The 57,671-nt window shown below is 65.1% G+C and carries 14 protein-coding genes and 1 pseudogene (1 of these 15 cut by a window edge); all 15 read right to left on the minus strand.

Annotated elements, in window-relative coordinates:
* Positions 1 to 3,965, minus strand: partial view of an amino acid adenylation domain-containing protein gene (locus LZC95_34915; protein ID WXA91639.1) — the 5' end (the start) only. 21,373 nt of this gene lie to the left of the window's left edge; only the first 3,965 of its 25,338 coding nucleotides appear in the window; the start codon lies at positions 3,963 to 3,965; the stop codon falls past the left edge of the window.
* Between the two features lie 5 nt (positions 3,966 to 3,970).
* Positions 3,971 to 17,923, minus strand: coding sequence for an SDR family NAD(P)-dependent oxidoreductase (locus LZC95_34920; GenBank protein ID WXB00245.1), 13,953 nt, complete (start codon positions 17,921 to 17,923; stop codon positions 3,971 to 3,973).
* A gap of 627 nt (positions 17,924 to 18,550) precedes the next feature.
* Positions 18,551 to 21,013: pseudogene (locus tag LZC95_34925) on the minus strand (type I polyketide synthase).
* Positions 21,014 to 21,107: 94 nt separating this feature from the next.
* Positions 21,108 to 26,675 (minus strand): type I polyketide synthase, encoded by a 5,568-nt coding sequence (locus LZC95_34930; GenBank protein WXA91640.1) that lies wholly within the window; start codon positions 26,673 to 26,675, stop codon positions 21,108 to 21,110.
* A complete protein-coding gene (locus LZC95_34935) occupies positions 26,672 to 40,966 on the minus strand; it encodes an amino acid adenylation domain-containing protein (GenBank protein ID WXA91641.1) in 14,295 nt (4,764 codons plus the stop codon). The genes LZC95_34930 and LZC95_34935 overlap by 4 nt, the downstream gene beginning before the upstream one ends.
* A 1-nt stretch (position 40,967) precedes the next feature.
* Positions 40,968 to 41,336, minus strand: a complete 369-nt coding sequence (locus tag LZC95_34940; protein ID WXA91642.1) for a cupin domain-containing protein — start codon at positions 41,334 to 41,336, stop codon at positions 40,968 to 40,970.
* Between the two features lie 203 nt (positions 41,337 to 41,539).
* On the minus strand, positions 41,540 to 42,679 hold the full coding sequence (locus LZC95_34945) for a cupin domain-containing protein (protein WXA91643.1): 1,140 nt from the start codon (positions 42,677 to 42,679) through the stop codon (positions 41,540 to 41,542).
* On the minus strand, positions 42,676 to 43,941 hold the full coding sequence (locus tag LZC95_34950) for a pyridoxal-phosphate dependent enzyme (GenBank protein WXA91644.1): 1,266 nt from the start codon (positions 43,939 to 43,941) through the stop codon (positions 42,676 to 42,678). The genes LZC95_34945 and LZC95_34950 overlap by 4 nt, the downstream gene beginning before the upstream one ends.
* A gap of 9 nt (positions 43,942 to 43,950) precedes the next feature.
* On the minus strand, positions 43,951 to 44,679 hold the full coding sequence (locus LZC95_34955) for an iron-containing redox enzyme family protein (GenBank protein ID WXA91645.1): 729 nt from the start codon (positions 44,677 to 44,679) through the stop codon (positions 43,951 to 43,953).
* Positions 44,657 to 46,117, minus strand: a complete 1,461-nt coding sequence (locus tag LZC95_34960) for an iron-containing redox enzyme family protein (protein WXA91646.1) — start codon at positions 46,115 to 46,117, stop codon at positions 44,657 to 44,659. Before LZC95_34960 ends, LZC95_34955 begins: the two co-directional genes overlap by 23 nt.
* A 768-nt stretch (positions 46,118 to 46,885) precedes the next feature.
* On the minus strand, positions 46,886 to 48,316 hold the full coding sequence (locus LZC95_34965) for a PLP-dependent aminotransferase family protein (protein WXA91647.1): 1,431 nt from the start codon (positions 48,314 to 48,316) through the stop codon (positions 46,886 to 46,888).
* 478 nt (positions 48,317 to 48,794) lie between these two features.
* Entirely contained in the window at positions 48,795 to 50,747 is a 1,953-nt protein-coding gene (locus LZC95_34970; GenBank protein WXA91648.1) for a hypothetical protein, read from the minus strand.
* A complete protein-coding gene (locus tag LZC95_34975; GenBank protein WXA91649.1) occupies positions 50,744 to 51,769 on the minus strand; it encodes a hypothetical protein in 1,026 nt (341 codons plus the stop codon). Before LZC95_34975 ends, LZC95_34970 begins: the two co-directional genes overlap by 4 nt.
* 1,170 nt (positions 51,770 to 52,939) lie before the next feature.
* Positions 52,940 to 56,437: a M36 family metallopeptidase gene (locus LZC95_34980; GenBank protein WXA91650.1), complete on the minus strand. Its 3,498-nt coding sequence runs from the start codon at positions 56,435 to 56,437 to the stop codon at positions 52,940 to 52,942.
* 487 nt (positions 56,438 to 56,924) lie between these two features.
* Positions 56,925 to 57,209 carry a hypothetical protein gene (locus LZC95_34985; protein WXA91651.1) on the minus strand — a complete coding sequence of 95 codons (285 nt, stop codon included), beginning with the start codon at positions 57,207 to 57,209 and terminating at the stop codon, positions 56,925 to 56,927.
* Positions 57,210 to 57,671 lie beyond the last annotated feature (462 nt).

Here is a 57,671-nt window from a genome sequence, read left to right on the forward strand (position 1 = left end):
CCCGCGTGCGTTGCGATGGCACCCTGGGTTACCAAGACGAGGCGGCTCGCCACGAACTGCGCATCCTCGAGCCACGCTTGCAACAGTGCCAGCGCCTGACCGGTGGCTTCGTGCGCCGCCGCGATGACGTCCGTACTCTCCGCGGCCAGCGCGAAGGGCACGACGACGACCTCGGGCAGCGCTCCACCTTGATCGAGCGCTTCTTTCAAGGCGCCAAGGCTCGCGAAACACGAGGCGCCACCTTGGGGGAGTGCGCTCGTCAGGCCGAGCGAATCGGCTCCGATGAGCGCGATGGTGTGTTTCCCGGCTTCCACCACGGGAGGCTCTGCATCCGGCCACGCGACGCTCCACAGCCCATCGGAATGCGTGGCGGGCGCATTCTGCCATCGTTCGGTCGATACGGGTCGGCTGGTGAACGACTGCACCGTCGCCACGGGTTCGCCCGTCGCATCCGCCACCCAGAGCGATACGCCGCTCGCCCCTTTTTCGAAGCGCACACGCAGACGCGTCGCTCCCACCGCCCGCAGCGATACGCCGCTCCATGAAAAGGGCAGCGCCATTTCGCCGGTGACCTGCAACATCAGCGCGTGGAGCGCCGCATCGAGCAATGCAGGATGAAGCCCGAACCGATCGGCCTCATGGGCCGCAGCTTCGGGCAGCTCCACCTCCGCGAACAGCTCCTCGCCGCGTTTCCAAACTCCGCGAAGTCCCTGAAAGCTTGGACCGTACCCGAATCCTGCCTCCGCCAGCCGCTCGTAGAGTCCATCGAGCGCAACGGGTATCGACCCTTCCGGCGGCCACGCCCGCAACTCGAATGGCGCCGGGGCACTCCCGGGGCCCAGCGTTCCCGTCGCATGCCGCGTCCATGTCGTCTCTTCGGCCTCGAATGTCGGCCGCGTGTAGATCGCCACCGATCTCCGCCCCGTCTCTTCGGCCTTCCCCACCGTCATCTGCAACTGCATCGCGCCTTCCCTGGGAATCGTCAGCGCCGATTCCAAGGTCAGCTCCTCCACCTCCTCCAGTTCCACACGATGCGCCGCGGCCACCGCGAGTTCTACGAACGCCGTCCCCGGAAGCACGATCCTTCCCAAGATCTCGTGCTCCCCCAGCCATCCCTGCTCCCGTACCGACAACTCTCCCGTGAACAACACCTCGTCGCTCTCGGCCAGTCGGACTACCCCTTCCAACAACGGGTGCTCCAATGGCGACACACCCGAAGTGGCCCCTCGCGCTCTCTTCGGTGCATCGAGCCAGAATCGCTCACGCTGAAAGGCGTACGTCGGCAGGTCCACTTGGTGCGCTTGCCATGGCTCGAAGTACGCTTTCCAGTCCACGCGCTGGCCGTGTCCGTGCAAGGCGCCCACCGCCGCACTCAAGGTCTCCACCTCGTCTCGACTTTTGCGCAGCGCAGGCACGAACGACGCGTTGGATATCACCTCTTGCCCAAGCCCTGACAGCACGCCCTGGGGGCCCAGCTCCAGGTACGTGCGCACGCCTTCTCCCTCCAGCGTGCGCAGGCCGTCGGCGAATCGAACCGCCTCCCGTACTTGCTTGACCCAGTATTCCCAGGAGCAAAGCTCCGTTCCCACCTTCCCCGTCACATTCGACACCACCGGGATCCGCGGCGCTCCGTACTTCAGCCCTCGCGCCACACGTCCGTACTCCTCCAGCATTCCCTCCATGTGCTGCGAATGGAACGCGTGGCTCACCCGCAGCCGCGTCACCTTTCGCCCGCGCGCCTCGAAGGCCTGCGCGACTTCAGCAACCGCGTCCTCGTCTCCGCTCACCACCGTCGACATCGGGCCATTGACGCCCGCGATGCTCGCTCCTTTCACGCCCCCGGCCAGCACGCCAAGGACCTCCTCCTCGGACGCTCGCACCATCACCATCGCGCCGCCTCGCGGCAACGCTTGCATCAACCGCGCGCGGGCTCCCACGAGCGTGCACGCATCCTCGAGGCTCAACACCCCCGAGACGTGCGCCGCCACGAGCTCCCCGATCGAGTGCCCCAGAAGCATGTCCGCCTGCACTCCCCAGCTCTCCATCAGCCGGTACAGCGCTACCTCCAGCGCGAACAATCCCGTCTGCGTGTACTGCGTCTGATCCAGCAGCGCCGCTTCGTCCGTTTCCTCCGCGGCAAACAGCACCTCGCGCAGCCGCGCGCCGTCCAGAAAACCGCATACCGCGTCCATCGCATTGCGGAATACGGGAAACACCTCGTACAGCGCGCGCCCCATTCCCGCGCGCTGGCTTCCCTGCCCCGTGAAGAGCATCGCGAGCTTGCCGCCCTGGCTGCTTTTCGCGACTTTGCCGTTCGCACTGGCTTGTCCTTGCGCGAGCGCCTCCAAAGCTTGGAGCAGCTCGCCACGATCGCGGGCGACGAAGGCTGCGCGGTAGTCGAAATGCGAGCGGCTCGTTGCCAGCGAATATGCGATGTCGACCCAATCGAGCGCCGGACGCAAGGTGAGATGCTCCCGAAGACGCGAAGCCTGCGCGCGAAGCGCGGCCTCGCTCTTGCCCGACACCACCACAGGCAAGGCCGCGCGCCGTGGCTCCGGGGCTTGCTCCGCGGCAGTCTCGCGCGCCGGAGCTTCTTCGACGATGAGATGCGCATTGGTGCCCGAGATTCCAAACGAGGAAACGCCGGCGCGGCGCGGATGACCATTCGCAATCCAGGCAACCGGTTCGCTCAAAAGGCGTACCGTGCCCGTCGACCAATCGATGTGGGGCGACGGATGCTCCGCATGCAGCGTCTTGGGCAGCATCCCGTGCTGCATTGCCAGCACCATCTTGATAACGCCACCTACTCCCGCTGCCGCCTGCGTATGCCCCACATTCGATTTCAAACTTCCCAGCCACAATGGCTTGTCCTTCGTATGCGCCTCTCCGTACGTCCCCATCAGCGCTCGCGCCTCGATCGGGTCTCCCAACCGCGTCCCCGTTCCGTGCGCTTCCACAGCGTCGATCTCACTCGCTCCAAGTCTTGCACTCTCCAGTGCCTGCCGAATCACACGCTCCTGCGCGGGGCCGTTCGGCGCCGTCAGTCCCTGGCTCTTGCCGTCTTGATTCACCGCCGAGCCACGAACCAGACCCACGATCGGATGGCCATTCCGCTTCGCGTCCGATAGCCGCTCCAGCAGCAGCATCCCCGCGCCTTCTCCCCAACTCGTCCCATTCGCCTCCGCGGAGAACGACCGGCATCGACCATCCGGCGACAATCCGCGCTGCCGACTGAACGCCACGAAGACCCCCGGCGTCGCCATCACCGTGACGCCGCCCGCCAACGCCAGCGAGCACTCGCCTTGCCTCAAGGCCTGGCATGCCAGATGGACCGCCACGAGCGACGAGCTGCATGCCGTGTCCACCGTCATCGTCGGGCCGTGCAATCCAAATGCGTAGGCGATACGTCCCGACGCTACGCTCGGAGAGCTCCCCATGCCCACGTACCCTTCCAGGTCGTCGGGTGCCGGGAGCTGCAGGTAGTCATTGTAAATGACGCCCACGAACACGCCCGTTTGTGTCCCAGCAAGGGTCGCAGGATCGATTCCCGCTCGCTCCAGCGTTTCCCACGTGGTCTCCAGCAGCAGGCGCTGTTGCGGATCGATGGCCATCGTCTCGCGCGGACTAATACCGAAAAACGCCGCATCGAACTGATCGGCATCGTGCAGAAAGCCTCCCTCCCGCGCGTAGCTTTTGCCCTTCGCCTCGGGGTCGGGATCGTAGAGCCCTTCCACATCCCAGCCCCGGTTGGACGGAAAGTCGGTAATCGCCTCTCGCCCTTCGCCCACCAGCCGCCAGAGATCTTCCGGCGTCCGCACCCCGCCCGGATAACGGCAGCCCATGGCCACGATCGCGATCGGCTCGTGCGAGGTCGCTTCGGCCAGCTTCAACTGTTGACGGCTTCGTTGAAGATCGACCGTTAGCTGCTTGACGTATTCGCGAAGCTTTTCCTCGATACCGGTCATTTACGTTACTCCGTTCTCACGTGATCGATCAGCCGAAAGAGCTCGTCGTCGGAGGCCGCATCCAACCGTTGGACGAGAGAGGAATCACTGGATGGGGCCTCGTGGGACACCCATTTCTTCAACAAGGTTTGCAAACGCATCGTGATGCTCGCGCGTGCGCCGTCGTTCGCGTAGAGCGCCCATAGGGTGGACTCGGCTCGGTCAAGCTCGGCGACGAGGGTGTCGGGCGATGTTTCTTCGGGCGGCAGAAGCAGGCCAAGGAGGAAACTGGCCAGTGCGGCGGGGCTTGGATAGTCGAATAGCAATGTCGATTGGAGGCGCAAACCCGTCTTGGCGGCGAGCCGATTTCGCAGCTCGAGAGCCATGAGGGAGTCGATGCCGACCTCGCGCAGTGGACGGCCGGGCTCGAGGGCCGCGGGCGACGCCATCCCCAGGACCGTCGCGACTTCGGCGCGCACGAGATCGAGCAAGGTGCGCTCACGGAATTCTGCCGGCAATGCGAGGAGTCGCTGCTCGATCGACGAATCTGCCGTGGCACGGGCTGCGGTGGGCAGCGCGCGAGGTGTTCGAACCAGCCCGCGGAGCAAAGGCGGCAGCACGGCGTGCGTGCGCAGAGCGGGCGCATCGAAGCGTGCAGCCACGAGCGCGGCGTCATATCGCACGAGCGCCGCGTCCAAGAGCGCGAGGCCGTCGTTCGACGAGAGCGGGAGCAAGCCTCCACGCGCCATTCGCTCCAGGTCCGCGTCAGCGAGGTGCGCGGTCATATTGGACTTCTGCGCCCAGTAGCCCCAATCGATCGAGACGGCCGCCATGCCCCGTGCCCGGCGATGGTGCGCGAGCGCGTCGAGGAATGCGTTGGCCGCCGCGTAGTTCCCTTGCCCCACGCCACCGAGCACGCCCGCAAGGGAGGAAAACAGGACGAAGGCGGATAGGTCGTGCTTTTCCGTCAGCTCGTGCAGATGGACGGCTGCATCCAGCTTGGCCCGCAACACGGCGTGCAGCCGCTCCGGCGTGAGCGACCCGATGATTCCATCGTCCAAGGTGCCCGCCGCATGAATCACCGCCGTCAGCGGGTGCTCGCCGGGTACCGAGTCCAATAGCGTTTGCAAGGCGCTCCGATCGGCCGCGTCGCATGCCGCGATGCTCACGCGCGCGCCCGATGCCTCCAATTCGTCCTTCAGTGCCGCAGCGCCCTTCGCGTTGGCGCCTTGGCGCGAGGTGAGCAGAAGGTGCTTCACCCCGTGCTCGCGCACGAGATGACGCGCCACCAATGCCCCCAAGGTCCCGGTCCCGCCCGTGATGAGCACCGTGCCTTCCGGGTCCATCGCGCGCGGGACCGTGAGGACGAATTTGCCGACGTGACCGGCTTGGGCGAGCGCACGGAAGGCGCGCGGGGCTTGGCGCATGTCCCACGCCGTGATGGGCAGCGGACGAAGGATGCCTCGCTCGAACAGCGAGACCAATTCGCTCAGTATCGCTTGAATGCGCTCTGGGCCCGCTTCGATCAGGTCGAAGGCTCGATACGACACACCAGGATGCTCGGCAGCGACCGTGGCCGTTTCGCGAATATCCGTTTTGCCCATTTCGAGGAAACGACCGCCCGATGACATAAGGCGCAGGGAGGCATCCACGTATTCGCGGGCCAGCGAATCGAGCACCACATCCACTCCGCGTCCGCCGGTCGACTGCCGGAAGTGCGCTTCGAAGTCCAGCGTGCGCGACGATGCGATATGCGCCTCGTCGAATCCGAGTGCGCGCAGCGTCTCCCATTTGCCCGGGCTCGCCGTGCCGAAGACTTCCGCCCCCAAGTGCCGCGCGAGCTGCGTGGCCGCCATGCCCACGCCTCCCGCCGCCGCGTGAATGAGTACGCGTTCGCCGGCATTCAAATGCGCCAGATCGACAAGTCCGTAATAGGCGGTGAGAAATACGATCGGTACGCTGGCGCCCTCGCGGAAGGACCACCCAGCGGGCATCCGCGTGATCGTGCGTTGATCGGCGATTGCAATCGGACCGAATGCGGCGGGCCACATCCCCATGACGCGATCGCCCGGCGCAACATGGGTGACACCCGCGCCCACTTCGAGGACAACCCCCGCGGCCTCACCGCCCAGCGGTCCCGCATCGCCCGGGTACATGCCCAGCGCGTCGAGCACATCGCGGAAATTTAGCCCCGCGGCATGCACCGCAATGCGCACTTGCCCGGCGCCGAGCGGAGCAACCGCCGCGGGATGCGCCACCAGTGCAAGGCTCTCGAGCGTTCCCTTCGTCGGAATGTCCAATCGCCACGCCGGCGATCGCGGGGGCACCAAAGCGTCCTGCGCACGGGCCGGGGCCAGTCTCGGCACGAGGCATCGTCCTCCGCGCAACGCGATTTGAGATTCGGCTGCATCGACTGCGCCCGTGAACGCACGCCGTGAGTCATCGCTCCCGTCGATATCCACGAGCACGATCCGCTGCTCCGGGTTCTCCGCTTGCGCGGAGCGCACCAGGCCCCAAAGCGCGGCGTGTGCGAGATCCGCAACGTCTTCCCCCGCGTGTGTCGCAATGGCACCTTGGGTCACCAGCACCAGGCGGCTCGCCACGAAGCGCGCATCCTCGAGCCACGCTTGCAACAGTGCCAGCGCCTGACCAGTGGCTTCGTGCGCCGCCGCGATGACGTCCGTACTCTCCGCGGCGAGCGCGAAGGGCACGACGACGACCTCGGGCTGCGCTCCGCCTTGATCGAGCGCTTCTTTCAAGGCGCCAAGGCTCGCGAAACGTGACGCACTAACATCGAGTGCACTCGTCAGACCGAGCGAATCGGCTCCGATGAGCGCGATGGTATATTTCCCGGCTTCCACCACCGGAAGCTTTTCCTCCGACCATGCGACACTCCACAGCGCATCGGCGTGGGTCGCGGGAGCCGCCGATACGGGTCGGCTGGTGAACGATTGCACCGTCGCCACGGGCTCGCCCATCGCGTCCGCCACCCAGAGCGATACACCGCTCGCTCCCTTTTCGAAGCGAACACGCAGCCGCGTCGCCCCCACCGCACGCAGCGACACACCGCTCCACGAAAAGGGCAGCTCCACCTCGCCGGCTCCCTGCATCGCCAGCGCGTGCAGCGCCGCATCGAGCAGCGCAGGATGAAGCGCGAACCGCTCGGCGGCCGCCGCTTCGGGCAGCTCCACCTCCGCGAACAGCTCCTCGCCGCGTGTCCACACTCGGCGAAGCCCCTGAAAGTCGTCGCCGTAGACGAGCCCCGCCTCGCCCAATCGCTCATAGAGTCCCTCGAGACCGAGCTCCGTGGCCCCTGGCGGCGGCCAGGTTCGCAGCTCGAACGAGGCCGCGTCCACCGCGCCGAGCGTCCCGCTTGCATGCCGTGTCCATGGGGCATCCTCTGCGCTCGCACGCGCGTGGAGCGCGAACGGCCTTCGGCCCGTCTCGTCTGGGGCGCCCACCGTCAATTGGAGCTGCACCGCGCCCTCGGCGGGCAACGCGAGCGGCGCTTCCAACGTCAGCTCGTCGATCCCTTCGACCCCCAGGCGATGCGCCGCGATCAACGCGAGCTCCACGAACGCCGTCCCGGGCAGAATCACTGTGCCGAAAACCGAGTGGCCCGAAAGCCACGCGTGCTCCCGGAGCGAGAGCCGCCCCGTGTACAGATATCCATCGCTGTTCGCCAATGGGACGCCCGCTCCCAGCAGCGGGTGCTCGGCCGCAGCCAACCCCATCGAGGCGACGTCGCCTGCGGACCGCTGCGGACCTTCCAGCCAGTATCGCTGCCTCTGAAACGCATACGTCGGCAGGGCAATCCGACGCGCTTTCCACGGATTGAAAAAGGCATTCCAGTCGATATCGACCCCGCGCGTGTGCAATTCGGCGAACGAGAGCAGCAGGCGCGCGAAGTCTCCTTCCTCGCGACGGAGTGACCCAACGGCGGTCACCTTTTCGGAGGTCTCTTGCAGCGCGAGGGTCAGCACCGGATGGGGGCTGACTTCCACGAAGACGCGATGCCCATCGCCGAGCAGGCTTCCAACGGCATCGGCAAAGCGCACCGTCTGCCGCAGATTGCGATACCAGTATTCCGCATCCAGCTCGGTGCCCTCTTGCTTCGTGCCGGTGACGGTGGAGTAGAACGGTATCGTCGAGGCTCGCGGGGCGAGACCGGACAAGCGTTCCGACAATTCCTGCTCGACCGCCTCGATTTGCGCGCAGTGCGACGCGTAGTCCACCCGCACTTTTCGCGCAAAGACTTGCCTCGAGCTCAGCTCTTCGAGCAGCGCGTCGACGGCCTCCGGCTCGCCCGAAACCACGGTCGCCTGCGGGCTATTGATGCTGGCGATCGAGAGTCGCTCGCCAAACGACTCCAGGCATTTCTCCACCTCGTCGGCCGCGAGCTGCACCGCCGCCATTGCGCCTTTGCCCGCCAGCTGCCTCAGCGCGCGGCTGCGCAAGGTCACTACTTTCGCGGCGTCTTCGAGCGAGAGGGCCCCCGCCACGTGGGCTGCGGCAATCTCGCCCTGGCTATGGCCCACGACCGCATCGGGCTCGATGCCCATGGATCGCCACAATGCGGCCAGCGAGACCATCACGGCGAACAGCACCGGCTGCACCACGTCCACCCGCTCCAGCGTCGCGCCGCCTTCTGCACTTTCAGGTCCCTGCAAGATGGCGCTCAGCGACCAATCGACGTATGCGGCAAACGCTCGCTCGCATGCTTCGATCCGTTCGCGGAACACCTGCGAGGTCTCGAGCAGGGACCGCGCCATTCCGGCCCACTGCGAGCCTTGGCCGGGAAACACGAAAACGACCTTTTCGTTCGAACCGAAGGAAGCACTTTGACCGAGCACGGCGTTCGCCGCTGGCTCTCCCCGTCCGAGCGTTTCCAGAGCTCCCAACAGTTCCGCCCGATCGCGGGCCACCACCACGGCGCGATGATCGAACGGCGTCCGGCTCGTTGCCAGCGAGTATGCAACGTCGACGAGATCCAGTTCCGGGTGCGCCACGAGATGCTCGCGCAAGAGCGAAGCCTGCGCGCGCAATGCCATGTCGCTCTTGCCCGACACCAGCACCGGCAAGGCCGCGGGAGACGTTTCAGGCCGAGGCGCGTCCTCGGTCCTTGCATCGCGTGGCGCTTCTTCGATGATGAGGTGTGCGTTGGTCCCCGAGACTCCAAACGAGGAAACACCGGCGCGGCGCGGATGACCATTCGCAACCCACGCAACCGGTTCGCTCAAAAGGCGTACCGTGCCTGTCGACCAATCGATGTGGGGCGACGGATGCTCCGCATGCAGCGTCTTGGGCAGCATCCCGTGCTGCATCGCCAGCACCATCTTGATGATGCCACCCACGCCCGCCGCCGCCTGCGTATGCCCCACATTCGATTTCAAACTTCCCAGCCACAATGGCTTGTCCTTCGTATGCGCCTCCCCGTACGTCCCCATCAGCGCCCGCGCCTCGATCGGGTCTCCCAACCGCGTCCCCGTTCCGTGCGCTTCCACAGCGTCGATCTCACTCGCTCCGAGCCTCGCACTCTCCAGTGCCTGCCGAATCACGCGCTCCTGCGCGGGGCCGTTCGGCGCCGTCAGTCCCTGGCTCTTGCCGTCTTGATTCACCGCCGAGCCACGAACCAGACCCACGATCGGATGGCCATTCCGCTTCGCGTCCGATAGCCGCTCCAGCAGCAGCATTCCCGCGCCTTCTCCCCAGCTCGTCCCATTCGCCTCCGCGGAGAACGACCGGCATCGACCATCCGGCGACAATCCGCGCTGCCGACTGAACGCCACGAAGACCCCTGGCGTCGCCATCACCGTGACGCCGCCCGCCAACGCCAGCGAGCACTCCCCTTGCCTCAAGGCTTGGCATGCCAGATGGACCGCCACCAGCGACGAGCTGCATGCCGTGTCCACCGTCATCGTCGGGCCGTGCAATCCAAAGGCGTAGGCGATACGTCCCGATGCCACGCTCGGGGAGCTCCCCATGCCCACGTACCCTTCCAGGTCGTCGGGTGCCGGGAGCTGCAGGTAGTCATTGTAAATGACGCCTACGAAGACTCCGGTCTGGGATCCGGCAAGCGTCGTCGGGTCGATGCCCGCTCGCTCCAGCGTTTCCCACGTTGTCTCCAGCAGCAGCCGTTGCTGCGGATCGATGGCCATCGTCTCGCGCGGACTAATACCGAAAAACGCCGCGTCGAACTGATCGGCATCGTGCAGAAAGCCTCCCTCCCGCGCGTAGCTTTTGCCCTTCGCGTCCGGATCCGGATCGTAGAGCCTCTCCACATCCCAACCCCGATTGGACGGGAAATCGGTAATCGCCTCTCGCCCTTCGCCCACCAGCCGCCAGAGATCGTCCGGCGTCCGCACTCCGCCCGGATAGCGGCAGCCCATGGCCACAATCGCGATCGCGTCCTCGTGTGTAGGCGTGCCTGCGGGCAGGCGCGCGGGCGGCGCTGCAGGCTCGGTGTCATCACCCAGCCATTGCGTGGTCAGATAACGCGCAAGCGCCGCCGCCGTCGGGTGATCGAACAGCAAGGTCGGGTGCAGTCGCAGTCCCGTGGTGGCGGCGAGTCGGTTTCGCAGCTCCACGGCCATCAGCGAGTCCAGCCCGAGCTCCTGCAGTGGCCGATGGGGATCGAGGGCGGTGGCGGACGCCATGCCCAGGACCGTCGCAACGTCCGCGCGTACGAGATCGAGCTGCGCGCGATCTCGCTCCGATGGAGACAGGGCACGCAAGCGCTCTTTGAGCGTGGTGGTCGCACCGGCGTCGCGGCGGGCGTTCGCCATGCGTCGGGAGGCTCGATGCCGAATTAGCCTTCGAAACAGTGGATGCAACGCGCCGGAGTGAGCGGCTTGCTGTCCGAGCGCCGCCAGGTCGAAGTGCGCGGGAACGAGAACCGCGTCGGGACGAGCAAGGGCCACGTCGAACAGGGCGAGTCCCTCGTCGGCCGAGAGTCCGAGCACGCCACCTCGGGCCATTCGCCGCAGGTCGGCCTCGGTCAGGTGCGCCGTGATGCCGCTTTTTTCCGTCCAGTAGCCCCAGTCGAGCGACAGCGCGGTGTGGCCTCGCGATCGGCGATGTTGCGCCAGCGCATCGAGGAATGCATTGCCCGCCGCGTAGTTTCCTTGTCCAGGTCCGCCGAGCAAGCCGGCCACCGACGAGAAGAGTACGAAGGCCGACAGTTCGTACTTTTCCGTCAATTCGTGCAAATGCATCGCCGCATCCAGCTTGGCTCGCAGCACGGTGTGCAGTCGCTCCGGCGTGAGCGATCCAATGATTCCGTCGTCCACAGTCCCGGCGGCGTGAATGACCGCCGTCAGCGGATGGTCGCCGGGCACGGAGTCCAACAATGCTCGAAGCGCGCTCCGATCGGCCGTATCGCAGGCCGCGATGCTCACGCGCGCCCCCGCGAGCTCCAACTCGCTCTTCAGCGCCTCGGCGCCCGCGGCCGTGGGTCCCTGTCGGGACGTGAGCAAGAGATGCTTTACCCCGTGCGCGCGCACCATGTGCCGCGCCATGAGCGCTCCCAAGGTCCCCGTCCCGCCCGTGATCAGCACGGTGCCTTGGGCATCGATGGCATGTGGAACCGTAAGAACGAATTTGCCGACGCGCGAGGCTTGCGCGAGGGTGCGAAAGGCGCGCGGCGCTTGGCGGATGTCGCACGGCGTGATGGGCAGCGGGCGGAGGACGCCCCGTTCGAAGAGCGAGATCAATTCGCCGAGCATCTCTTGAATGCGCTCGGGGCCCGCTTCGATGAGATCGAAAGCTCGATACGAGATACCGGGGTGTTCGGCGGCGACGATGGCCGGATCGCGGATATCGGTTTTTCCCATTTCGAGAAAACGACCGCCCGATGGCAAAAGTCGCAGGGAGGCATCCACGTATTCGCGGGCCAGCGAATCGAGAACCACCTCCACGCCGCGTCCGCCGGTCGACTGCCGGAAGTGCGCTTCGAAGTCCAGCGTGCGCGACGACGCGGTATGCGCCTCGTCGAATCCGAGGGCCCGCAGCGTCTCCCATTTGCCAGGGCTCGCCGTGCCGAAGACTTCCGCGCCCAAATACCGTGCAAGCTGCGTGGCCGCCATGCCCACGCCCCCCGCGGCCGCGTGAATCAGTACCCGCTCGCCTGCCTTCACGTGCCCGAGGTCGACGAGAGCGTAATACGCCGTGAGAAATACAATCGGTACGCTGGCGGCCTCACGGAACGACCACCCCGCGGGCATCCGCGCGATCATGCGTTGATCGGCGATTGCAATCGGGCCGAATGCTGCCGGCAACATCCCCATCACGCGATCGCCGGCGGCGACTTTGGTGACGCCCGCGCCCACTTCGAGGACCACGCCCGCGCCCTCACCACCCAACGGCCCCGCATCGCCGGGGTACATGCCCAGCGCATCGAGAACGTCACGGAAGTTCAGCCCCGCGGCATGGACCGCCATGCGCACTTGCCCGGCGCCAAGCGGCGCAAGAGCCTCGGGGTGCGGAACGAGGGCAAGGCTCTCCAGTGTTCCCTTGGTCGGAATATCCAATCGCCACGCCGGCGACGGCGGGGGCACCAACGCGTCTTGCGCGCGCGCAGCTGCCAATCGGGGGACGAGGCATCGTCCTTCGCGCAGCGCCATTTGAGATTCCGCTGCATCGATGGCGCTTGCGAGCGCACGCCTCGACGCGTCGCCTTTATCCATGTCCACGAGCACGATGCGCTGCTCGGAGTTCTCTGCTTGCGCGGAGCGCACCAGCCCCCAAAGCGCGGCGTGCACGAGATCCGCAACGTCTTCACCCGCGTGCGTGGCGATCGCGCCTTGGGTCACCAGCACGAGACGGCTGTTGCCGAATCGCGCGTCCTCGAGCCACGTTTGCAACAGGGCCAAAGCCCGGGCAGTGGCTTCGTGCGCCGCCGCGATGACGTCCTCGTTCTCCGCGCTCCGCGCGAAGGGCACGACGACGACCTCCGGCAGCGCCGCGCCTTGCTCGAGGGCCGCTTTCAAAGCGTCAAGGTCGGCATGGCTCGCGAAGCGCTTGGCCCCCGCTTGGAGTGCGCGCGTCAGGCCGAGCGGATCGCCTCCGACGAGCGCGATCGAGTGTTCCGCAACTTCCGCTGCCAGCGCCTCTGCGTCCGTCCAGGCGACGTACCACAATGCATCGGGGTGCGTGGCGGGCGCATTCTGCCATCGCTCGGCCGATACGGGTCGGCTGGTGAAGGCTTGCACCGTTGCCACCGGCTCGCCCGTCGCATCCGCCACCCAGAGCGATACACCCCTTTCTCCCTTTTCCAAGCGCACGCGTAGCCGCGTGGCTCCCACCGCCCGCAGCGAGACTCCGCTCCACGAGAACGGCAGCTCCATGTCGCCGGATCCCTCCAACGTCAGCGCGTGCAGCGCCGCGTCGAGCAATGCCGGATGAAGCCCGAACCGCTCCGCCTCTTTGACCGCCGATTCCGGCAGCTCCACCTCGGCGAACAGCTCCTCGCCTCGTCTCCATGCTCCGCGGAGGCCCTGAAACGCGGGCCCGTACCCGTATCCGGCTTCCGCCAGTCGCTCGTACAGACCGTCGAGAGCTACCGCCGTGGACCCTTCCGGCGGCCATGCGTGCAGTTCGAACTTCGCCGGCGCGGTCCCGGGCCCGAGCGTGCCGGTCGCGTGACGCGTCCACGATGCCTCGGCCTCTTGTCTCGGGCGCGTGTAGATCGCCAGCGATCTCCGCCCCGTTTCATCCGCGCTTCCCACCGACATTTGCAACTGCATCGCCCGGTCCCGGGGAATCGTCAGGGCCGACTCCAACGTCAGCTCCTCCACATCCTCGAGCTCCAGACGGTGCGCCGCCACCATCGCCAATTCCACGAACGCCGTGCCCGGGAACACAATCCGACCCAGGATCTCGTGCTCGCCCAGCCATGCCTGCTCCGCCAACGACAGCTGCCCGGTGAACAGCACCTCGTCGTTCTCGGCCACGCGAACGACACCTTCCAGCAACGGGTGCTCCATCGGTGACACCCCCGACGTGCCGCCTCGCGCTCTTCTCGGTGCGTCGAGCCAGAATCGCTCGCGCTGAAACGCGTACGTCGGCAGATTCACCCGGCGCGCGTGCCATGGCTCGAAGTACGCTCTCCAGTCCACGCGCTGGCCGTGCCCGTGCAATTCGCCCACGGCGACACTCAAGGTCTCCACCTCGTCGCGGCCTTTGCGCAGCGCAGGCACGAACGACGCGTTCGACACCGTCTCTTGCCCCAGCCCCGACAGCACCCCCTGCGGCCCCAGCTCCAGGTAGGTCCGCACGCCTTCTCCCTCCAGCGTGCGCAACCCGTCGGCGAATCGTACCGCCTCCCGCACTTGCGCGACCCAGTACTCCCAGGAGCCAAAATCCGTGCCCACCTTCCCCGTCACATTCGACACCACCGGGATCCGCGGCGCTCCGTACTTCAGCCCGCGCGCCACTCGCCCGTACGCCTCCAGCATTCCGTCCATGTGCTGCGAATGAAACGCGTGGCTCACGCGCAGGCGCGTCACCTTCCGCCCGTGCGACTCGAAGGCCGTCGCCACTTCGTGTATCGCGTCCTCGTCTCCGCTCACCACCGTCGACGTGGGCCCATTCACCCCCGCGATGCACACGCCCGCCCGCCCTGCGAGCGACTCGAGCACTTCCGCTTCCGACGCCCGCACCGCCACCATCGCGCCGCATCGAGGCAACGCTTGCATCAAACGCGCGCGGGCTCCCACCAGCGTGCAGGCGTCCTCCAGATTCAAAACACCCGAGACGTGCGCCGCCACGAGCTCCCCGATCGAATGCCCGAGAAGGATCTCCGCCTGCACTCCCCAGCTCTCCATCAGCCGATAGAGCGCCACCTCCAGTGCGAACAATCCCGTCTGCGTGTACTGCGTCTCGTGCAGCAGCCCTGCTTCTTTCGTTCCCTCCGCCGCAAACAGCACCTCGCGCAGCCGCGGGCTGTCCAGGAAGCCGCATACCGTGTCCATCGCGTCACGGAACACGGGAAACACCTCGTACAGCGTGCGCCCCATTCCGGCGCGCTGGCTTCCCTGTCCGGTGAAGAGCATCGCGAGTTTGCCGCCCTCGCGGCTTCCTCGGCGCACGATGGGCGAGCCGGAACGGCCTCGTGCGAATGCTTCCAGAGCCTCGAGCAACTCGGTGCGTTCGCGGGGCACGAACACGGCGCGGCAATCGAAGTGCGATCGCGTCGTGCTCAGGGAGTAGGCCACATCGCGCAATTCCAATTCGGCGTGCGCCGCGAGGTGCTCACGCAAGCGCGAAGCCTGCGCACGCAGCGCCTCCTCGCTCTTGCCCGACAGCAATACCGGCAACGCCGCCGCGGCCATCGAAGGCCTGGATTCTTCCAATGCGCCCTTTGGCGCTTCCTCGACGATGACGTGGGCGTTCGTGCCCGATAGTCCAAAGGCGGAAACGCCGGCTCGCCGAGGGGTTCCATCGTTACGACGTCGCCATGGCCGTAGCGCGTCCACGACGCGAACGGGAAGCGTCTCCCATTCCAGGTTCGCATTGCGCGGAGTCGTATGCAGCGTCGCGGGCAACGCCTCGTGCTGCAAGGACGCCACCATTTTCGCGACACCGACCAGGCCCGCCGCCCATTCCAAATGACCTACATTCGTCTTCACCGCGCCCAGTAGCAGCGGTTGATCGGCGCTCCGCCCCTCTCCGTACACGGCCGCCAACGCTTGGACCTCGATGGGATCGCCGAGCGATGTCCCCGTCCCGTGGCACTCCACCACGTCGACATCACGCGGCGACAACCCTGCGTCGCGCAGCGCCGCGCGAATCACCTTCTGCTGCGACGTCCCGTTGGGAACCGTGATTCCACTCGACGCCCCATCGTGGTTGATCGCACTTCCTCGAATCAGCACATGAACGTCGTGTCCGTGTTTCCGCGCTTCACTCAACCGCTCCAGCGCGAGGACCACCACACCTTCTCCTCGGCCGTACCCGTCCGCATTCGCGGAAAAGACCCTCGAGTGTCCATCCGCAGCCAGCACGCCTGCCCGCGAGAGAAGGATGAACACGTCCGCGGAGCTCATCACCTGAACTCCCGCCGCCAGCGCAAGATCGCACTCTCCTCGACGCAATGCCTGGCAGGCCAGGTGGAGCGCCACCAACGACGACGAGCACGCCGTGTCCACCGAAAGCGCAGGGCCTTGGAGTCCCAAGGTGAAGGCCAGACGCCCCGCCGCAAACGAGGGGCTGGTCCCTTGAATGGCATAGCCATCCAATTCGTCCGGTCCGCGCTGCAACGTGTATTCGCCCGCGCCAACACCGACGAAGACACCCGTTTCCGTGTCCTTCAGCGAGCCGGGGACGATGCCCGCTTGCTCGAGCGCCTGCCAGCTCGCCTCGAGCAGCAACCGGTGTTGCGGGTCGACGGACTTCGCCTCGCGCGGACTGATACCGAAGAACGAAGCATCGAACAGCTCCACTCCATCCAGCAGGGCCGCGTGCCGGACGTAACTCTTGTTCGGCGACTCGTAAAGCGCTGCGACGTTCCACCGGCTCGTCGGGATCTCCACCACCGCATCGCGCTCTTGTTCCAGCAAGCGCCAGAAGCTCTCTGCATCCTCGGCGCCTCCCGGAAGCTTCAACGCCATCCCGACGATGGCCACGGGCTCGTCGCTCGCGACGCGCACGGCCAGCGCATCTTGAAGTCCGGCGAGCTCGCCAAGGTCCGCGGCCAGTGCGTCGCGCACGTGGATCGCGACATGCTCCGGGGTCGGGTGATCGAATGTCACCGTCGTCGAAACCTTCACCCCCGTCGCATTCTGCAAGCGACGACGCAACTCCAGCGCGGTGAGCGAGTCGAGGCCCAGGTCGAAGAATCCCTTGTGCACGTCGACCTGCGACGCGGCCGAGTGGCCAAGCACCGCCGCCGTCTCCGCCTGCACCAACGAAACCAGATGGCGCAATCGCTCATCCGCGCGCAGTGGCCGCAGTTTGGCAATGAGCGCACTCGAAGGGGAAAACGCTTTCGGCGTGTCGGCGAGCGCATGCTGCGCATCCGATAGATCGTGGAGCAGTGGACGTGAGCGCGAGGCGGCGAAGGCCGGAGCAAAGCGCGCCCAGTCGATGTCGGCGACGGTCACGTTGGTTTCGCCGTGCTCGAGTGCCTGCCCGAGCGCCGTCACGGCGAGGGCGGGCGCCATCCGCGAGACGCCCCGCCGCCGCAATTCCGCGGCCACGCGATCGTCGACCATGCCACCGCCCGCCCACGGGCCCCACGCGATCGACGTCGCCGGGAGCCCTCGAGCACGTCGTTGCTGCGCCAGTGCATCCAAGAATGCGTTCGCCGCAGCGTAGTTGCCCTGTCCAGGGCTCCCGAGGACTCCCGCGATCGACGAGATTAGGATGAAGGCCGACAGCTCGTATCCGCGGGTCAGCTCGTGCAGGTTCATCGCGGCGTCCAGCTTTCCGCGGATCACCGCGCGCAGACGCTCCGGCGTGAGGGAGCCGAGCAGACCATCGTCGATGGTTCCTGCCGCGTGCACCACCGCGGTCAGCGGGTATTCTCCTGGAATGGAGGACAGCAGCTCTTCGAGTGCGCGTCGCTCGGAGGCATCGCAGGCCACGATGCTCACGCGTGCGCCGAGCCCCGTGAGCTCCGCCTGCAAAGCTTCCGCGCCCGGGGCATCCATTCCGCGGCGGCTCGCTAGAACGAGGTGCTCGGCACCGTGTTGCGCATACCACCGCGCCACGTGGGCTCCGAGTGCACCCGTGCCTCCCGTGATCAGCACCGTCCCTCGCACCGCGGAAGGGGGGCCCGCGCTCTTGGCCGCCGGCGCGCGCACCAGCCGCCGCGCATGGAGCTTTCCATTGCGCACGGCCAATTGGTCTTCGTCCGCGCTGCCAAGCCCCAAGGCCCAGAGCACGTGCTCCGCCGCCTTCGCGTCGGGCCCGACGTCGATGAGTCCTCCCCACCGCTCCGGGTGCTCCAGGGCCACCACGCGCCCCAATCCCCATGTCATCGCTTGATGCGGACGCGCCTCGAACTCCGTTCCATCGAGGCTCACCGCGCCGCGCGTCAGCAGCCACAAGGGCGCTTCGATGCCCTCGTCCCCCAGGGCTTGCACCAGCGACAGCGTGAGGCCCAGCCCCGCGGGCAATCCGCCATGCGCAGCCAGCGGCGTTTCATCCAGCGACGCCAACGACACCACGCCTCGCACGGGGTCGCCTTCACGCCAGCTCGCGCGCAGTCTTCCCGCGAGATGTGGCCGCGCCACGTCTTCGTCTTCAACGAGAACCAACGTCACCGTGCCCCGCTCCGCCAGTGCGCCACGCAACTGCACCACCAGGTCGTCATCCGCGACGCGTGCGGGCACGATCAGCAGCCAATGGCCGCGCAGATCCGTGGTCTCCGTGCTCGGCTCCAGAGGCTTCCACACGATTCGGTAGCGCCACGTATCCACCGTGCTCCGCTCCCGTTCCTTCTTCGGTGCATCGAGCCAGAATCGCTCACGCTGAAAGGCGTACGTCGGCAGCTCCACCCGGCGCGCTTGCCATGGCTCGAAGTATGCTCTCCAGTCCACGCGCTGGCCGTGTCCGTGCAAGGCGCCCACCGCCGCACTCAAGGTCTCCACCTCGTCTCGACCTTTGCGCAGCGCGGGCACGAACGACGCGTTCGAGACCACCTCTTGCCCAAGCCCTGACAGCACGCCCTGCGGGCCCAGCTCCAGCAACGTGCGCACGCCTTGTTCCTCCAGCGTGCGCAGCCCGTCGGCGAATCGGACGGCCTCCCGTACCTGCTTGACCCAGTATTCCCAGGAGCAAAGCTCCGTCCCCACCTTCCCCGTCACATTCGACACCACCGGGATCCGCGGCGCTTCGTACTTCAGCCCTCGCGCCACACGTCCGTACTCTTCCAGCATTCCCTCCATGTGCTGCGAATGGAACGCGTGGCTTACCCGTAGCCGCGTCACTTTTCGTCCTCGCGCCTCGAAGGCCTGCGCGACTTCACGAACCGCGTCCTCGTCTCCGCTCACCACCGTCGACATCGGGCCATTGACGCCCGCGATGCTCGCGCCTTTCACGCCCCCGGCCAGCACCCCAAGGACCTCCTCCTCGGACGCTCGCACCGTCACCATTGCGCCGCCTCGGGGCAACGCTTGCATCAACCGCGCGCGGGCTCCCACCAGCGTGCAGGCGTCCTCCAGATTCAAAACACCCGACACGTGCGCCGCCACGAGCTCTCCGATCGAGTGCCCCAAAAGAATGTCCGCCTGCACTCCCCAGCTCTCCATCAGCCGGTACAGCGCCACCTCCAGCGCGAACAATCCCGTCTGCGTGTACTGCGTCTGATCCAGCAGCGCCGCTTCGTCCGTTTCCTCCGCGGCAAACAGCACCTCACGCAGCCGCGGGGTGGCCAGAAAACCGCATACCGCGTCCATCGCATGACGGAACACGGGAAACACCTCGTACAGCGCGCGCCCCATTCCCGCCCGCTGGCTTCCCTGCCCCGTGAAGAGCATCGCGAGCTTGCCCCCCTCCGTGCTCCGCGCGAATGCGGCGCGCGGCGTCGGTTCTCCTCGAGCGAGCGTTTCCAGCGCTTCCATCAGCTCCCGCCGATCACGGACCGCCAGGGCTGCGCGATGTTCGAACGGCGTGCGGCTCGTTGCCAGGGAGTACGCGATGTCGACGAGCTTCGAATCGGGATGCTCCGCGAGGTGCACGCGCAAAAGCGAAGCCTGCGCCCGCAGCGCCTCCTCGGTCTTGCCCGATAGCAACACCGGCAGCACGGACGGCGAAGCCTCACTGCGGGCGATGACAGGCGATGCATCGAGCAGCGCCTCCTCGACGATGACGTGCGCGTTGGTTCCCGAAACCCCAAAGGAGGAAACCCCCGCTCGGCGTGGATGCCCGTTTGCCACCCACGGCACGGAATCGCGGAGCAGTCGAACCGCACCCGACGACCACTCGATGTGCGGCGATGGCTTTTCCGCGTGCAGCGTCTTGGGCAGCAGCCCGTGCTGCATCGCCAGCACCATCTTGATGATGCCGCCCACACCGGCTGCCGCTTGCGTGTGCCCCACGTTCGACTTGAAGCTTCCCAGCCATAGTGGCTCGTCTTTGGAGTGGCTCGGTCCGTAGGTCGCCAAGATCGCCTGCGCCTCGATTGGATCGCCCAGGGTCGTCCCCGTTCCGTGCGCCTCGACCACATCGATGTCTCGAGGCCCGAGGCGGGCGCTCGCGAGCGCCTGCTGGATCACGCGCTCTTGCGCCGGACCGTTGGGCGCCGTCAGGCCATGGCTCCGCCCGTCCTGGTTGACCGCCGAACCGCGCAGAACCGCCAGAATCGGGTGCCCATTTCGCTTCGCATCCGATAGCCGCTCGAGCAGCAGCATGCCCGCGCCTTCGGCCCAACCCGTGCCATTGGCGTCCGCCGAGAAGGACTTGCATCGCCCGTCGGGGGCAAGCCCGCGCTGGCGACTGAATGCGATGAACAACCCCGGCGTCGCCATGACCGTAACGCCTCCCGCGAGTGCGAGGGAGCAATCGCCCTGGCGCAATGCTTGGCTGGCGAGATGGACCGCCACGAGCGAGGAGCTGCACGCCGTATCCACGGTCACCGCCGGGCCGTGCAAACCGAACGTGTAGGCGATGCGACCGGAAGCCACGCCCGCCGAGCTACCCAGACCAAGGCTACCCTCATGCTCCGCGCCGGCGGGCAAGGTCATATAGTCGTTGGACATGATGCCCACGAAGACCCCCGTCTGCGAGCCGCGCACGGATGCGGGCTCGATGCCCGCCCGCTCGAAGGCTTCCCACGATGTTTCCAGCAGGAGGCGCTGCTGGGGATCGATGGCGAGGGCCTCGCGGGGACTGATACCGAAGAAGGAGGGGTCGAATCGGTCGGCGTCGTGCAGAAAGCCGCCCTCGCGCACGTAACTCTTGCCCGTCGCGTCCGGATCCGGATCGTAGAGCGCGTCGACGTTCCAACCGCGGTTTTCGGGGAAGCCCGAAATGACGTCTCGTCCGTCGCGAACGATCTGCCAGAGATCTTCGGGCGTGCGCACACCTCCTGGGTAGCGACACGCCATGGCCACGATGGCAATCGGCTCTCGCGATGCGCGGACGAGCTCCCGGTTTTTCTGACGTAGCCGGTCGACGGTCATCAAGGAAGTGCGAAGTGCTTCCGCGATATCGCCGTGCGAATCATTCATAAAGCACTCTTTCGTCGTCGGAGTCGCCCATATCCATTGCGTTATCGAGCGCCAGCCGGATCAATTCGTCCGTGCTCATGGCCGATATCGCGCCAGCATTCGCAGCGTGATTCTTTTCGTCGCTGCCATTCGAATCAAAATTCGATGGAGACGCAGCCGGAGTTCGTATTTCGAGCACTTCGGCAAGTAGGTATTTGGCCAGGGCCGCGGGCGTCGGATGATTGAAAACCAAAGTAGCTGGAAGCTTCATCCCCACGCTCCGGCCAAGTCGATTTCGGAGTTCGACCGCCATCAGCGAATCGAGACCAAGCTCCTGGAGTGGACGATGAACATCGAGGGCGCCCGGCGATGCCATACCGAGTCCCCTCGTCACCTCCGCGCGCACCAAATCGAGCACCACGCGCTCGCGTTCGGCGATCGACAACCCGAGCAGCCGTTGCTCGAGCGAAGGGGTGGCCTCCGTGTTCGCCGCGGCGGGTCGCGAGGCTCGGACGCGAACGAGCCCTCGGAGCAGAGGAGGCAAGGTGTCCCCCCGTGCGCGCAGAATGGCCGCGTCGAAGCGCGCAGGAACGAGCGCAGCGTCCGCCCGTGCGAGCGATGCATCGAAGAGGGCCAGTCCCTCTTCGGGTGAGAGCGGGCGCACGCCACCGCGCGCCATCCGCCGCAGGTCGGCCTCGGTCAGGTGCGCGGTCAATCCGGTCTTCGAAGCCCAAAAGCCCCAGTCGAGCGAGAGACTCGCCAGCCCCCGCGCCTTACGATGATGCGCCAGCGCGTCCAGAAAGGCATTGGCAGCGGCATAGTTGCCTTGCCCGGGGTTGCCGAGCACACCCGAGAGCGACGCAAATAGGACGAACGCCGTCAGCTCGAGCCCCTGCGTCAGTTCGTGCAGATGGTACGCGGCATCGAGCTTGGCACGCAGAACGGACCGCATTCGCGCGGCGTCGAGCGAAGTCAGCACGCCATCGTCCAGCACACCGGCGGCATGAATCACCGCACTCAACGGGTGCTCGACAAAGGCCGTCGCCAAGAGCTCTTCGAGTGCGCCACGATCGCTGGCATCGCACGCCGCGATCTTCACGCTTGCTCCCGCGCTCTCCAGCTCGCGCTTCAGCGCCTCGGCGCCTTCCGCCCGAGCTCCCCGTCGCGAGGTGAGTACCAGGTGTTTGACTCCGTGCTTTAGAACCAGATGCCGCGCCAGCAGCGCGCCCAGCGTCCCGGTGCCACCCGTGATGAGCACCGCACCTTCGCGCCCGAACCCCGGCTCGGTGCACGCGACCTCGGAGGTGCATCGTGAGAGTCTCGGAACGAGGCGTTGTCCGTCGCGAAGAGCGATTTGCGCCTCGCCCTCGTCGAGCGCCTCCAAGAGCGCCCGGCGCGAGGCCGCGGAGCCGTCCACGTCGGCGAGCAAGATAGGAAGGTCGGGGTTCTCGGCTTGCGCCGTACGGACCAACCCCCAGAGCGCGGCGTGGACGAGATCGGGAACCTCTTCGTCGGCTCGTGTCGCCACGGCACCTTGCGTGAGCACCAACAGCCGACGGGATGCGAGCCTCTCGTCGGCAAGCCAATCCTGCAAAAGCCCCAGCGCGCGGCACGTGGCTTCATGGGCTGCTGGAATGACGTCCGCCGCATCTTCAGCTGCGATGAACACGCCGACCACCACGTCGGGCGGCGCGGCACCGTGCTCGAGCGCGTCTTTGAGCGCCGCGAGATCGGCATAGCGCTCCAGTCGCCGCGAGCTCCCCTGGAATGCGGACGCGAGCCCACCGTCGTCGGGCCCGAGCAGCGCCCAATGTTCGAATGCTCCTTGCGAGCCGGAGCTCCGCGGCTTGCCGCGGGCGACTTTCAACGCAGCCGAGCTGGGCGGCGCGCTCCACTCCACGCGCAACAGCGAATCGTCTTGCGGTGCGAGGGCGCCGCGCAACTGCTCGGGCGACACCGGCCGGCGGCTAAGCGCCTCGACCCGCGCCACCGGCTCGCCCCGGGCATCGGCGACGGCGAGCGAGACCGTGTTCGTTTCCTCGTTGCGATCGATGCGCACACGCAGCCTGGATGCCCCCACCGCGCGCAGCGATACACCGCTCCACGAGAAGGGCAGCTCGGAGGCCGATGGCTCTCGACCGACGTCGAGGGCGAGCGTGTGCAGCGCGGCGTCCAGAAGCGCCGGATGCAGACCGAACCGCTCCGCGTCCTTTGCGGTGTCCTCGGGCAACTCCACCTCCGCGAAGAGCTCTCCCTGGCGCGTCCACGCGGCGCGCAGCCCTTGAAATGCGGGCCCATAGCCGTACCCGGCCTCGGCCAGCCGCGCGTAGTGCCCTTCCAGATTCACCGCGTTCGCGCCCGGCGGGGGCCATGCTCTCAGGTCGAATGCTTCCACCTCCGCGGCCGGGCTTATCGTTCCTGTCGCATGCCGCGTCCATGCGCTGCCTTCTCCTGCGACCTCCGAGCGCGCGTACAGGTTCAGCGCTCTTCGTCCCGATTCCTCCGCAGCTCCCACCGACACTTGAATCAACACCGCACCTCGTGGCGGCAGCGCGAGCGGCACCTCCAAGGTCAACTCTTCGACCTGCTCGAGTCCAACCCGATGCGCCGCGACCAAGGCGAGCTCCACGAACGCCGTCCCCGGGACGATCACGGATCCAAAGACCGCGTGCCCCGAAAGCCACGGCTGCTCCGACAGCGACCATCGACCCGTGAACAGATATCCATCCGTGTCGGCCAGCGCCACGGCGGCTCCGAGCAGCGGGTGATCCGCGGAGCCAAGTCCCGCCGATGCCACGTCGGTGCGCTCACCCTTCGGGGCGTCGAGCCAGAATCGTTCCCGCTGGAAGGCGTACGTCGGCAGCTCGATGCGCCGGGGCCGTGAAGGCTCGAGAAGCGCCTTCCAGTCCACGCGATGGCCACGCGAGTGCAGCTCTCCCAGCGAAAGCAGAAACCGCCCGATGTCCCCTTCATCGCGACGAAGCGTGCCCACCACCGTCGCCGGCACGCCCACGCTTTCCAGTGTCTCGTGGAGCGCCAATGTCAGCACGGGGTGCGGACTCACTTCCACGAATCCGGCGTATCCCTCCGCAAGGAGCTTCTTCGTCACGTCGGCAAATCGCACGACCTCGCGCACGTTGCGATACCAGTACGTCCCGTTCAATTCTTCCCCGTCGATCACGCCTCCCGTCACCGTCGAATAGAGAGGGATGCGCGTCGGGCACCCTTCGATTTCCGACAATGCGCCGACCAGCTCCTCTTCGAGGCCTTCCATCTGCGCGCAGTGCGACGCGTAATTCACGCGAACCTTGCGCGCGAACACCTCGGCGACACGCAGCTCTTCGAGCAGTGCGTCGATGGCTTCCGGCTCGCCCGACACCAGCACCGCGTTCGGGCTGTTGTTCGCCGCCATCGACAGCCGATGGCCATACGACGCCAGGTATTTCTCGATGCCCTCGGCGCCCAACTCCACTGCGGCCATGGCGCCTCGCCCGGCCATTTTCCGCAGCGCCAAGCTTCGCAATGCGACCACTTTTGCCGCGTCTTCCAAGCTCAATGCGCCTGCCACGTACGCCGCGGCAATCTCCCCCTGGCTGTGTCCCACCACGGCATCGGGCTCGACGCCCATCGAGCGCCACAACGCGGCCAGCGAGACCATCATCGAGAAGAGCACGGGCTGCACCACGTCCACGCGCTCCAGCATCGCGGGGTCGCCCCGCAGCACCGACGAGAGGTTCCACTCCACGTGTGCCGACAATGCGCGCTCGCACGCCTCCATCTGCTCGCGAAAGACCTGCGACGTCTCCAGCAGCGACTCGGCCATCGCCGCCCATTGCGAGCCTTGCCCCGGAAAGACGAAAACGAGTTTGCCGCCTCCGCGGCTTCGACCCACGACGGCACGCGGCGAAGCCTGCCCTTGACCGAGGGCCTCCAGAGCCTCCATCCACTCGCCCCGCTCCGCACCCACGACGACGGCGCGATGCTCGAAGTGTGTGCGCGTCGTCGCCAAAGAATGCGCGACATCCACCATCTCGAGCTCCGGGTGCGCCGCCAGGTGGTCACGCAGATGCGCGGCCTGCGCGCGCAGCGCCTCCTCGCTTTTGCCCGACAGGAGCAGCGGGATAGCGGGAACGGGAGCGGGTGCGGGAGCGGGAGCGGGAGCGGGAAGAGACGGCGCTTCCTCCAGGATGACATGGGCGTTGGTGCCCGACACACCAAACGAGGAAATTCCAGCGCGCCGCGGACGACCATTACCAGGCCGCGGAGACCAGGGAACGGGCTCGTTCAAAAGGCGGACGGTCTCCGGCGACCAATCGATGTGGGGCGACGGATTTTCCGCATGCAGCGTTTTGGGCAACACGCCATGCTGCATGGCCAACACCATCTTGATGACGCCGCCCACCCCGGCCGCCGCTTGCGTGTGACCAATATTGGACTTCAGACTCCCCAGCCAAATGGGGTTGTCCTTCGAATGGGCTTGTCCATACGTCGCAAAAAGGGCACGGGCTTCGATGGGATCGCCCAAGTTGGTGCCGGTCCCGTGGGCCTCGATCGCATCGACGTCTTCGGGCGAAAGCCGCGCGCTTTCGAGCGCGTGAAGAATAACGCGCTCTTGCGCAGGTCCGTTTGGTGCCGTCAGGCCTTGGCTCTTGCCATCTTGATTCACCGCCGAGCCCCGCAACATGCCCAGAATGGGATGCCCGTTTCGCCTGGCGTCGGAGAGGCGCTCGAGCAAGAGCATGCCGGCACCTTCGGCCCATGCCACGCCGTCGGCCTCGGCGGAGAACGATTTGCAACGCCCATCGGGCGCAAGCCCGCGCTGGCGGCTGAAGGCGACGAAGGCCATCGGGGTGGCCATGACGGTGACGCCGCCCGCGAGCGCGAGGGAGCATTCGCCCTTGCGCAAAGCCTCGCTGGCGAGGTGAATGGCAACGAGCGACGAGCTGCACGCCGTATCGATGGTGACCGTCGGACCTTGCAGTCCGAACGTGTAGGCAATGCGCCCCGCCGCGATGGCCGGCGAGCTGCCGATGCCAACGTAGCCTTCGAGATCGCCCGGGGGTGCCTGCAGACAAAACCGTGCGCCGTAGTCGCTGTACATGATGCCGACGAAGACGCCCGCGAGCGAACCGTGGAGAGAGGAAGGATCGATGCCCGCGCGTTCGAGCGCTTCCCAAGAGATTTCGAGCAAGAGGCGCTGCTGAGGATCGATGGCGAGCGTCTCGCGAGGGCTGATGCCGAAGAAGGCCGGATCGAAGAGGTCGGCGTCGTGGAGAAAGCCACCTTCGCGCGCATAGCTCTTGCCAAGCATCTCCGGGTCGGGATCGTAGAGGCCTTCGAGATCCCAACCGCGATTTTCGGGGAAGGTGGATATCGCATCACGGCCATCGCACACCAGTTGCCAGAGGCTTTCGGGGGAGCGCACGCCACCCGGGTAGCGACAGCTCATGGCCACGATGGCGATGGGCTCGCGCCATTTTTCTTCGGCGATGCGCAACCGCTGGTGCGTATCGCGAAGCTCGTTCATGGCTTGTTTGAGGTACGCGCGGAGCTTCTCCTCCGTCTCGTTGCGTTGGCTCATGGATTCACCTCGGCGAACCCTTTGTCCAAGGATGCAAAAAGCTCCTCGTCGCTGGCGGATTCGAAATCAGTGCTCGGGGCGTTGGGAGCGGGTGTATTCCAATTCGAAAGCAGGGACCGCAGACGCTTGACGACTTTCGTGCGCGCCAAGTCATTTCCGTCGAGGGCGACGAGCGAGCTCTCGAGTCGGTCGATCTCGGCAAGGATGGGGAGATGGCTTTCGGCCTCGTGCGGAAGAAGCTTCTTCGCGAGCAGCTCCGTCAGCGCGTGGGGCGTAGGGTGGTCGAAGAGGAGCGTGGGATCGAGGCGGGAGCCCGTCGCCGCCGAGAGTCGATTGCGGACCTCGAGTGCCAAGAGAGAGTCGAGGCCGAGCTCCTGCAGGGCACGATGGGGATCGAGGTCATTGGGGCCCATCCCGAGGACGCCGGCGATTTCGGAGCGCACGAGATCGAGCAGTGCGCGCTGACGGTCGCCCGACGACAGACTTCGCAGCCGCTCCTCGAGCGATGAGGCGGAAGCACGCGGTCCGCCGCGCCTGATTTTCGAGAGCGAGGCGAGGGAGCGAAATGCGCTGGCTCGAACGAGCCCTCGGAGCAAGGCAGGCACGGCGCCTTCGTCGGGAGCCTGCTTGGAGAGCGCCGCAGCATCGAATCGGGCGGGCACCAGAACGGCATCGGGCCGCGCGAGGGCCGCATCGAAAAGGGCGAGTCCCTGCTTGGACGAGAGTGGATGCCAGCCGCTGCGGGCCATGCGTTGCAGGCCGGCGTCGGTGACATGCGCGGCCATGCCACTCTTTTCGGCCCAGAGACCCCAGTCGAGCGACAGCGCAGGAAGCCCTTGGCTCTTGCGATGGTGCGCAAACGCATCGAGGAACGTGCTGGCGGCGGCGTAATTGGCCTGTCCCGGAGCACCGAGCACGCCCGAGAGGGAGGAAAACAGGACGAAGGCGGACAGGTTCGACGATCGCGTGAGCTCGTGCAGGTGCACGGCCGCATCGACCTTGGCGCGCAGGACCGTCGGAAGTCGCTCAGGTGTCAGCGAAGCAAGGGTGCCATCGTCGAGTACGCCGGCGGCATGAATGACGGCCGTCAGCGGATTCTCGTGAGGGATGGCGGCCAAGAGTTGCTCCAGCGCAGGACGGTCCGAGGCATCGCACGCAGCAAGGGTGACGCGTGCGCCTGCGGCCTCGAGCTCGCGGGCGAGGGCATCGGCGCCGGGAGCCGCCGGTCCTTGTCGCGAGGTCAGAAGGAGGTGCCTGCCACCATGGTGCTGCACCACGTGCCGGGCCAAAAGACTCCCCAGCGCACCCGTGCCTCCGGTGATGAGCACCGTGCCTTCGGGGTCGAGCCGTCGTGCGGCGGACTCCGAGGACGCGCGCACCAGACGCGGAACGAGAACGTTTCCGTCGCGCACGGCCAACTGGTTTTCGCCCGGGTCGAACGCGAGCGGCGCGCGACGCGAAGCTTCGCTGGAGTCGATGTCGACGAGGACGATGGCGGCGTGAGGATTTTCCGATTGCGCGGAGCGAACGAGGCCCCAAAGAGGAGCGTGAATCAAATCGGGAACGGCGTCGTCGGGACGCGCGGCGATGGCACCTCGGGTGAGCAAGACGAGGCGACACGACGCGAAGCGCTCGTCGGCAAGCCAGGCTTTGAGCAGCGCGAGGGCGTTGGCGGTGGCGCGATGCGTGGCGGATAGGATGTCCGAAGCGTCGGATCCTGCATGCGGGATGAAGCGCACGAGGACCCCATCGGGCCTGGGAGCGCCCTGCGCGAGTGCATCCTGGAGCGCAGCGAGATCGGGATACGACTCGAGCTGCGCGTGGCCGCCCAATAAGGAGGAAACCTCGTCGGCGTTCAGGCCGCCGAGCAAAGCCCAGCGAAGGGATGCGGAGGACGACGACGGAGAGAAACTCGGCGCCTCGGTCCACTCGACGCGGAAGAGCGCATCGTGTTCGGACGAACGCGCACGGTGCAACTGCTCGGGCGCGACGGGGCGGCTGGAAAGAGCACCGACGCGGGCCATCGGCTCGCCGGTGGCATCGGCAATGTCGAGCGAGGCGACACGCCGCCCGTCGTTGGGGCGCCGAAAACGCACGCGTAGGGCGGAAGCCCCCACGGCCCGCAAGGAAACGTCACTCCAGGAGAAGGGCAGCGTGGCACTGGCTCCCGTGTGCAGGCTCTCGACGGTGAGCGCATGCAGCGCCGCATCGAGGAGGGCCGGGTGAAGAGCGAAACGCCCGGCATCTCTGGCGGCCGCTTCGAAGAGCTCGACCTCGGCGAAAAGATCTTCGCCGCGCTTCCAGACAGCACGCAGGCCCTGGAAGTCCGCGCCGTACACGAATCCCAAACGAGCCAACTGCTCGTAGAGCCCGTCCAGAGGCACCGCCACCGCTCCTGCCGGCGGCCAAACGCGCAGCTCGAAATCTGAAATGGCCGGTGCTGCCGGCGCGAGCAGCCCGCTGGCGTGCCTCGTCCAGGGTGCATCGTCCTCCTCGCCATCCGGGCGAGCGTAGAGAGAGAGCGACCTTCGCCCCGTCTCGTCCGGGACACCGACAGAGAGCTGCACCCGCATCGCCCCCTCCGCGGGAAGCGCGAGGGGAATCTCCAGCGTGAGATCCTCGACCCGATCGAGCCCCACGCGATGGGCCGCCACCAGCGCGAGCTCGACCAATGCGGTGCCCGGCAAGATGACCGCGCCGAAGACCTGGTGGCCCGAAAGCCATGGGTGCTCGGAGAGCGACAAGCGACCGGTGAACAGAAACCCATCGACGTCGGCCAAGGCAACGGCCGCGCCCAAGAGCGGATGCTCGGCCGACGTCAGCCCGGCGGAGGCCACATCGGCCTGTCGCGACTTGGGGGCATCGATCCAGAGGCGCTCGCGTTGAAAGGCATAGGTGGGCAGCTCGGCGCGACGAGGCTTCCACGGTTGGAAGAAGGCATTCCAATCGAGGTGGTGTCCGCGCGTGTGCAGCTCGCCGAGGGCGGCGGTGAAGGTCTCGATGTCCGGGCGGCGGCCATTTCGCAGGGCCGGAACGAACGTGGTGTGCGTTCGAAGCTCGCCCGACAGAGCCTCGCGGGCGAGAGCCGAGAGCACGCCGGCGGGCCCCAGTTCGAGGAATGTGCGAGCCCCTTCGCCATGCAGAGTCCTCACGCCATCCAGGAAGCGGACCGCACGCCTTACGTGCTCGACCCAGTAGCTGGGGGCGACGAGCTCGCTGGCCTCGGCGAGCTTGCCCGTGACATTCGAGACGATGGGGATGCGAGGCGAATGATACGTCAAGGTCCGGGCGACCGCGCCGAACGCCTCGAGCATGCCGTCCATGTGATGGGAGTGGAACGCGTGGCTCACGCGCAGCCGGGAGCACTTGCGCCCGAGTGCCTGGAAGTGCCTTTCCACCTCGAGCACCGCGTCGCCGTCCCCACTGACGACGGTAGAGGACGGACCATTGAGCGCGGCGATGAGGACCCGGTCGTTGGTCTGCGCCAGCACGGGGAGCAGCTCGTCTTCGGAAGCGTGCACAGTGAGCATGAGCCCTCCGCGCGGGAGGTCTTGCATGAGCCGGGCACGCGCACCGACCAAGGTGCAGGCATCTCGAAGAGAGAGAACCCCCGCCACGTGCGCCGCGACCAATTCGCCGATGGAGTGTCCGAGCAAAAGGTGCACTTCGAGACCGATGGTCTCGAAAAGCCGGAAGAGCGCCACCTCGAGTGCGAACAGGGATGTCTGCGCAAAGGAAGTCTCATCGAGCCGTGCGGCTTCTTCGGAGCCTTCTGCGGCAAAGAGCACCTCGCGCAGGGGTCTCTCGAGGTGCGGATCGAGGTGTTCGCACACGGCATCGAACGCATCGCGGAAGGCGGGGAAGACCTCATAAAGGGTGCGGCCCATGCCGAGCCGTTGGCTCCCCTGCCCCGTAAAGAGCACGGCGACCTTCGACGCCGAGGTCGTGCGTTGCGAGCTTCGTCCCGTGGCGAGCGATTCGAGGCTACGGATCAACCCGGCGCGATCGTTCGCGACGAAAGCGGCGCGGTGCTCGAAGTGCGAGCGGGTCGTGGCGAGCGAGTACGCTACATCGACGAGCTCGAGGTCGGAATGGCGCTCGAGATGCGCGCGCAGCCGATCGGCCTGCGCCCGCAGTGCCGCGTCGCTCTTGCCCGAAAGCAGCACCGGCACGACCAGCTTTTCCACTCCCGCTCTCGTTTCGGCCGCGGAAAGAGACGGAGCTTCTTCGAGAATGACGTGGGCATTCGTCCCGCTCATTCCGAACGAACTCACACCGGCGATGCGTGCTGCGTCCTGCCGGGGCCACGCCACCGATTCGGCCGCAACCTCCACTGGCAACTCGTCCCACGCGATATGCGGATTGGGTGTTTCGAAGTGCAGACTCTTCGGGATCACGCCATGCTCGAACGCGAGCACGACTTTCAGCAAGCCCGCGACACCCGCCGCCGCGTCCGTATGTCCAAGATTGCCTTTGATGGATCCCAAGACGAGCGGGCGATCGCGATGGCCGGATTCGCGGAACACATTGCCGAGCGCGTGCAGCTCGATGGGATCGCCGAGGGGCGTGCCGGTGCCATGGCACTCGACGTACGCGACATCGTTCGCGTCGACGCGCGCATCGGCGAGTGCACTCCGAATGACCTCTTCTTGGGCGGCGCCATTCGGAACGGTGAGTCCTTGAGCGCGCCCATCGTGATTGATCGCGCTACCCCGAACCAACGCCAAAACACGATGGCCCTTCTGCACCGCGGCGCGGAGGGGCATGAGCACCAGCATGGCGCAACCATCGCTTCCGACGATGCCGTCCGCCGACGCGTCGAACGGTTTGCACCTCCCGTCCTTCGCCATGTGCCCGAGAGCGGTCCACGAGTCCATCTCGCGTGCGCTCCGAGGAAGCAACCCCACGCCTCCGGCCAGAGCGACGGTGCACTCCCCCGCGCGCAGCGACTTGCAGGCAAGGTGCACGGCCACCAGCGACGACGAGCACGCCGTGTCGATGGACATGCTCGGCCCCCGCAGCCCCAAGAAATAGCTGATACGCCCCGCGATGACGGCGGGAAGATGGCCCGTGATGTCGTGGGTATCCGCTTCGCCTGACAGGTGCGAGATCCCGGACGCCCCGACGTAAACGCCCACCTGGGAGCCTTCCAACGTCGAGCCGGGGATTCCGGCTCGTTCGAGCGCCTCCCAGCTTACCTCCAGCACGAGTCGCTGGCGCATATCCATGCGGGCGACTTCGCGCGGAACCATCCGGAAGAACCCTGCATCGAATGACTCGAGATCCTCCACGACCCCGCACGGGACCGAACGGCCGTCCACCGAAAGACTCCCAATGGCATTTTCGCCATCCCGGAGAAGAGCCCACAGTTCCTCGGGATTGTCGCAAGTGGGCATTCGGCAGGAAATACCGATGATGGCGATGGGTTCCTGCGGGCTCGCAAGATGGCCATCCGCGCGCGCCTCGGCAGGCATCAAAGACGCCTGGGGTCGGGTGCCTTCACCTCGGACTCGCCGAACGTGCTGCGCGAGATCGGAGATTCTCGGATGAGCAAAAAGCTCGGCAACGGACAGCTTGATCTTCAAATTCGTCCAAATGCCCCGTTGCATCCGAACGAGTTGCAGCGAATTACCCCCTTGCTCGAAAAACGTCCGCCCCACGTCCACGCTGGGGCGACCGAGAAGGCTTTGCCAAACTTCGGCGATGCCGCGCTCGATGTCGTCGCTCGGCAGAACGTGCACGCGCGCATCGTCCGCGCGCGGGATTTCCAATTTGCCGAGCGCCAGCCGATCCACCTTTCCATTCGGCGTGAGGGGCAGTGCAGGCAAGACCACGAAGAAGGACGGGACCATCGCCGCGGGCAACGAGTTCTTCAGGTGCTCTCGCAAATCGTCCGCCGTGATGCGGGGCCCATCCGCCTTCGCGACGTAGTAAGCCACCAGGCGCGCATCGAGGCCGCTCTTGTCGACGACGACCGCAGAGCGGGCCACGGCCGCGTGGCTGCCGAGTGCATGCTCGATTTCGCCGAGCTCGATGCGGAAACCGCGAATCTTCACCTGCTGATCGACACGTTCGAGAAATTCCAATGTTCCATCGGAGGCCCAGCGCACGCGATCGCCCGTCCGATACATGCGCGCGTTCGCGCTTTCTGCGAAAGGATCGGGGACGAATCGCTCCCGAGTCAGCTCGGGACGGTGCAGATAGCCCCGCGCAACGCCATCGCCTGCGATGAACAACTCTCCCGGAAGCCCCACCGCAGCGGGTTCCCCATGGGCATCCAGCACGTAGACGCGCGTATTCGCAATAGGGCGACCCAAACTGACACTGCCCCGTCCCGGATCGACCACCCACACCGTCGACCAGATTGTCGTCTCCGTCGGCCCGTAGCAATTCCACAGCCGCTTGGTGCGCTGTGCGAGCTCCATGGCGAGATGCCACGCAAGGGCCTCGCCGCCGCAAAGGGCACGCAGATTCGGCGAGCCTTTCCAGCCCGCTTCGATGAGCAGATGCCAAGTCGCAGGCGTGGCCTGCATGATGGTGGCCCGCTCGAGCTCGCGCCGGAGTAGGTACCCATCGGAGGCACGCTCTTTCGAGACCAAGCGGCATGTCGCGCCCCGCACCAGGGGCACCCATATCTCGAGTCCCGAGATATCGAATGAAAACGACGTTACCGCAAGCAACGTGTCGCTCGGCTCGACCGCGAGCTCCTCCACGAAGTACGAAATGAGATTCGTCAGTGCGCGGTGGCCGACCTCGACGCCCTTCGGTTCACCCGTCGAGCCCGAGGTGTAGAGCACGTACGCCACATGCTCGGCCGTCACCGAGGACTTTGGCGGCGTTGCCATGCATGCATCCAACGCATCCTTTTCGAGATCCAATCGAATCGTTCGAATCTTGGAGCCGTATTCGAGATTCGATTCAAGCTGGCCACTGGTCACGAGCAACGGGGCTCGAGAGTGCTCCAGAATGAACGCCAGCCGCTGGCGCGGATAGGACGGATCCAAGGGCATGTACGCCGCCCCCGTTTTTGCGATGGCCAGCAGCGCGACGACCATATCGAGCGAGCGCTCGAGGCACACGCCCACGATCACACCGGGTCCGACGTCGACCTTTGCCTCGGCGCCCACCGCAACGATGTACTGGGCAAGTCGATTCGCTCTTGCCTCGAGCTGTCCATAGGTGAGCTGCTTGTCCTCGAATGCGAGTGCCACGGCATCGGGGGTGCGCGCGGCCCGATTTTCGATCAGCTCGTGAATGCATGCGTCTCTGGGATAGTCTCGAACCGTATCGTTGCATGCGACCAGAAGCTGTTGTCGCTCGGCGCTGGAAAGCACGGACAATCGATCGATGGTGACATCGGATTGTGCCATTGCCGCCTCGAGGAATGCTTCGAAGTGCCGCACCATTCCGTGGATCGTGCCGGGCTCGAACGAGTCCTTCGCGTACTCCAGATGTCCGCGAAGGCCACCCGCACCGTCTTGCAGCTCGAGGTAAAGGTCGAATTTGGCCGCTGGGCAGGCAGGCAACCAGTCCTCTCGCGCGAATGTCCACGAGCCGTCTGCTCCTTCGTCCGCGCGAAACGGCACCAGGCTCAGTACGGTCTGGACCTCGAGGCCACGGGCATCGGCGGCGGCCTCGCGGTGTGCCCGCACGACGTCGGCGAAGTCCACGGTCTGGTGCCTCATGGCATCCCGAACCATGTCGCTCGTTCGCCGCACCAACTCGAGAAATGTCGGGCCTCGAGATACATCGCACCGCAGGAGCACGGTATTGACGAAAAAGCCTAGGACCCCATCGAGCTCGCGGCGATCGCGCTTCGAAACCAGGGTTCCAACGGGAATGTCGGATTGACCCGAACCAGAATAACGCGCGAGCACGCAGGCCCATGCCGCCAGAAGAACCTCGAACAGGGTGCTTCCTTCTCTTCGTGCGAAATCGTGAATCGATTGGCTGAGCGCGGGCGACAAAGACACGGACACCAGGGCGGCGGGCTGAGTACGCGCTTGCTCTTCGTGAGACACGGCCTCTCTGACCCGATAAGGCAATTCGAGGCGCGAAATGCCTGCCAAGCGTTCTTTCCACCAGGCGACACCCGCTATGTAGGCTTCTTCGGCGGCATACTTTCGCTCGTAGCGAACGAAATCCGAATAGGCATAACGCAATTCGGGCAACGCATCCGAACTTCGATATACGCGAGACAGCTCGTCGACAAATACGACAATCGAAAGAACGTCGGTAATGACGTGATGCAGTACGAAATATAGGATATGCCGGCCGTCATCCAATGTCAGTGCCAGGACCCGCCACAGCGGCCCCCGCTCGAGATCGAAAGGACGGCGGCGGAAGTCGGCGGTCAGGCCTGCGAGTCCCGCATCGGTCCATCCAAGTTGCCGCAGGTCCATTTCCTCGAGCGGGACAGGCCCGTCCGGAGCGATGAGCGCGCGCGGCACCTCCACACTGCCCGGGGTTATGGCCACTTCCGGAAACGTCGTTCGCAGGGCCTCGTGGCGCCGGACGAGAAGCGCGAGGCATCGTCGAAGACGTTCGATGTCCAGCGTTCCCGTGACTTCGAGGGCAAAGTTCTCGTTGTACTGGCCGCTCTCGGGTGCGAGACGGTCGAGAAACCAGAGCCGTTGTTGGCCCAACGACAAATCCACGAGCCGCGTTTCCTCGTTGGCCGGTCGCATCGAGATTTCCCAGGGCGGATCGTTCGTGACCGGGCCGACCATGAGCGTGGAGAGAAATCGCGCGAGCGCTGCCGGAGAGGGATGTTCGAAGAGGAGGGTGGCCTGCAGTCGAAGCCCCATGGCGGCCGAAAGCCGATTGCGGAGCTCGAGCCCCATGAGCGAATCGAGGCCGAGCTGCTGGAGGGGACGATGCGGCTCGAGGGTGGCGGCGGAAGAAAGGCCCAGCACAGTGGCGGCCGCAGAGCGAACGACGTCGAGCAGGGAGCGCTCACGGTCCTCGGGGGAAAGAGCACGAAGCCGCTGTTCGAGCGAGGAATCCGCCCGGATCGCAGGGGCGTCGGCCGCCGTTGGCAAGGTCCTGGCTCGAACGAGGCCTCGGAGCAAGGGGGCGGTCTGACGAGCGAGAGCCGCCGTATCGAAGCGCGCGGCCACGAGCATGGCATCGGGGCGCGCGAGGGCCATATCGAATAGAGCGAGGCCTTCTTCCGAGGAGAGCGGGCGCAATCCGCCTCGGGTCATGCGCTGCAGGTCGGCGTCGGTGAGATGGGCGGTCATGCCGCTCTTCTGCGCCCAATAGCCCCAGTCGAGCGAAAGCGCCGCAAGCCCGCGGGCCTTGCGATGATGAGCCAGAGCATCGAGGAAGGCGTTGGCGGCGGCGTAGTTCGCTTGGCCGGGGGAACCGATCACGCCGGCGAGGCCAGAGAAGAGGACGAACGCCGCGAGGTCGAGCGATTGCGTGAGCTCGTGCAGGTGCAGCGCGGCATCGAGCTTGGCGCGCAAAACCGGGTAGAGCCGCTCGGGCGTCAGCGATTCGAGCAGACCATCGTCGAGCAAGCCTGCGGCATGGACGATGGCCGTGAGCGGATGCTCGTGCGGGATGGACGCCAAGAGCTCCGAGAGCGCATGCCGATCGGAGGCATCGCACGCGGCGATCGACACCCGAGCACCGGCAGACTCGAGCTCGCGCGCGAGGGTCTCGGCGCCGGGAGCTCGAGGCCCCTGTCGCGACGTGAGCAGCACGTGCTTGACGCCATGGTTTGCGACCAAGTGGCGCGCCAAAAGGCTCCCCAGCGTACCGGTGCCTCCGGTGATGAGCACCGTGCCTTCGGCGTCGAGCGCTCGCGGCGATGGTTCAGGAGAATGCGAGCATCGCGCGAGCCGAGGAACGAGCAGCTGACCCTCGCGGAGGACCATCTGATTCTCGTCCGCCGCAGGCAAGGACAGCGAACGCAACGCGTGACGAGACGCATCGGTGTGGTCGATGTCGAGGAGGACGATGGAGGATTGGGGGTATTCGGTTTGCGCGGACCGCACGAGCCCCCAGAGCGGCGCGTGCACGAGATCGTGGACGTCCTCGTCGGGAGACGTCGCGATGGCACCTTGGGTGAGGACGACGAGGCGAGACGAGGCAAAGTGCTCATCGGCCAGCCAGGCTTGGAGCAGAGCGAGTGCCTTGGCGGTGGCGTGATGGGCAGCGGAAATGACGTCCGCCGTGTCACGAAAGGCAAAGGGAACGAAGACGACATCGGGGCGAGGTGCGCCCTGCGCGAGTGCCTCTTTCAATGCGGCGAGATCGGAGTAGCTCGGAAGCGGCGCATCGTCCGTCCGGATCGAGGAGAGCGCGAAGTCATCCGAGCCCAATAGAGCTGCGCGAAACGACGGGCGCGGCACGTCGTGCACCTCCGGCCAGGTCACCCTGAAGAGAGCACCCCGGTGGGACGAAAGAGCGCGGTGCAGTTGCTCGGGCGCTGCAGGCCGGATGGCGAGGGCATGGACGTGCGCCATCGGCTCGCCCGTGGCATCTGCGATATCGAGCGAGACGGTGCCTCCCTCGCCGAGACGCCGAAAGCGCACGCGCAGGGCGGACGCGCCAACGGCGCGCAATGAAACGTCGCTCCACGAGAAAGGCAACGCGGCATCCGTGCTCTCGACGGCAAGCGCGTGCAGAGCCGCGTCGAGGAGGGCCGGGTGCAGGGCAAATCGTTTGGCATCCTGGACGAGCGCGTCGGGAAGTTGGACCTCGGCGAAGAGCTCGTCGCCGCACTCGTAGACGGCACGTAGACCCTGGAAATCCGCGCCATAGGCAAATCCCGCATGGGCCAATTGGTCGTAAAAGCCATCGAGAGAAATCGCCGTCGCACCCGGCGGAGGCCAAGCACGCAGCTCGAAATCGAAGTGGGCCGGCGCGGCCGGAGCCAAAAAGCCGCGTGCGTGCCTGGTCCAGGGTGCGTCGAGGGGGGCGTCCTCCGAGCGAGCATGGAGAGCGAGCGACCTCCGGCCCGTCTCGTCGGGAGCACCCACCGAGAGTTGCACGAGCATGGCCCCACGCGGCGGGAGCGCGAAGGGTGCTTCCAGCGTAAGCTCTTCGAGCCGCTCGAGGCCGACACGATGGGCAGCAACGAGCGCGAGCTCGACGAAGGCCGTGCCAGGCAAGAGGACCGTACCGAAGACTTGGTGGCCCAAAAGCCAAGGATGCTCGGAGAGCGACAAGCGCGCGGTGAAGAGAAGTTCATCGGCCCCCGCCAAGGCGACGGCAGCGCCCAAGAGCGGGTGGTTGGCCGAGATCAGTCCCGCGGAGGCGACATCGGCACGCCGCGCGCTCGGAGCGTCGAGCCAGAATCGCTCACGCTGAAAGGCGTACGTCGGCAGGCCGATGCGGCGAGGGCTCCAGGGCTGGAAGAAGGCATTCCAATCGAGATTCCGTCCGCGCACATGGATCTCGGCAAAGGAAAGAAGCAACCGCGCGAAGTCGCCCTCGTCACGGCGAAGGGAGCCCACGACGGTGGCGTGAATGCCCGAGGCGCTTTCGAGCGTCTCGTTCAGAGCGAGCGTGAGCACCGGATGGGGGCTGACCTCGACGAAAAAGCGATATCCGTCTTCCAGTAGCTTTTCGGTCGCATCCGCGAAACGCACGGTTTGTCGGAGGTTGCGAAACCAATACGCGGCATCGAGCTGCGTACCGTCGATTCGAGCTCCGTTGACCGTGGAATAAAGCGGAATCGTGCTGGCGCGCGGCTCGATGTCCTGCAGCTGGGAGAGCAGCTCGCCCTGTACGGCATCGACGTGGGCGCAATGCGAGGCATAATCGACGCGCACTTTTCGAGCGAAGACCTGAATCGCGTCGAGCTCGCGCAGGAGCGCATCGACCGCATCGGGGTCGCCCGAGACGAGGGCGGCGCGGGGGCTGTTCACCGCGGCGATGGACAGCCGATCGCCAAAGGGTGCGAGGTGCGTCTGCAGCGATTCGAGCCCGAGCTCGACGGCCGCCATGGCCCCTTTGCCCGCGAGTCGGGTGAGCGCGCGGCTGCGGAGGGTAACGATCTTGGCCGCATCGTCGAGTGAAAGGGCACCCGCGACATAGGCCGCGGCAATCTCGCCCTGACTATGTCCGACGACGGCGTCGGGCCGGGCGCCCATGGATCGCCAGAGCACGGCGAGCGAGACCATCACGGCGAAAAGCGCTGGCTGCACGACATCGACGCGGTCCAAGGAAGCGTCTTGGCCGCCGAGCCCGCGAAGGACAGCGAGCAAAGACCAATCGACGTACGGTGAGAAGGCGCGCTCGCACGCTTCGAGCTGCTCGCGAAAGACGGAGGATGTCTCGAGCAGAGACGACGCCATGGCCTGCCACTGCGAGCCTTGCCCCGGAAAGACGAAGACGAGCTTCCCATCGCCCGCGCGTGGCCCGACGACGGCTCCCCCGCACGACTGCCCCTTTGCAAGCGCATCGAGACTGCCCATGAGGGCAAGTCGATCGTGGGCAACGATGGCGGCCCGATGTTCGAAATGGGAGCGGGTGGTGGCGAGGGAGTAGGCGATATCGACGAGCTCGAGATCGGGACGGGCTTCGATGTGCTCGCGCAGAAGTAAAGCTTGTGCGCGCAACGCCACGTCCGTTTTTGCGGATATCAGGAATGGCAGAATGGCAGGAAGCGACGGCGTCGCGGCCACGGCGGCGGGCACGCTTTCGATGGCCGGTGCTTGCTCCACGACCACGTGGGCATTCGTACCGCTCATGCCAAAGCTGCTGATCCCCGCACGCCGCAGCCGGCCCGCCGGCCAGGGCACCACGGATGTCGGCACCTTCACCGGCAAATTCGCCCATTGAATTTTGGAGCTCGGATTTCGGAAATGCAGACTCGGAACGATGGCCGCATTTCGAATCTGAAGTACCGCCTTCATCAGGCCGCCCATTCCGGCGGCCGCCTCCATGTGCCCGAGATTCGATTTCGCCGAACCAACCCAAAGGGGGCTCGTCCGGGTTCCCGAGAAGACCTCCCCCAGCGCGTGCATCTCCACCGGATCGCCCAGCGGCGTACCGGTGCCATGCGCCTCGATGCAATCGATGTCGTCCGGAACCAAACCGGCGCTCCGCAGAGCGCTCTGAATGACCCGTTGCTGCGCCGGCCCATTTGGCACCGTCAGGCCGCCGCTTGCCCCGTCCTGATTCACCGCACTGCCCGCGATCACCGCCAGAATCGGGGCCCCATCGCGGAGCGCGTCCGACAAGCGCGTCAACAGGACGGTGCCAATGCCTTCGCTGCGCCCATATCCGTCCGCCGCCTCGTCGAACGACTTGCAGCGACCATCCGGGGATAGCATGCGGGCCCGCGAACAAAACCGATGTTGAAGCGGCGACAGAATCATGGCCGCGCCGCCTGCAATGGCCTGCCGGCACTCGCCGCGGCGCAGGCTCTCGCACGCGACGTGAACGGCCACGAGCGACGACGAGCAGGCCGTGTCGACCGTCAGCGACGGGCCACGAAAACCAAAGACGTACGAGATCCGTCCTGCGGCGACGGCCGCCGACACTCCGGTTGCGCACGAAATATCAATTTCGTTGTCGGCAACGTGTTCGGCGACGTGCACGAAATAATCGTGCGTTCCCATTCCGATGAATACGCCGGTGTCCGTGCCGTAGAACGTCTCTGGCGGCACGCCGGCGTTTTCGAACGTCTCCCAAACGACTTCCAACAGGATCCGCTGCTGCGGATCCATGTACAACGCTTCGCGCGGTGCGATGTTGAAGAAGGCACAATCGAACTGGTCCTTGTGGGGCAGATAGCCGCCACGACGGGTCGCAATCGCCCCGCGCACTTCGGGATCCAAGCTGAAATAGGCATCATTGTCCCATCGATCGGCGGGAATATCCGTCGTGGCGTCGATGCCCTCGACCAATACGCGCCAATAATCATCGGGGCTGCCAATCCCTCCTGGAAAGCGACAACCCATTCCGAGAATGGCGATCGCGTCATCGACGGAGGGTGCCCCAGGCCCGCGGCTTTCGCTCTGCGACGCACGCACGTCACCGAGGTGGGCCGAGACGAGGGTCACCAGCCGCTCCACCAACGCTTCGATATTTGGAAAATCGAACAGCAACGAGCTCGGAAGTGACAGATCGAGATGAGAGTCCAATAGGACCCTCATCTCCGTGGCCCTCAAGGAGTCGATCCCGACGTCCATGAAGCCTTCATGCGAGCCGATCTCGTCGGGCTCCAATCCCACGCGGCGCGCGATCTCCGAGCGAAGAAACTCCGTCAGCAGGGCGGACCACTGCTCCCGACTCGCTGTGCGCAGCCGATCGACGAGGCGCTGGGTATCCATATCAGAGAGCCTTTTTCGTGGCCTTGCGAATGTATGGGTCGACGCCCGCGATCATGTCCTCCCGCGGGGGGCTGAAGATATCCATGGTGATGGAATCCTCGAGGTACGTCGTCGCATGCGGGACGTTGCCAGGCACCATCCACGACGATCCCGGCTGGTCGAAGAGCCGCTCTTCGCCCTCCGACTTGAAGATGCCTTTTCCCGAGACGAGATAGTAAAACTGCTCGTGCGGGTGGGTATGCGCCGGAAGATCGACCCCCTTGTCCCAGAACCACATGACGATGGTCATGTTCTCGGAGCTCACCATTTTCCGGCGAACCCCATCCACAATCTTTTCCTCGGGAACACTATCCCAATCAATCCATGCCATGGCTCAACTCCTTCGCTATCAACAACCGCTGAAAGCAAGTGCCGCTCCCAGAAATTCACATGAAGGCGGGAAGGCGGGAAGGTCTTACGGCACTTGCAGCGCGAGGCGCTTTTCTTTGGTTTTCAATTCGGCCAGCGGGTCGAGTGGAAACAAAAAACCTTCCCGCCTTCCCGCCTTCATGTGAATCTCTCTTGGGACACGCTTCAAGCGCCGGTGAAGCTCTGGGTCGTCGCGTGGGTGAAATTCGTGATGGCTGACCAGAGCTCGGGAACGATTCGGAGCTCGGCCCCCGCGAGGAGGGCGCTGACGGGGCGGCCTTTCATGGATACGGCTTCCGGTCCCAAATGGCGCTCGGCGAGTCGAAAATGCGTATAGCGCCACGTACGTATCCAGCCGTCGAGCTCCAAGATGGCGCGCAACAAAAGATGCAAATCGTAATGGTCGGACGGCTTTCGAAGGACCGTGACGATGTCCACTTCGCGGCGCGCGCAGAGCTTTTCGACGGCCGGCACAATCGTCTTCCCCACCTCCAGCAGACGCCGGAATCCCGGAGAATCGCCGCCATTTCCTGCATAGGCCTTGTGGCGCAGTTCCGCGAATTCGCTCGGGGGTATTCGTTCGCTGACCTCCAGCTCCGAGACCAGCTGCTTTTCGATGACGGCGGCGCGCGCGAACAGATCGCCGGCCTCGAGAACGCGGCCCTCGTCGATGAACTTCACGGCTTGGGAAACATCTTCGAGCAGCACTTCGAGCCACAGCGCGGTCGTGAGGTGTGGAACGAAAAAGAGCAAATGGTCCCTCGAGACGCGCTTGTCGGGCGTCGGGAGGAGCGCCAGGAGCTCCTCGTAACGCGTATACTCCTCGTAACGCGTTTTCGGCTCCTTCGCCGCTTGCGGCGCTTGCGTAGCGTTTCGATATTGAGGAACCACCTGACCGTCTGCACCGCGTGTCTTGCTGAACATCAAGTGGCGAATGTACTTATTCTCGGCCAGATAGAATTTATGGTAGCGCCGAGCCGGAATGATGAGCAAATCGCCCGGTTCCACCGTGCACTTCATCCAGCGATCGTCGGTCGACCGAATCTCGAAAACCCCTGCCCCTTCCAAGCAAAAGCGCACCTCGGGCTGCTCGTGGCAATGCTCGTGGACCACTTTGTCGGCGCGTTTTTCATAGTCCGGCACGCCGGGATGAAGAATGCTTTCATGGTACTTCGGATAGTCGAGCCCGGCCATGAAGCCGCCATAAACCTCGGGGTTCGTGTCCACCTTTTGAAAATGGATCCCTTCGGCTCGAACGCGGGTCTCCGGAATCAGTTCCTCGGTATCTGACCAAATGGCTCTCATGCGGCGGCTCCGTCTTCTTTGGCTTCTTTTGCTTCTTTGGCTCCCTTGACTTCCGGTTCCCATCCGTCTTTCGTACGAACGACGCGTCGATATGTCTTCACGTGATGCGCCGGATTTCGATCGCTGCCGGTAAGCGCCACCAAAATGCGTTCCTCGGGCTTCATCTCACCGCGTTCCACGAGCTTACGGATCCCCGCAACGGTCGTGGAAGCCGCGCAGCAGGCTGAAATTCCTTCGTATTCTAGAATGGCACGGCGGGCGGCTCGGATTTCGTCGGCCGTGACCGAAACGAACGTGCCACCCGTGTGCATCATCATTTGGTGTACGTAGGGGTACGTCTCCGAATGGTCGCCTTTGAGCAGCGCATCGGCGATGCCGTCAGGATTTTTGAGGATATGGTGCGGCTGAATGGTGCTCGACCCCTCCCTCCAGGCGTGAACCTGCGGAGCGCACGTCGACTCTTGCACGAGCCCCATTTTCGGAATGCGGTCGACCCTTCCGAGGGTGCGATATTGAAGCGCCCCTTTGTACGTGCCGAATGCGCCCATCGCCGTCGATACGCCTTGAACGTACCAATCGAACGACGTGCTCAGTTGATCGACGGCCTCGAGATACGCAAGCTTCAACCCCTCGCGCCGCCCGATGTTGAAAAAGCCGCCCTCGGCGGGAACGTCGTTCTCGCGCTCCCATTTGCGCGAAAAGGCAATGGCCTCTTTCGTCGACACGTCTTTTCCTTCGAGCACCCAAACGTGAACCCGTTCGTTCGCGTCGAACGTGAGACGATCGAGCCAGCGTTCCCCTACGAAAATGCTGTGCTGGAACGGGGGATTCAAAATGCAGGCCCGCGCGAAGGCCGTCGAGCTGTTCCCCGTCGCCGACGACGTGAAATGCCACGTTCCACGCTCCTTCAAGTACGAAAGCACCACCTCCGCGGGGCGGTCCTTGACGGTGCCCGTGGGGTTCTTCGTCTCGTCCTTGAGAAACAGGTTCGGCAGCCCGAGCAGACGCCCCAAAGCCCGAGCGTGAACGCACGGCGTGTTGCCCGCCCCCACCGAAACGCAGTTCGACGGGTCCATGACCGGTATCAAATCACGGTAACGAAGTATCGGATTCGATTCGTTCGGATAAATTTCGACCTTTTCGAGATCGTATTCGACATCCATTGCCCCTGCGCACACATCGCAGCGCGTGCGAAAGCGGTCGGAATCGAATCGCTTCTGGCATCGCATGCAGTATTCGTAAAATCGTCGGCTGGATGACATCGGAGTCCTTTACGCGTGGCCGTCGAGGCCCGCGTAGTGAATGGGTATGGGCCCGAGGGCGCAGCAATACTCGGAATTGGCGTCGAACCACGCGAGCATGGCCGCACGAATGCGCTCGCGCGCTTCGGGGTTGGTACCGAATTGCCTGGCCAGGTCGAAAATGTCGTTGGCGTCGTCCAAATCGCCGACGGCGTGCACGGTGAACCATTCCACGTCCGCGTCGCTCAGGCCGTACGACGCTCGCAAAGCATCGGCGATGATGCCGAAGACCTTCGGCCCGACGGTCTCACGCGCGAGAAAGGCACCCAGCAACTCGAGCCAGCTCGCATTTTCCACCGCGAGTACGAGCCGGCGTGTTTCCGGATCGTCGGGAAGCTTGGAGGGATAATGCGGGTCCTCCGCCAAGCCCAATGCTTTCAAAAAGCGGGTGTAGAGCACGGGATGCGAGCGCTCGTACTTGCCTTCGCCGTACTCCACGGAGATGCTGCGCCACAAATTTGCCCGGCTCTCGAGATCGGGGCACGTGCGAAGCAACGCCGGCAGGATATGTTGGTTCAGGACGAGAACACGAGTCCATCGGCCGGCCCAGAACCGACGCGCCTCCGCGATGGGAAGGCGGCCCTCCACCAGCTCGCGCATCGGGTTGTCGCGGGCGCTCGGGCGCAGGTACGCCGCATCGCACGAGCGGCGCAGCTCGGATTCGAATGCATACGAATCAGGCGATGGTTGCCGTGACATCCGGATGCCTCCTCGAGTGAGGGGAGCGAGCGCGCTCCGCAAAGGGCGCAAACGGAGCGAACGGCGATGCATCGAGCGCGTGATGCAGCGCACGCTCGACGAGCCCGTCCACCGCATCCGCGGCGGCGTAGCGCGCGAGGAAGTCGATACCGACCTCGAGCCCGAGGCCCGCATCGCGACGGGCGCGATCGAAATAGGTCAAGTCAGATTCACGCAATCGGGACGGGGCGGAGAGAAGCGCTCCCTTCACCACGGGCAGGCATTCCAACGCAATCAGGTTCTCGGCCACGAGACCGCGGGACACGAGCTCCAGGAAGGACGATTGACGGAGCGCCGCCTTTCGCGAGGGCTCCTCGGCAACGCTCGTTTCGTTTTCATGGCTCAGCGCCGAGAGCAAATCCGTGAGCAGCTTCATCGCCGGCACCTCGCTCCGCCGCGTGCCGTAGCTGGCGTGTGCCACCTGCCAGAGCAGAACGCGCGCGTCGAGGTCAGGGCACATTTGCAGCAGGCGTGGGGCAACCACGAATTCCCATTCCTGTGCGCTCCGTCGCGCTCCTTGCAGCAAATGGCGGACGGCCCCGATGTCCGTGGGCCTTGGGTGGGAAGGCAAAGGTTCGTCATAGGACCTCGGCCGGAGCGCCGCCCATGCCCGATGGACTATCTCTCGAATGGGGGCCGCGTTTGCGTCGTCCACCACTCTTTCGAGCGAAATTCCCACCTCGCGCGCTTCAGAGGCTCCCTTCGGCGACTCCGCGGGAAATTCGGTGGGCTCCGAAACGTCGACAGCCTTTTTTCGCATCGAGCCGCTCGTCATGCTGGACGAGTAGTCCGCAAAACGATAGCGAGGGCTCGGCTCCAATCGGCATCCGGTCACCAGATAGCGTCCGCCGTCGAATGCCTCGTCGACGACCCGCAACACGGCATCCTCGTCCGCCTGCGATTTTACCGTGCGCGCAAGAAGATCGAAGAGGATCTCCGTGTCTTTCTTGTCATGGGTTGCGTGAATGGAGAAGTATTGAACATCGAACGAGCTGAGGCCGTAGTTCCGCCTCAAAGCATCGAGAATGACCGGAAAGACCACGGGGCCTTGGGTCTCCCCAACGAGAAGGCGCGCGAGCAGTTCGCACCAGGACATGTTGCAAAGGGCCTCGACCTCCGCGGCGCATGCGTTCGTCGGTTCGAGAAGATCCGCGCTTTCGTGCGTTTCGGATTCGGGTACTCCCAACGAGCGCAAAAACCGCTTGAAAATGGCCGGGTGCGCGGCGGAGGCGGGCGGGCCAAATTCGACGGCGATCACCGGAAGCAGCTCACTCCTCGCTCGCTCCGTTGGACTTTCTTCGAGCAATCGGCCCAAGAGCACGCGATTGAAGACCGCAAGGCCATCTCGAATACCCGAGTAGAACGCCTGGCACTCTTCGAGAGGCAGGCGGTCGTTCACGAGACGCCAGAGTGGATTATCCGAAGTCGGCTCGCGGAGATACTTGGAGTCGATACGCTCGCGAAGACCACGTTCGAAACCCGTCATATGTCACCCATTCGGATGACACGCCGCAATGGCCAATTCCGGGCATCGCGCACATCTACGTCCACGGTCGTTCGTATGGATTCAAGGCTCGTACGCATCGTACAAGTTCTCCTCTCCCGTAAATAAATTGCCGGCGACTCCCCCCCCTTGGATTCGCGCGCTCTGTGAACTACGCCACGATTTCCGAAATCATCGTTCGGACAAAAATAAATGGATCGTCCTCATACCACACTCGCCATGCAGCGCCAGCTGGTCGCGTTACTTTTAATACTAGTTCAGTAATTGGGCTGCAAGCGCGCGAATGCGCGCGCACTTGCGCCTGCACGTGTAGTTGCCTTGGCATCAAAATGAACCTTGGGTAGCAAATGGAAGAAAGGATGCTGTCAGAACGACAGGGAACATTTTCGCGTCCACCCATTCGCTCCGATGTCACTTATGGAATGACCAAATGTCTTTTAGACAACATGCCAAAACAAAACCATTTGGCCGGTTATCCATTTAAAGGAGGCTCGCCCCTCAAGTTGCATGTTCCGGAAGGGATCGTTCCATCATGGGAGCAGCACGCACGCTTTCCGCGCGGTGCCGCGAGCCGGCTTCCAGCCCACTGTAGTTCTCCGTGCGCGGGCCGTGATGGTCCAGATTTCAGATAGTCTCCTCCTCCAGATCCTCGGCGGCGGGCGGTCAGTGATGCAAGGTTGTCGCCAGGCGGCGGGCGGCCTCGTCGAGTTCGGACTCGTTGCAGGCGGCGAATCCCATCCGGGCATACTCCCGCTCCGCGCCATCGAATGTGAAGCGGCGGGCACCCTGAAAGGCGACTCCGGCGGCGAGCGAGCGGCGCGCCCATGCCTCCACGTCGATGCCCGGTGCGCGCACCCACAAGGCCATTCCGCCCGAGGGGGGCCGGATCTCCAATTGCGGAAGGTGTCGCCCCAGCGCCTCGCACAAAGCGTCCCGACGGCGGCGATACGCACGCAATGCGTGGCGGGTGTGCTGCTGAATGAGACCATCCTCGAGCAAGGTCGCCACCGCGCGTTCGAGAACGTGGTCTCCTTGGCGATCGACGTACATCCGATAGGCGGCAACGCGCTGTATGACGTCCGGCGGGGCGACCATGTACCCGAGTCGAAGGCCGGGGGCGAGGCTCTTGGACATGGTGCCGAAGTAGATGACGACGCCGCTCGGATCGAACGATGCCAACGGCAGGACTGGCCGGCCGTCATAGTGGAAATCGTAGTCGTAGTCGTCTTCGAAGATGATGATGCGATGCCGCGCGGCCAGCTGCATCAGGCGCCGTCTCCGCTCGGCGCTGAGGGTCACGGTGGTGGGATATTGATGATGGGGCGTCAGGTACACCGCACGCACCAAATGCGTGGAGCACAGCTGCTCGAGGGCATCGACATCGAGCCCGTCCTGGTCGACGGGCATGGGCCGCAGCTCGACTCCGTTCAGACGCAACGCCTGCCATGCGGGTTCGAAGCCATATTCCTCGACGGCAACGATGTCACCGGGCCGCAGGAGTGCGCGCGCCGCAAGGTACAAGCCTCCCTGACTTCCGCGTGTCACGCAGATGGCCTCTGGCCCCGCTGGAATACCGCGCGCGCGGGCAAGCAGATCGCCGAGGGCCACCCGCAGTCGGTGATCACCTTGGGGATCGGCATAGTCGACGAGCCGCCCTCCGACGGCGCCCTCGAGCGCACTTCGATAGGCGCGCGCGAGTTGCACATGCGGCAAGAAACGGAGCTCGGGCACACCCCCGAGCAAGACCAACAGCTCGGAAGCGCGGCGCGCGGGCAGGTCCGGCACCGTCGGTGCAGGCAGGTCGAACCCCGCGCGTTCGGCAAATCGGTGCTCGCGCACCGGCTCCCCGGAGACGAAGGTCCCCTTGGCCGGCTCGCAACGGATCACCCCGCGGGCAAACAACTCTTCGTACGCCGCCAACACCGTGTTCCGATTGACCGACAGCTGGCTGCAGAGCGCACGGCTCGACGGCAGCCGCTCGCCAGGACGTAACCTACCGCGCTCGATATCCGCCAGGATGGATGCGGCGATCTGGCGAAAAACCGGTAATTGCCCATCATCGACCAGCTGCACCGTGAGCTGCCAAGTTCTCATTCCCGAAGAAGGTTTATCCGCGATCCGGTTCGGCAAGCTCTTGGTGTTGCCAAGGCAGCGTTAACGGAATCGGCGGGCGCCAAGGGTCAGGAGCAATCCTTGCAAGGACTGCAAGGAGGCAGAGAGGTGCTCGTTGCCCTCCTTTTTCGTGCCCGTTCCTTGCAAGGGTCCAAGAATGAAGGGTGGGGCGCCCAGAACCCGCATCTCGAGATAGAAGCCGGGACATACGTCGATCCATTTCTTTCTCCTCGTCGTACTTGAACGAAGTTGGAGCCGCATCGGATCCATTTCGCGAGCACTTTTGGATGCGACGATGGTCGACTTCCCTCCGACCCAGGGAATGTCTCCTGGCGAACCATCGAGGGGTAAAGCACATTTGTTATCGACTTCGGTCAGCTCGGAAACAACTCGAGGGACGACCACGATGCTGGGGGCCCAACGCACGCCACGAAGCGCGCGATGGGTGATTCCGTGCCCCCTATGGCGCCACGCCGAAGGCTTGAACGCGATCCGTCGCCACGAAGACCCTTCCGTGGGCAACGACCGGGGTCACGTATTTGCCCCCCACGAACAAATCCGATGGCCCACTGCGATAGAGAACACGAAGCGACGTGCCGTCGAGCGCCACCAAGACCGGATGCGGCGTGTTCGGATCGAGAAGCGGCTGCGTGCGCAGCGCATTCTGGTCGACCACCCACACCACGGGCGCCTCGCCTCCATGACTGGACACGACGGGCGACCCCGGATTGACGAGACGAAGCTCCGTGTCCGCGCCATCGCGCGCGAGGTACGCCGTACCATTGGCCGAGGCGATGCGAAGACGCAACACCGACGGCGGGACCGCATCGATCGAACACAAAGCAGCCTTCGTCGTGCCAGCAACGTAGAGGTAGGCCGCACCGTCCTTGGCGCGAAAAAACGCGGGCGTAGTGCGCATCTTCGCGTGGTCGACCGCCGCGATGTCCCCCGCCGGTCCAAATGCGAGGAGCGGCCCGCGAACACATCGATCGGAGTGTGCCGCCGGCGTGCACGGATCATGCGTGGGCACGTCGCAGTACGTGCCATCGGGCTCGGGCGGGAGCAACGACAGGTCGCGTGAGGCATCATCCCATTGGATGCTGCACGCGGGCCGGCGCTCCGTATTCGCGGGCAGGTGGTCGGCGTCGAGCAAATAGACGACCCCCTGCTTGCCGGCGACGGTCATGAGGTGCGGCGTCTTCGGGGCAATCGCCGAAAGCTCGGGCAGTAGAACGAGGGACGAGCCGCCCACATCGACGTCCCCCTGGTCGAGGGGGCAATAATTGTATGGAGTGTACGTCGCCTCCAAATCGAGATCACGCGTCCACCGAAGAACCGAATTGCCCCAGGTGCGAGGCTCCGCGCGTTGGGTAAGTTCGTATTCGGTATTCCCCGTGCTCATCAACACATGGCCATCGGGCGTCACGGCCGGCCCGGACGGAGCCCACATGCCGGCGTTGGCATGGCGATCACGGCTTCCGTCGGGGTTCGATGCCGTGTCGGGAGCACCCGAGAACGACGCGGCGATCGCCGGCGCGTGCGTATCGATCGCGGCAATCCATCCGACCGCGCCGTCGTAATAGCCGGCAAACGTAACATAGAGACGCTCGCGGTCGGGGCTCAAGGCCAGCGCCCCACGTTGCGAGACGATGCGCGCATCGTCATCGAAATAAGCCGGACCATTCTTATTGGCCTTTTCCATTTCCGCGCGCGACATCACCACCGGCCACCCTGGCAGAATGGCACCGCTCTCGGCGTCGAGGGCAAAGGCCTTCCAGACGGGGAACCCTCCTGGAACCGTATCTTGCGCGGTGACGTACAATCGCGGGGGCCTGGCCTCGAGATCGAGAATCGGTGTCGAAAGGGTGCCCACCGCAATTCCGGAATACGCCGGTGCGGCGGTGCGGCCATCGAGCGTGGGGGCAACCGCGGGGGTTACGGTGCGCGTGCGCCAGAGAAACGCGCCCGGGGCGATGGATCGCGCGGCGCACGGAGCCTCGAATGCGTTGACGGCGTAGACCCATCCATTGCTCGTTGCACCGTAGACGACACTGGCCACCGCACCGTCGTAGACGCCGCCGCGAATGTGGATGTCGTCTGCGTAAAGGAGCGACGCGTATGCGCGTCCCACGAATTCTTGGCCTTCGATCTTGGCCCCATCGAATGGGGCCGAGTTCCACAGCGGTTGAAAATGCCCGCCTTGCACCGCAGCTGGGGTCAAGACGTCTTCCGTGTCGTTCCATCCGAGTCGCTCGCGATTGCCATGGTACATGGGCTTTTGCAGGCCATGCATGCCGGACCTGCATCGTTCCAGCGGCGGGATGCCATTCGTCGTGGCGTCGTGCGAGGTGCACGAGGACACGACGAAGAACAGACATCCACAGGCGATCTGGGAGCGCAGCCTCGCGCTCATGGCAAGTAAACCTCTGTCACGTTGGTGTAGCTGTTGCCCATGCTGGGCCCGCCCCCCACGGCAAAGAGGCTGCCCGCCAAGCGCGCGAGCCCGAATCCATGGCGCGCGGTAGGCATCGGTGCGAGCGTGCGCCACGCGTTCGCCGAAGGGTCGTACGCTTCGTGCGTCGAGAACGTACCGGGAAATGGCATGAACCAATCCTCACCCCCGATGACGTGACAGAGATTGCCATCCGACACGGCCGCGAGCCCCCCGCGCGCCGTCGGCAGGTCCGCGAGCGCGCGCCATGCATTGGTCCGTGGGTCGTATTCTTCCGCGCGCGTCGATGCGTGTTCCTCGGGTCCTATCCATCCGCCGATGACGAGGAACTTCCCGTCCAGCGCACATGAAGCAAGGTGTTCGCGCGCCGTGGGCATGTTGGCCAGCGTTTGCCACGTGTCCGCACTTGGATCGTAGACGTCGAGTCGATCGTAGGGTGGCTGCCCCTCGGTGGGGGCTCCGCCTGCAACGTAAATGCGCCCGTCCAGAGCCTGGGCCGTCGCCGCCCCGCGCGCCAGCGGCGGATCGGCAAGTCGCACCCACGCGCCTTGACGCAGGGCGTACGCTTTCGCGACTGGCCGAAACGGCTCCCCGGGAAGCTGCCCCAAGATGCCATCGAACCCACCGACGACGTAAATGCCGTCGGCCATCATGGCAACTGCAAGATGATGCTTCGGGGCATCCTCCGGCAAATCGGGCCCCGGAGTCCACGCGTCGGTGGCGGGATCGTAGACATCGACCCGCCGGCTAGGCCTCGCCGTTCCGATGTCGCCAAAGAGCCCCGTGATGCCGCCGATGAAGTAGATGCGACCTTCGAACGCCGCGGCGTAAGCCTCGAACCGCTCGATGGGAAGCGAACGCGCACTCGTCCAGGCGTTGCGCGAAGCCGGTGGCGCAGAGTTCGAATCCCCGCAGGCAGCCATCGCGCTTGCGAGCGCGATGGCTAGGCACGACAGCCGCAAACACCGAACCGCTCCTCCCATCGATTCGCACCATAGCATGCGGACAAGGCCGCGCAGTGCGGTCAGGCGCGCCGGCAGGACCCGCGAGAACCAACCTGGAGGGAAAATTTCAATAGGCCAAAGACGCGCCACGGTTACAGGCGAGGGGCGCTTTCCTTGTTGTCACATCGGAAAAAGTCGCGGCAAGCTGTTCGTAGGTGAACGAGTCCGTGGTCGACCTCTCGAAGCCCAGGACAGCTTTCTCGGCCCGTGGATAAGCTAATTGGAAAGGGCTATATAAAAAACCTGTCACAATTTCTGAACGCAGACACCGTCTTCGCATCGGGCATCGAATGGACAATCGAAGTCGGAATTCGCGTCCGTTTCACCGGGGCGATGACATCGCCATTGTGTGCATCCACCGGCGCAACAAATTTGATAAGGCCCCGGACAGTCGAGGCTCTTCTTGCAGGACAGTGAGCACTGCCCTGGAGAGGGAATACCTTGGCCGTACCTTTCGGGCGTGATTTCGGCTGGTTGACGGTGATGTTGTCGCGACAAAGCAACCCGGCGGCGCACTTTGCGGTCACGTGATGAACGACAGGCGCTCCCTCGGGCTCCACTTGCCATTCGCCGCAGGTCCCTCCTTCGCTGATCGTGATTGGCTCCTCGATGTAGGTCGTATTGTCATCCGACGTGCCGCAAGCCAAGACGGCGCTTCCTATGAAACTACGGACGCCCCACCGCCTAGCGTTTCTACCGTTTCGACGAAGCCGCTGCGGGAATGAATCCATGCACGGGCCAATCTGCACGAGGTCGTCCGTGATTCAACCGATTTTGACTCACTTATCCGCAAAACACTTGCATGCACATCAAATCACGAGTCCATCCGTCAACTTGCAGAAATAACGACGCCACTATAATCTTTACAGACACCGACAACTTCGCGACGTCCGATTCCAACAGTCAGATCGCGGGCACGGATCGTGTTTCCTGCTTGCCCGATCACACTGCCTGCGAGGCGGTTCCAACATTCGCATCCGCAGGACTTAACTTGCGGGCGAGCCATCACCGCAGCCTACAAAAGACAGCCCAAACGATGCATCTCGAATTGCTTGTAGCGAATGGGATCCTGAACGAGACTTTTTCGTCCGTACCACAAAGACCAGGGCCTTCTACTCGAGCATCCGGCCCAGGAGCACTCCATCCATCCTAACCCCGAACACCCGAGTCACGGCGACGCCGTCGGAGTGAGACCATGCCGAACAAGATAACCGCGGCGGCGAGCGCCGCTTGGCGGTTCTCCCGCACGGCGATGGCGCAGCCCGAGCCGCCGCCCTCGGTCGGTGTGGCGGCGGGAGCACCTGGCGGTGCGGCGTCGCGCGTGCCCGCGTCCGCGCCAGCGTCGACTTCTTGCGGCCTGCACGCGTTGGGCACGCAGGAGTCGAATGGCGTGCCGGAGGCGCCGATGGCTTCGAAGTCGTCGATGTCCCATTGGCCGCCGTACGAGACGAAGCGCACGCGCACGGTCTGGCCGCCGAGCTTCGGATCGAGCGTAATTGCGAACGGTACGAAGGCGGGGTAATTCGGCGTTTCCGGCGGGACGAAGTTGCAGACCTGTCCCGCGCAGTCAGCTTGCTCGTGGACCGCAACCGCGAAAATGTCGGTCCAGGAGGCTCCTTCGTCGGTGGAGATCTCGATTCCCCCATTGTATTGATTCCGCCTGCGCTCCTGAAAGCGAAGCTCGAGGGCCGTGCCCGCTGGCACGTGGATGGGAGGGCTCGTGAGGTTGAAGGCATCCGCGATGGGGGCACGTTGGATCGAAGCGAAGCGCTCACCGAACTCCACGATCTTCCAGCCGCTTTCGGGTGGCTCACTGGCGGGGGTGCTCGTTGCCCACCGCCCTTCGAGAGACTCTTCGAAACACTCGGTCGTCGCAGGGCCCGTGTCGTGATCGACGCGCAAGGTGACGGTGCGACGCTCGGGCGCTCGCAAGGACGGGTGCGTAAGCTCGATGACGACGGGAAGCCGCCCGGAAGACACCCCCGCGGTGAGCTCGACATCGAAGTCGAGCCCCACGCGCGCGCTCCCTTCGAGGTGCACGGCTTTGGGACCGCCGTGCACGACGAGCGGGGTGCCTTCGCTGACGATGTGCACCATCGCGTCTCGCGCGAGCTCCACCGGCGGGACGAGCGAACGCAACGCGAGGTCCATGTGCATGTGACCGCGCTCGCCGGCATCGAGCACGCCGTCGGCGTCGCATGTGCGCCCGTCATCGCGCGACGAGAAGCCCAGCACATCGAAGGTCCAGGGCGCGAAGCCCTCGACGAGTCCCACATTCGATTCGGACCCAACCCAAGGCGATTTCGCGTCGACGCCGAGCCCACGACGCGCGAATGCCGCGGCGAACCTCCGCGCGTCCTCCGGATCGCGCGCGGCGGCCGTCGCGAGAAGCGCATCGCGCGCCGACGTGAAAACGGGGTCGATGGGAGTGACCTGGAGCGAGTCGACGAGGTAACGACGCATCCGCGCATTGGCTTCGGCGAAGCCGAGACCGCGCTCCGGATCGAGGAGCTCCGAGTAACACTCGAAGAGCATCGTCGTCCAAACCTCCCCGACGTCATGCGCCTCGGCGTATCCGAAGGACCCGTGGGGCTGCACGGGGTGCGTCGTCGGAAGCGGCTCGTCCATGCGAATGTGGCGGAAGGTGAGCGCGTTTTTCGCCGGATCGACGGAGTACGGTACCCGGCGCGTTCCGAAATAGTACGGTGCGGCGCTCTTCACCTCGTCGACATGGCCGCCCGCCGTGTACGCACCACGGAGCCCGTCAGCGGCGACATCCTCCTTGCGGACCTCGACGAGCAACGCAACGAAGTCCGCCCAGCCTTCGTGGATGCCGCGGCCTTGGGAGTAGCTCGTGCACACGAACTCGCTGCACGTCGGCGAAGGCCCCGCGAGCCTGCCCGCAAGGACGTGGCCCCACTCATGTGCAACGACGCCGACGTCGAGTGCGGACGAGCGCCACCGCTCACGCGCGCCCGTGAGCCGGACAGGTTGGCCGCTCGCCGCAACAATCTGCGCGCTATGTTCCGGCGTCCCTATCACGACGGGGATCGCAATCGGCTGGCTCGGGAGATCCCGCTTGGAATCCTCCGAGGACTCGGTGAGCACCACGGCCACCGCGCCGAGCGCCGCAATCCGCTCGACCTGCGCCACGATCCCGCATGGGCCCTTGGGGACCGCGACGACACGCCCGCCGAGCGACACACCTCGAAGTGCCGCGGGATCGCAGCCGTCCATCGCGTGACCGGCATCATCACGAGGCGCGACGAGCGGCGCGCGGACGTCGAAGGTCGAAGGCCCAACCCGATAAGCGACCAGATCGCCGTCGAGGATTGCACCCCCCTCGATGGCGATCACCGAGTTGGTGCGCACGGAGCTAAACGCTCCAAATGCAAGCGTCGGAGAGACGCCGTCCGGCGTGACGTGCGTCCACGCATTGTCGGCCGCAAGCGGGAAGACCTCGATGTTGATCGGGTCGCCGTCCTTGCCACCGAGTCCGAAGTTGTCACGCTGCGGGTTCTTGCGCGCTTCGGTAAACCCTGATTCGTAAAACCAGTCGTGCAGATAATTGACGATGTAGAACGCTTGCGTCGCGACCGCGAGCCCGGCGGCCTTCGTGTCGAACGGAAGGGTCGGATCCACTTGGCGATCGAAGGTGCCTTCGGACGATATCGGGACGAGAAATGCATCGGGATCCGGCGGGTCCGAATCGCCCCACCTAAACCAGCCGCGAAAGCGAATCCCGGCGCGCGCGTTGTTTCCCGATGCCTCGGTCGCATTTGGCAGGAGCCAAGGTGCGCCGGCGAGAAAGCCGTCGGTCGCGACGAGGCGCGTAGGCACGACGGCGGGCACGAACCCGTCCGGCACGCCGTGCGGGTGCGGGATCGCACCATTGCCGCCGGGTGCATCGAGCGGGCGGCCCTCTGCGTCGGCCCACACACGGAAGCTATGGGAGAAACGCCGCGTGTGGACCTCGATGACGGAGCTATCGCGGGCGTCGACGACGACGTCCCGTCGATCGTCGGGCACACCGTCCGGCCCGAACGTCGCAACGTCGAGCGCAAAGGCGTGCACGAGCTCCTCGCCGACACGATGAAGCGCTGGCTTCGCCGCAATCGTCGCCGTGCGCGAGCCGTGCGGATCGCCCGCCCGCCACGTGTCGGCTGCCGGACCGCGTTCCACCTTGGCGAGACCGAGCTTGGACGCGAACGCGCGAACCGTGGCCTCCGCATCGCGCATGGGCGCACCATTGTTTGCGCGCAGGCGGAGCGGCGCAAGATCACCAACCGTCGCAACCGGCCGCCCTCCTGGCCCGAGCACCACCGCCGCTTTTTCGCCCGAGATGGCGAGGCCCCCCATCGCGCGCTCCACGACCACCGTGCCCGACCCGTCCGGGCGCACGTGGGCATTGGGATGAATCGAGATCCCACCCGAGCTATCTGCAGTGCCGATTTCGAGCGCACCGAGCGCGCGCGCGACCGCAGCGTCACCGAACACCGGGGGAGCATGGCTCACCGGGAGAAAGCGCACACGGTCCACCCCGCTGCTCGCGCCCGGCGGCGTAGCATTCGCGGCACGCGCAGGCGAGATATCGCGATCCGAAGAGACGGTGCAAGCGAGCGCACTTGCTGCTGCGAGAGAAGACACGAGCGCACGCATGGAAGCGCGGCGAAGAAACGAGAGGCGCATGGTGCCCAATGAGAATTAAGTGAGGGAAGCAAGAAGCGACGAGCAAAGGACACTCGCGCATTTCTTATGGATAGGCAAGCAACCCGGGAGCTGCATCGGTGCGACGACCGCGTCGTCCCCACGCGCCCAAAGTTTCGCGCTATCCGCACATCAACGGGCGATTTTTTCGTGTTTCGATCCAGCAGATAACCGAAACAGCCATGAAGGATCACACGAGACCCAGCCGAACTACGATATGTCGGAGTCCAGGCACGTGAAAGAACCATGCGTCGGCGAGGCCTACGGGAATTCGGCCGGAAAAGGTGGAAATCCGCTCGAAGAAGAGCGGTGTTTCATAACCGAGCGCACCATGATTTCCCACCAGGATGGCTGGGCCACGCGGGAACGCACTCGGAGAAAGGATGCGAGTTTCGTGCGCGCCGGTCCCTGTCGGGCACGAGCAAGTTCACTTCGCGGGCCCGAGCTCCGAAAGATGCACGGCCCGCCTCTGGGCACACACGCCGCAAACAGCCTTGACCCGGTTCGACGGGCTGCTGGTCTGCCATGGCCAGCCTGCTCGCTCCACGAGCTCAGGCAACATCATGCGAATATCGTCCGCCACGGTCCACGTCTCGGGCCGGGGCACGACGGGGCGCCGGCACTCGGCGCATCGATCGAGCCGAGCGACCACGAGTTCGTGGATGCGAACGATGGCATGATTGGCGCCGACATCTCCGACGATGTACGGCATAAAGGGTACTCCGGTCTTCGGCCCGACCGCCGCAATGTTCAGCAGAATAGGACGCGGTCCAGTCGCTACGTGTCGGCGCGCCCCTTGGCCGTGAAGCTCCATGGCCGGAAGAATACGAATGTCTCGGCGCTTCGCCGCTGAAAAACGAAGCTCATGTGCGCGAAGGCCGCCTTATGCGCTTCGCGGCCATGATCGCAACGTATCAGCTCCAAGTTGCCATTCGCGTTGCCTGGGGGCATCCCCACTCAGACCCATTCTGCGCTTTACGCATTATGAAATACCGGTATGGGCTTAGCCTACGCGAGATATCGTCCAGCTTCGAGCCGGCATGTCCGATGCTTCGTGGCAGCGCACCCGGCCCGAACGAAGGCGACGATCGTAACGAACCAGCCTCACGGCCAGCAAAGGAGCCCCAAAGGCCACGGCATGAGAGCGAACAACAAGGTGACGTTGGGTCGACGC

This window comes from Sorangiineae bacterium MSr12523 (genome assembly GCA_037157775.1).
Classification (GTDB): domain Bacteria; phylum Myxococcota_A; class Polyangia; order Polyangiales; family Polyangiaceae; genus Pendulispora; species Pendulispora brunnea.

What these genes read in the sequence shown, in the direction of transcription:
- LZC95_34970 (WXA91648.1), bottom strand. Translation starts at nt 50,747, where the DNA reads ATGAGCGCGAGGCTGCGCTCCCAGATCGCCTGTGGATGTCTGTTCTTC.
- LZC95_34930 (WXA91640.1), bottom strand. Translation starts at nt 26,675, where the DNA reads ATGAGCCAACGCAACGAGACGGAGGAGAAGCTCCGCGCGTACCTCAAA.
- LZC95_34955 (WXA91645.1), bottom strand. Translation starts at nt 44,679, where the DNA reads ATGTCACGGCAACCATCGCCTGATTCGTATGCATTCGAATCCGAGCTG.
- LZC95_34950 (WXA91644.1), bottom strand. Translation starts at nt 43,941, where the DNA reads ATGTCATCCAGCCGACGATTTTACGAATACTGCATGCGATGCCAGAAG.
- LZC95_34975 (WXA91649.1), bottom strand. Translation starts at nt 51,769, where the DNA reads ATGGGAGGAGCGGTTCGGTGTTTGCGGCTGTCGTGCCTAGCCATCGCG.
- LZC95_34985 (WXA91651.1), bottom strand. Translation starts at nt 57,209, where the DNA reads ATGCCGTACATCGTCGGAGATGTCGGCGCCAATCATGCCATCGTTCGC.
- LZC95_34935 (WXA91641.1), bottom strand. Translation starts at nt 40,966, where the DNA reads ATGGATACCCAGCGCCTCGTCGATCGGCTGCGCACAGCGAGTCGGGAG.
- LZC95_34945 (WXA91643.1), bottom strand. Translation starts at nt 42,679, where the DNA reads ATGAGAGCCATTTGGTCAGATACCGAGGAACTGATTCCGGAGACCCGC.
- LZC95_34940 (WXA91642.1), bottom strand. Translation starts at nt 41,336, where the DNA reads ATGGCATGGATTGATTGGGATAGTGTTCCCGAGGAAAAGATTGTGGAT.
- LZC95_34920 (WXB00245.1), bottom strand. Translation starts at nt 17,923, where the DNA reads ATGACATGGGGATTGGGGCGCGTGGTGGCCCTGGAGCACCCGGAGCGG.
- LZC95_34965 (WXA91647.1), bottom strand. Translation starts at nt 48,316, where the DNA reads ATGAGAACTTGGCAGCTCACGGTGCAGCTGGTCGATGATGGGCAATTA.